Annotated in this window: 37 protein-coding genes and 1 pseudogene; 21 read left to right on the top strand and 17 right to left on the bottom strand. The window is 69.6% G+C overall.

Features of this window, described 5'->3' with window-relative positions; genetic code table 11:
- Nucleotides 1-91 precede the first annotated feature (91 nt).
- Together ABZ656_RS26615 and ABZ656_RS26610 are read right to left on the bottom strand one after the other, a co-directional pair.
- A complete protein-coding gene (locus ABZ656_RS26615) occupies nucleotides 92-784 on the bottom strand; it encodes a hypothetical protein (RefSeq protein WP_360270969.1) in 693 nt (230 codons plus the stop codon).
- Entirely contained in the window at nucleotides 784-1392 is a 609-nt protein-coding gene (locus tag ABZ656_RS26610; protein WP_129592402.1) for a hypothetical protein, read from the bottom strand. The genes ABZ656_RS26615 and ABZ656_RS26610 overlap by 1 nt, the downstream gene beginning before the upstream one ends.
- A gap of 90 nt (nucleotides 1393-1482) precedes the next feature.
- Between ABZ656_RS26610 and ABZ656_RS26605 the strand changes: the two genes are divergently transcribed.
- The 6 genes from ABZ656_RS26605 to ABZ656_RS26580 all read left to right on the top strand — a co-directional run bounded on the left by ABZ656_RS26605 (nucleotide 1483) and on the right by ABZ656_RS26580 (nucleotide 6376).
- The gene (locus ABZ656_RS26605) at nucleotides 1483-1668 is read left to right on the top strand and encodes a hypothetical protein (RefSeq protein ID WP_129592403.1); all 186 of its coding nucleotides are present in this window, start codon (nucleotides 1483-1485) and stop codon (nucleotides 1666-1668) included.
- Nucleotides 1669-2336: 668 nt separating this feature from the next.
- A complete protein-coding gene (locus ABZ656_RS26600; RefSeq protein WP_054229004.1) occupies nucleotides 2337-2675 on the top strand; it encodes a DUF4326 domain-containing protein in 339 nt (112 codons plus the stop codon).
- A 135-nt stretch (nucleotides 2676-2810) separates the two neighbouring features.
- Nucleotides 2811-3425, top strand: coding sequence for a hypothetical protein (locus ABZ656_RS26595; protein WP_101407871.1), 615 nt, complete (start codon nucleotides 2811-2813; stop codon nucleotides 3423-3425).
- A gap of 63 nt (nucleotides 3426-3488) precedes the next feature.
- Nucleotides 3489-3722: a ferredoxin gene (locus tag ABZ656_RS26590; protein WP_101407872.1), complete on the top strand. Its 234-nt coding sequence runs from the start codon at nucleotides 3489-3491 to the stop codon at nucleotides 3720-3722.
- Nucleotides 3719-5113: an FAD-dependent oxidoreductase gene (locus ABZ656_RS26585; protein ID WP_101407873.1), complete on the top strand. Its 1395-nt coding sequence runs from the start codon at nucleotides 3719-3721 to the stop codon at nucleotides 5111-5113. Before ABZ656_RS26590 ends, ABZ656_RS26585 begins: the two co-directional genes overlap by 4 nt.
- Nucleotides 5114-5137: 24 nt before the next feature.
- On the top strand, nucleotides 5138-6376 hold the full coding sequence (locus ABZ656_RS26580; protein ID WP_360270965.1) for a cytochrome P450: 1239 nt from the start codon (nucleotides 5138-5140) through the stop codon (nucleotides 6374-6376).
- 173 nt (nucleotides 6377-6549) lie between these two features.
- Here the strand turns inward: ABZ656_RS26580 and ABZ656_RS26575 are convergent, their stop codons facing one another.
- Nucleotides 6550-9750: a tetratricopeptide repeat protein gene (locus ABZ656_RS26575; RefSeq protein WP_101400362.1), complete on the bottom strand. Its 3201-nt coding sequence runs from the start codon at nucleotides 9748-9750 to the stop codon at nucleotides 6550-6552.
- Nucleotides 9751-10263: 513 nt separating this feature from the next.
- Between ABZ656_RS26575 and ABZ656_RS26570 the strand changes: the two genes are divergently transcribed.
- The 5 genes from ABZ656_RS26570 (at nucleotide 10264) to ABZ656_RS26550 (ending at nucleotide 19201) form a co-directional block, all read left to right on the top strand.
- A complete protein-coding gene (locus ABZ656_RS26570; RefSeq protein WP_360270963.1) occupies nucleotides 10264-12294 on the top strand; it encodes a thioredoxin domain-containing protein in 2031 nt (676 codons plus the stop codon).
- A gap of 202 nt (nucleotides 12295-12496) precedes the next feature.
- A complete protein-coding gene (locus ABZ656_RS26565; RefSeq protein WP_101400364.1) occupies nucleotides 12497-13750 on the top strand; it encodes a glycosyltransferase in 1254 nt (417 codons plus the stop codon).
- 170 nt (nucleotides 13751-13920) lie between these two features.
- A complete protein-coding gene (locus ABZ656_RS26560; RefSeq protein WP_360270961.1) occupies nucleotides 13921-15591 on the top strand; it encodes a phospholipid carrier-dependent glycosyltransferase in 1671 nt (556 codons plus the stop codon).
- Nucleotides 15588-16793: a glycosyltransferase family 2 protein gene (locus tag ABZ656_RS26555; RefSeq protein WP_101400366.1), complete on the top strand. Its 1206-nt coding sequence runs from the start codon at nucleotides 15588-15590 to the stop codon at nucleotides 16791-16793. The genes ABZ656_RS26560 and ABZ656_RS26555 overlap by 4 nt, the downstream gene beginning before the upstream one ends.
- A 5-nt stretch (nucleotides 16794-16798) precedes the next feature.
- Nucleotides 16799-19201 carry a galactose oxidase-like domain-containing protein gene (locus ABZ656_RS26550; RefSeq protein WP_360270971.1) on the top strand — a complete coding sequence of 801 codons (2403 nt, stop codon included), beginning with the start codon at nucleotides 16799-16801 and terminating at the stop codon, nucleotides 19199-19201.
- Here ABZ656_RS26550 and ABZ656_RS26545 read toward each other — a convergent pair.
- The 4 genes from ABZ656_RS26545 to ABZ656_RS26530 form a co-directional block, all read right to left on the bottom strand.
- Nucleotides 19188-19931 (bottom strand): Mut7-C RNAse domain-containing protein, encoded by a 744-nt coding sequence (locus tag ABZ656_RS26545; RefSeq protein WP_101400367.1) that lies wholly within the window; start codon nucleotides 19929-19931, stop codon nucleotides 19188-19190. The two genes, ABZ656_RS26550 and ABZ656_RS26545, sit on opposite strands and share 14 nt — an antisense overlap.
- Before the next feature lie 33 nt (nucleotides 19932-19964).
- Entirely contained in the window at nucleotides 19965-20606 is a 642-nt protein-coding gene (locus tag ABZ656_RS26540) for a TetR family transcriptional regulator (protein WP_101400368.1), read from the bottom strand.
- Complete coding sequence (locus tag ABZ656_RS26535) at nucleotides 20603-22207, bottom strand: MFS transporter (RefSeq protein WP_360270958.1); 1605 nt, start codon at nucleotides 22205-22207, stop codon at nucleotides 20603-20605. The genes ABZ656_RS26540 and ABZ656_RS26535 overlap by 4 nt, the downstream gene beginning before the upstream one ends.
- A 114-nt stretch (nucleotides 22208-22321) precedes the next feature.
- A complete protein-coding gene (locus ABZ656_RS26530; RefSeq protein WP_101400370.1) occupies nucleotides 22322-23035 on the bottom strand; it encodes a hemolysin III family protein in 714 nt (237 codons plus the stop codon).
- A 333-nt stretch (nucleotides 23036-23368) separates the two neighbouring features.
- Between ABZ656_RS26530 and ABZ656_RS26525 the strand changes: the two genes are divergently transcribed.
- Both ABZ656_RS26525 and ABZ656_RS26520 read left to right on the top strand, forming a co-directional pair.
- Entirely contained in the window at nucleotides 23369-25192 is a 1824-nt protein-coding gene (locus ABZ656_RS26525) for a phosphoenolpyruvate carboxykinase (GTP) (RefSeq protein ID WP_101400371.1), read from the top strand.
- 669 nt (nucleotides 25193-25861) lie between these two features.
- Entirely contained in the window at nucleotides 25862-26653 is a 792-nt protein-coding gene (locus tag ABZ656_RS26520; protein WP_360270955.1) for a DUF6445 family protein, read from the top strand.
- Nucleotides 26654-26704: 51 nt separating this feature from the next.
- On the opposite strand, the pseudogene ABZ656_RS26515 reads toward ABZ656_RS26520, so the two are convergent.
- Both ABZ656_RS26515 and ABZ656_RS26510 read right to left on the bottom strand, forming a co-directional pair.
- A pseudogene (locus ABZ656_RS26515) lies at nucleotides 26705-27019 on the bottom strand (IS5/IS1182 family transposase); the annotation flags it as partial.
- 241 nt (nucleotides 27020-27260) lie between these two features.
- Nucleotides 27261-27404: a hypothetical protein gene (locus ABZ656_RS26510; protein WP_360270953.1), complete on the bottom strand. Its 144-nt coding sequence runs from the start codon at nucleotides 27402-27404 to the stop codon at nucleotides 27261-27263.
- A gap of 486 nt (nucleotides 27405-27890) precedes the next feature.
- Between ABZ656_RS26510 and rfbA the strand changes: the two genes are divergently transcribed.
- Nucleotides 27891-28835: a glucose-1-phosphate thymidylyltransferase RfbA gene (rfbA, locus tag ABZ656_RS26505; protein ID WP_360270951.1), complete on the top strand. Its 945-nt coding sequence runs from the start codon at nucleotides 27891-27893 to the stop codon at nucleotides 28833-28835.
- A 189-nt stretch (nucleotides 28836-29024) separates the two neighbouring features.
- Here the strand turns inward: rfbA and ABZ656_RS26500 are convergent, their stop codons facing one another.
- Nucleotides 29025-30482 carry a DUF2079 domain-containing protein gene (locus ABZ656_RS26500; protein ID WP_360270949.1) on the bottom strand — a complete coding sequence of 486 codons (1458 nt, stop codon included), beginning with the start codon at nucleotides 30480-30482 and terminating at the stop codon, nucleotides 29025-29027.
- Between the two features lie 282 nt (nucleotides 30483-30764).
- Here ABZ656_RS26500 and rfbC point away from each other — a divergent pair, with 282 nt between their 5' ends.
- The 4 genes from rfbC (at nucleotide 30765) to rfbD (ending at nucleotide 34937) form a co-directional block, all read left to right on the top strand.
- Entirely contained in the window at nucleotides 30765-31364 is a 600-nt protein-coding gene (gene rfbC, locus ABZ656_RS26495; RefSeq protein WP_360270947.1) for a dTDP-4-dehydrorhamnose 3,5-epimerase, read from the top strand.
- Between the two features lie 330 nt (nucleotides 31365-31694).
- Nucleotides 31695-32873 (top strand): collagen-like protein, encoded by a 1179-nt coding sequence (locus tag ABZ656_RS26490; protein ID WP_360270945.1) that lies wholly within the window; start codon nucleotides 31695-31697, stop codon nucleotides 32871-32873.
- A gap of 175 nt (nucleotides 32874-33048) precedes the next feature.
- Nucleotides 33049-34023: a dTDP-glucose 4,6-dehydratase gene (gene rfbB, locus ABZ656_RS26485; RefSeq protein ID WP_360270943.1), complete on the top strand. Its 975-nt coding sequence runs from the start codon at nucleotides 33049-33051 to the stop codon at nucleotides 34021-34023.
- Nucleotides 34020-34937 (top strand): dTDP-4-dehydrorhamnose reductase, encoded by a 918-nt coding sequence (gene rfbD / locus ABZ656_RS26480; protein ID WP_360270941.1) that lies wholly within the window; start codon nucleotides 34020-34022, stop codon nucleotides 34935-34937. Before rfbB ends, rfbD begins: the two co-directional genes overlap by 4 nt.
- 95 nt (nucleotides 34938-35032) lie before the next feature.
- Here the strand turns inward: rfbD and ABZ656_RS26475 are convergent, their stop codons facing one another.
- The gene (locus tag ABZ656_RS26475) at nucleotides 35033-36307 is read right to left on the bottom strand and encodes a glycosyltransferase (RefSeq protein WP_360270939.1); all 1275 of its coding nucleotides are present in this window, start codon (nucleotides 36305-36307) and stop codon (nucleotides 35033-35035) included.
- On the bottom strand, nucleotides 36304-36915 hold the full coding sequence (locus ABZ656_RS26470; protein WP_360270937.1) for a tetratricopeptide repeat protein: 612 nt from the start codon (nucleotides 36913-36915) through the stop codon (nucleotides 36304-36306). Before ABZ656_RS26470 ends, ABZ656_RS26475 begins: the two co-directional genes overlap by 4 nt.
- A 398-nt stretch (nucleotides 36916-37313) precedes the next feature.
- Here ABZ656_RS26470 and ABZ656_RS26465 point away from each other — a divergent pair, with 398 nt between their 5' ends.
- Together ABZ656_RS26465 and ABZ656_RS26460 are read left to right on the top strand one after the other, a co-directional pair.
- Nucleotides 37314-38405 (top strand): glycosyltransferase, encoded by a 1092-nt coding sequence (locus tag ABZ656_RS26465; protein WP_360270935.1) that lies wholly within the window; start codon nucleotides 37314-37316, stop codon nucleotides 38403-38405.
- A gap of 304 nt (nucleotides 38406-38709) precedes the next feature.
- Nucleotides 38710-39183: a hypothetical protein gene (locus ABZ656_RS26460; RefSeq protein ID WP_360270933.1), complete on the top strand. Its 474-nt coding sequence runs from the start codon at nucleotides 38710-38712 to the stop codon at nucleotides 39181-39183.
- On the opposite strand, the gene ABZ656_RS26455 is transcribed toward ABZ656_RS26460, so the two are convergent.
- The 5 genes from ABZ656_RS26455 to ABZ656_RS26435 form a co-directional block, all read right to left on the bottom strand.
- Nucleotides 39184-39792, bottom strand: coding sequence for a hypothetical protein (locus tag ABZ656_RS26455; RefSeq protein ID WP_360270931.1), 609 nt, complete (start codon nucleotides 39790-39792; stop codon nucleotides 39184-39186).
- Entirely contained in the window at nucleotides 39779-41335 is a 1557-nt protein-coding gene (locus tag ABZ656_RS26450) for a VWA domain-containing protein (RefSeq protein WP_360270929.1), read from the bottom strand. The genes ABZ656_RS26455 and ABZ656_RS26450 overlap by 14 nt, the downstream gene beginning before the upstream one ends.
- A complete protein-coding gene (locus tag ABZ656_RS26445; protein ID WP_360270927.1) occupies nucleotides 41332-42504 on the bottom strand; it encodes a toxic anion resistance protein in 1173 nt (390 codons plus the stop codon). Before ABZ656_RS26445 ends, ABZ656_RS26450 begins: the two co-directional genes overlap by 4 nt.
- Nucleotides 42505-42516: 12 nt before the next feature.
- Nucleotides 42517-43590 (bottom strand): substrate-binding domain-containing protein, encoded by a 1074-nt coding sequence (locus ABZ656_RS26440; RefSeq protein ID WP_360270925.1) that lies wholly within the window; start codon nucleotides 43588-43590, stop codon nucleotides 42517-42519.
- Nucleotides 43591-43723: 133 nt separating this feature from the next.
- Nucleotides 43724-44428, bottom strand: coding sequence for an SDR family NAD(P)-dependent oxidoreductase (locus ABZ656_RS26435; RefSeq protein WP_360270923.1), 705 nt, complete (start codon nucleotides 44426-44428; stop codon nucleotides 43724-43726).
- Nucleotides 44429-44531: 103 nt separating this feature from the next.
- Here ABZ656_RS26435 and ABZ656_RS26430 point away from each other — a divergent pair, with 103 nt between their 5' ends.
- On the top strand, nucleotides 44532-45407 hold the full coding sequence (locus ABZ656_RS26430; protein WP_101400380.1) for a helix-turn-helix domain-containing protein: 876 nt from the start codon (nucleotides 44532-44534) through the stop codon (nucleotides 45405-45407).
- The last annotated feature ends 202 nt before the right edge of the window (nucleotides 45408-45609 follow it).

Here is a 45609-nt window from a genome sequence, read left to right as displayed (position 1 = left end):
GACCAACGTCAGGTGGACTGGCAGTTCACCACCCACGACGCACGCATCAAACTGCGCCACCTCTATCCCAGGAATTAGCTGCGACAGTCTACTAGCGCCGCTTGCGCTTCTTCTTGTTCCGGTTGTCGGCGCTCGGCTTGGCACCGCTCGGCCGGCGGGGCGCCGTCGGGTTCGCCGCGGCCTCGCGCAGGCCGATCCGGCGAGTCTGCCAGACGGTCAGCTCCCACAACCCGATCGCGACGCCGACTCCCACGACGCCGACGGGGAGGGAGCTGAAGTCGGCATCGGCGGGCTGCGGGGCCAGCCAGCCGCTCGGGTCCACCAGCAGGTCCTCGGTGGTGCCCGCGTCCTCCGTGCCGTTGCAGCCCATGCCGACGATGTCGGCGTGGTCCATCGGCCTGCCGTCGGTCCGCTTCAGCCTGCAGTGGTAGATCGGGCCGGTCTTGCCCTTGGTGGTGTACACCGAGGTGATCCGCACCTCGGTGCGCTGCCCCTGGCTCTGCATCAGCGCGGCCTGGAAGACCAGCCCGGAGCCGAGCGCGACGGCTAGTCCAGTGATCAGCCCGGCGAAGAACACCCACCCCTTGGTCGCGGTCGCCATCAGCACCGCGATCGCGAGGGCCACGGTCAGCACACCGAGGATCAGCGCCGCCGGAAACCAGTCCGGGCTGGTGCCGAGCACGCCGATGCCCACCATCAGCAGGGGGACGAGCGCGGCTATGCGGGCGAGCCGCCGCACCACGTGCGGGGGCCAGGCCACGTTCTTCCGGGACCCGGGCGCCATCAGCGGCCCTCGAACCGGCGCAGCCCGACCCGTCGGGACAGCCAGACCAGCAGCTCGAAGAGCACCAGTACCACCGGCAGGGCCCACGCGGCGATGTCGATCCCGCTGTAGTCCGTCTCGGCCAGCTCCGGCGCCGTCCAGCCGTGCGGGTCGACGAGCACGTCCTCGGTCTGCCCGACTTCCATCGGCCCGTCGCAGGAGTCGTTGCCCAGCTCGGCGTGCTTGAGCGGCTTGCCGTCCACCCGCCCCAGAAGGCAGGTGTACTCCGGCCCGTGCTTGCCCTGGTACGTCTTCACCGAGGTGACCCGCACCTCCACCCGCTGCCCTTGGTGCGCCATCACCTCCGCCTGCAGCACCGGCCCCGGCCCGGACAGCGCGGCGATCCCCACGATCACCCCGCCGACGATCAACCACCCGTTCGGCGCGGCGGTGATCAGCAGCGAGAGAGTCGCGATCAGCGTGAAGGTCCCGAGCACCAGTCCGAGCCCGCTCCAGTCCGGATTGGCGGCCAGCAACGACAGCCCGACGATCACCGGCGGACCGAAAAACGCCATCGTGGTGAGGCGGCGGACCTGCCGGGACGAGGTCGCGGTGGCTATTCGAGGCACGGCGTCAGTGTGACGAACGGGGGCGTCAGGCTGAAGAGCGGGGTCCGTTACTACAGTCGCGTACTACAGTCGCGCTCTCGATGAGCACCTGTGATCCGAGCGATGTGGCATGCCTGGCGCACCGGGCACCGGCCCTGGCATGAGGAGATGTTCTGGCCCGGCGAGCGTGCGACGGTCTACTTCTGCTCCTGCGGTGAGCAGTTCTGGCCCCTCACGAAGGAGGCGCCGTACCCCGACTGGCGCGACAACCCGGTCCGCAGGGAGCGAGCCGAATGACCTAAACCGGTGGAGCGCACGTATTCGGAGGTGACGTATTCCCCTGGGGCGGTGGAGCTTTACTCGCACTGGAGTGCTTGAGCGCGTGCTTCGAGGTAGGTGCTCCAGTTGCGGCCGGCCAGGTGTGTCCAGCACTCGGCGGTGTTGATGTGGACGCCGAGGATCGCTGCGGACGTCGATGCCGTGGGCGACCAGGCGGCTGGAGAGGTGGTGGCCTGCGTAGTGGCGGCCGGGCAGGCGGCTGGGGAACAGCCAGCGGTGCCGAGCTCGGCCGGGTTGGCTCTCCTGGAGGCGTTGGACGGCTTCGGCTTGTTGCTCGACCAGGCGGTCCATCGCTGGGGGTAGGAGGGTGCGGTGGCGTCCGAGGGCCATAGTGCTGCTGCCCTTCGCGGTGCGGTGGACGTCGTCCGTCGTGAGGGTCGAGATGCAGGTGATCTTGGCGCCGTAGAGCAGGACGAGTGCGCCGACTGCCCGGACGTCGGCGGGCAGGCCGGTGTCACTGACGCATCGGGTGAGCAGGGCGACCCGCTCGTCCTGGTCGATGAAGTTCGCCGGTTCGCTGTCGCGCCATCCGGTGACGACGCCCGGCCGAGCGGCCGAAGCTGCTGCCGTACGAGGGGTCCGTGAGGTAGACACCGGTGGGCAGGCGGACGGCCGAAGGGAATCTCATGCCCACCACCGTGATCAACCTCAAGGGTCATATCCACGAGTTCGGTCCCCGGCTCGAACACGCTCCAGCGGACCTCGTCTACATCGGCCGCCGCTGGACCATGGGCCACTGGGACCTCCCGCAGCACCCGCTCTACAACCCCTTCGCCTACGACACCCCCACGAAGAAGCGCGACGGAACCCGCGCCGAGATCATGGAGAAGTACCGGGCGTACCTCCTCGAACGCCCCGACCTCCTCGACCAGGTGCCCGCCCTGCGTGGCAAGACGCTGGCCTGCTGGTGCGCACCCGAGCTGTGCCACGGCGACATCCTGGCGGAGCTGGCTGACGCCTCGTAGCGCCGCAGGCTCCCGCGACCGTCCCCGGCTGAGCGGGGGCGTCACCCCCACGGGTTCCCCCGGTGGCGTGTGCGCACTGGTGCCTGCTTGCTGGACCGAGACGGAACGGGGGCTTCGGGAAGAGAGCGAGCGCCGATGAAGCCGAAGGAAGAACGGCTGCGGACACCACGCGCCGCCGGGTTGGCGGGGACGGTGTTCGCCCTCCTGCTGGCGGCGGCGATCGTGCTGGTGCGGATCGCGATCCCGGCGGGGAAAGCCGCCGACGCGACCGTCGCGCCGAACGAACGGTGGGCGGTGCGTACGGCTTTGGAGATCATCCCGTTCGCGGGGATCTTCTTCCTGTGGTTCATGGGCGCCGTGCGCGCACGGGTCGGCGATGCCGAGGACAGATTCATCGCCACCGTCTTCATGGGCAGCGGACTGGTCTTCGTGGCCACCATGTTCGGGGCCGGCGCCGCGGCGGGCAGTGTGCTGAGCCAACCCTCCGGCTTCGGCCGCGACTTCGCCTACACGCTGATGACGACGTACGCGCTCCGCATGGCCGCCGTGTTCGTCTTCACGACCTCGACCATCGGTCACCGTCTCGGCGTCCTCCCCCGTCCGCTCGCCGTCCTCGGCTACCTCGCGGGGCTTGTCCTGCTCGTCGCGGGATCCTCTCTGCCCTGGTCGGAGCTGGTCTTCCCGGCCTGGGCGCTGGTCGTCAGCCTCCATATCCTCCGTGTCGGCCTGCGCACCCCGGCGAGCGGCTGAGCACCCTCTCGCGCATGCTGTGGAGGAGGGGGCGAGAACGGGCCACGGAAAGGCTGATCCTCGGTGAGGCTTGTCGTCGATCTCAACCGCTGCCAGGGATACGCACAGTGCGCGTTCCTGGCTCCCGATGTTTTCGCCATGCACGGGGACGAGTCCCTGCTCTACAACCCCGAGGCCGAGGAGGACCGGCGCGAGGACATGGCGCGAGCCGTGGCCGCGTGCCCCGTCCAGGCCATCATGGTGGAAGCGAACTCCCTGGACGGGAACCCCGGAACCGACCGGGAGGTCGTCCGGTGAGCGCCGACGGATCGCTGGACCGGCTCAGGCGTGAAGGCCGCATCGTCGTCGTCGGCGCCTCGCTGGCGGGGCTTCGGGCCGCGGAGACCTTGCGTGAGGAGGGGTTCGCCGGTTCCCTCACGATGATCGGGGACGAGCCCTACGAGCCGTACGACCGACCGCCATTGTCCAAGCAGGTCCTGCTGGGCAGGGCGACGGCGGACCGCACCGGCCTTCCCCGGCACCGCGCCATCGACGCGCAGTGGCGCCTCGGGGTTCCGGCCACCGGCCTCGACATGGCGGCCCGGAGGGTGCGGCTGGCCGACGGCGACGAGGTGGAGTACGACCGGCTGCTCATCGCCACCGGTGTACGGGCCAGACCCTGGCCCCAGGAGGACGAGGCGGAGCTCGACGGGGTGTTCGTGCTGCGGACCCGCGACGACGCCGACGCGCTGGAGCGCTCGCTCGCGCAGGGCCCCCGCCGCGTGCTCGTCATCGGCGCCGGGTTCACCGGCTCCGAGATCGCCTCCGCCTGCCGGGAACGCGGGATCGCGGTCACCGTGGCCGAGCGGGCCGACGCGCCGCTGGTCGGAGCGCTCGGCGGAGTCGTCGGCGAGGTCGCGGCCGAACTGCACCGCAAACACGGCGTCGACCTGCGCTGCGGCGTCATGGTGACCCGCCTGGAGGGCGACTCCGCGGGACACGTCCGCGCCGCGCACTTCTCCGACGGGAACACCGTCCAGGCCGACGTGGTGGTCGTCTCCCTCGGCGCCCAGCGCAACACCGAATGGCTCGCCGGGTCCGGGCTCGGCGCGGGTCCCCGCGGGATCGCGTGTGACGCCGGGTGCCGGGCCTTCGACATCCGGGGCATCGTCACCGACGACATCTATGTGGCCGGCGACGTCGCACGGTCCCCGCACCCGCTGTTCGGATACCAGTTCCTGTCCCTGGAGCACTGGGGCAACGCCGTCGCCCAGGCCGAGACCGCCGCGCACAACATGCTGAGCGACAGCGCGGACCGCCGCCCCCACATCTGGGTGCCCGCCTTCTGGTCCTCCCAGTTCGGCGTGAACATCAAGTCCGTCGGGGTGCCGTCGATGGGGACGGAGATCCTCATCGCGCAGGGCTCCCGCAGCGAGCACCGGTTCACCGGCGTCTACGGGTACCAGGGGCGCGTCATCGGCGCCGTCACCTTCGACCAGACGAGATGGCTGCAGTTCTACCAGCAGCTCATCGAGACCACGGCGCCCTTCCCGCCGGCCTTCCCCACGGTGGACCGCCGCCCCGAGGGGCAGCAGCCGATGCCCGCCGACTTCCCCGACCCGTCCGTGCCCACCCACGGCCCGACCGTCACCCTCAGCGGATACGCGCCGGACGACCGACGGCTGACGTTCACCCCCGCTCGGCACTGATCCGACGTTCCCTAGGACGCACCCATGACCGAAGCCATCCTGCGGCAGATCATCGACTACGCCCACCGCGCCAACCCGTATCCGCTGTACGCGGAGCTGCGCAAGACGCCGGTGTACCACGACGCGGACGGACCGTACGTCGTCAGCAGGTACTACGACATCCAGAGCCTCCTCCACGATCCGCGCATCAGCTCCGACGCCCGCAATCTGAAGACGCCGGCGACCGCGAACCCGCTGGCCGCCGAAGGGGACGAGGAGACGGCCCTTCCGCCGAGCTTCCTGCGGCTCGACCCGCCGGAGCACGACCGGCTGCGCCGCATGACCAACCGGCCGTTCGGGCCCCCGCACACCCCACGGCGTGTCCACGAGATGCACGGCGAACTGAAGGACATCGTCTCCGGGCTCATCGACGGTATCGACAGCCCGGACCGGATCGATCTGGTCGACCAGTTCTCCTATCCCTTCCCCGTGACCGTGATCTGCCGGCTGCTGGGAGTGCCGCGCGAGGACGAGGCGCGCTTCCACTCCTGGGCGGACATCATCGCCGCCAGCCTCGACCCCGCCCCGGGCGCCGACGCCGACGAGCGCGCCAAGGTCTCCCACAACGCCCGCACCGAGCTGGGCATGTATCTGGCCGGGCTCATCGAGGAACGCCGCAAGAAGCCCGGTGACGACATGCTGTCCCAGCTGTCCACGGCGGGAGGGCCGGACGGTGTCATGACGACGATGGAGGTCCTGAGCACCGCGGCGCTCCTGCTGATCGCCGGCCACGAGACGACGGTCAACCTCATCACCAACGGCATGCTGACCCTGCTGCGCAACCCCGACGTGCTCGAGCGGCTGCGCAAGGACCCGAACTTCGCCGTCCCCATCGTCGAGGAGCTGCTGCGGTTCGAGCCGCCGGTGCAGCTGGTGCCGCAGCGCACCACCATCGCCGACATCGAGGTCCGCGGGGTCACCATCCCCAAGGGCGCCTCGCTGTGGCTGGTGCTGGCCGCGGGGAACCGTGACCCCGACCGCTTCGAGGATCCGGACCGGTTCGACCCGGACCGCGGGGACATCCAGCACCTCGGCTTCGGCAGCGGCATCCACAGCTGCTTCGGCGCCCCGCTCGCCCGCCTGGAGGCACAGCTCGCGCTGAGCGAACTGGCCCGCAGACTGGAGAACCCCCGGCTGCTGGAGGACCCGCCGCCCTACCGGCAGAACGCGGTCCTGCGCGGCCCGCGCCATCTGCCGATCGGCTGCGACGGCATCCGCCTCTAGGCCCTGTCGTCAAATTCCCGTCTGCCCCGCGACGCCATGCACGCACTCTCACCGCACCAGGCACAGACCCAAGTACGTCCAGTACGAGGGCCTGTGCCCGGCACGCCGAGAGCACGCACCTGACGCCGCAGGACCCGCCCTCCGGGCGGACGACGGGAATTTGACGACAGGACCTAGCGCGCCGCGGTCACCGTCACCCCCATGACCTCCCGGGCATGCCGGCTCGGCACCATTCCCAGGCGCCAAGCCTGCCATCCCGCGTCCAGGTCGACCCCCCGTTCGAGCAAGAGTTGGTACGCCTCCACGTAGTCGTCGAGCCTTCCGTCGCGGAGCGGGTGGCCGGTGCGGGAGAGCTGCGCCAGTTCCTCCTGGGCGACGGCGCTGCCCACTTCGAGGCCGCCCGGGGAGCCGTACGGCAGAAGGGTGCACCTCAGGAACCTGGCCCAGTCCTCGCCGCGCCGGTCCCCGTACGAGGCGAACAGGCCGGCCGCCTCGTCGCACAGGGCGAGGGCGCCCGGCGTACGGGCGTTGCCGGCGTCGACCACCGCCAGCTCCAGGCAGGTCCACGCCTCGCCGTGGGCCACGCCGATGCGCTGGAAGTCGGCGCGCGCGTCCACCAGGAGCTGGCGCGCGAAGCCCGAGTTGCGCAGGGAGCCGGTCTGGGCGGCCCGTTGGTCCCGGGTGACGCGCGCCGAGTGGTGGCGGGCGCAGGCGAGCCCGTACACGTCCCGCATCCGCGAGAACATCGTGCGGGAGCGCTCCAGTTCACGGACGGCCTGGTCCAGGTTGCCGGTCTCCTCCAGGGACTGGCCCAGGTAGTAGATCGTCCATGCCTCGCCGCGCGCGTCCTCGTTCTCCCGGTGCCGGGAGGCCGCCTGGCGCAGGCTGTCGACCGCGGTGGACGGGTCGCCGTCGACGAGGCGGGCGCGGGCCAGCTGGGTCAGGGCCCAGGCCTCGCCGCGGGCGTCGCGCGTACGGCCGTACAGATCGAGGGCGTCACGCAACTCCTGCTCCGCGCGCGGTACGTCGCCCATCCGCAGGCCCAGCTGACCGAGCTGGAAGTGGGCCCACGCCTCGCCGTGCACGGACTCGCCCGCGCGGTGCAGGACCAGGGCCTCGGTGAGCAGGTTCAGGGCGAGGGCGAGATGGCCCCGGTCGCGCTCCACGGCGGCCAGCGCGTGCATCGTCCACGCGCGGTCCGTCGCCAGCTCGGAGGAGGCCTGCAGGTCCATGGCCTCCTGGAGTTTGGCGGCCGCCTCGGTGAGGTTGCCCTGGTGGTGGAGGGTGATGCCGAGGGAGCCCAGGGCCCGGGCCGCGCCCGCGTCGTGGTGCGCCTCGAAGTAGAGGTTCACCACGGACGACAGGGTGGTGTGGGCCTTGTCCAGCTCGCCGAGCTGGCGGGCCGCGATACCGGTGCGCCACTGCACCGAGCGCACCAGCAGGCCCTGGTCGACGGCCTGCGTCAACTCGCTGATCTCACCCAGGCGGTAGAGGTCGCCGCGCAGCAGGCAGTAGTCGCACAGGGCGCCGAGGAGGTTCAGTACGGCCGCTTGGTTCACGCCTTCCGCGTGGCGCAGCGTGGCCGTGATGAAGCTCGACTCGTCGTCCAGCCAGCGCAGGGCCGCGTCGAGGGAGGTGAAGCCGTGCGGCCCGAACTGATCCGCCCGCGTCGACGTCTTGCCGTCGACCAGGCGGATCACCGAGTCGGCCAGCTCCGCGTAGTTCACGATCAGGCGTTCCTGGGCCGCCGTCCGCTCGGACGGCTCCTCCTCGTCGAGCAGCCGTGCCTGGGCGAAGGCCCGGACGAGGTCGTGCAGCCGGTAGCGGCTGCCGCGGACGTGGTCGACGAGGCCCGCCTGTGCGAGCGCGGTGAGGTGGCGGGTGGCCTCCGGCTCGTCCGTCGCGAGCAGGGAGGCCGCGGCGGCGGCGCCGAGCGAGGCACGGCCGGCCAGCGCCAGTCGGCGCAGCAGGCGCCTCGCCGTGTCGGTCTGGTCGGTGTAGCGCAGCCAGAGCACCCGCTCGACCGGCTCCACGGGGCCGTACGCGCCGAGGTCGGAGGCCAGTTGGCGCGGGGTGCGCGGGCCGAGGGAGGAACCCGCGATGCGCAGGGCGAGGGGGAGGCTGCCGCACAGCTCCCGCACCTGGTCGGATGCTTCGGCGTCGTACGGGTCCGGCTTCTCCTGGGCCGCCGCGTTCAGCAGTTCCTCGGCGCCCGCCGCGTCCAGGGCGTCGACCGGGAGCTGGTGCACCCGGGCGGCGAGGTCGGCGGGCAGGTCGAGCGGTTTGCGGGCCGTGACCAGGACCAGGCTCTCCGAGCGCTCGGGGACCAGGGCGCGGACCTGCTCGGCGTCGCTCGCGTCGTCGAGCACGATCGTGACGGGCAGGCCCGTCAGATGCTGGTGGTACAGCTCGCTGAGGCGTCTGACCTGCTGGTCCTGCGAGGAACGCTCACGGAAGAGGAGCTGCTCGCGGGGTGCGCCGAGCCGGTTGAGGAGGTGGAGCATGGCGTCGCGGGTGGTGAGGGGCGGCTCCTCGGTGCTGTCGCCGCGCAGGTCCACCACGCACGCGCCGCGGAACTGGTCCTTCAGACTGTGCGCCGCCCGGATCGCGAGGGTGCTGCGGCCCGATCCTGGGGCGCCGTGCAGGACGACCACGGTCGGCTTCGTCTCGGTGCCGGCGCGAGCGGCGTGCACCCACTGCGCCACCCGGGACAGCTCGGTCCGGCGCCCCGTGAACGGGCCGGCCGGCTCGGGAAGCTGCCCGAACGACTGCTCCAGTACGTTGCGTCTGCGCGCCGCGGCACTCTTGTCGGTGCGCCGCAGCTGGGGAGCGCCCTGCTTGGCCCCCGCGGAGGCGCTGAGCACCCGCTGCTGATCGAGGAACGGCCGGATGCCCCGTACCTCCAGCGCCGTCAGCCACTGGAGCCGCAACTGCTCGGGGCCGCCCGGCTGGCCCAGGGCTCCCGCCCGGCGGCTCGCGGCCGGTACGTGCGAGGCGGTCACCTTGAGCACGGTGGCCGCCGCGCCCACCACGGCGACGGCCGCCCCCGCGCCGACGGCCGTTCCGGCGCCCGTGCCCAGCGCCAGGTCCGCCGCGCAGGCGGCGACGGCGGCAACCACCGCCACCAGCAGGGGAGTTCCGGCGCCCTCCCGGGCGTACCGCTGTCCGAACGTCAGCCGGCCGGCCTCCGCCTCGTCCAGCGCCCGGGCGTACGTCCCGTACTCCTCGGCGGCGGCCTCCGCCATGGTGTCGAGCGCGGCCCGGGCCCGTGACAGCAACACGGCCCCGTCACTCCGCCCGCCCGACCGCCGCACCTCTTCCTCCACGGCCCGGGCCAACAGCCGCTCGGCCTCAGCCCGATGGCCTTCCCGCATGTCACGTCCCCCTCCGGTGGCAACTCCTTTGATTTCCAGTGTCCTTCGTGGGGGGCGTGAGCGCGAGGGGGCGGCGATCACGAGGCTGGTTCGGTGACTTGGAGATCACTCGCGCGTTCTTGTGACTGTCGGGCTATTGGTCGAACGGGGAGTTTCGTGAACCACCGTGCTGTGCACGAGTCGGCCAGGCGATGCAGCATCAACGGGTCGCTGGCCGACGAGATCCTTGAACGACAGCTTTTCTCCGAGGTGAGAGGGGAGGTACGGCTGTCGGCGGCCGTGCGGCACCGCCGGCGGTCCGGTGAGCTGGGCCTCGAAGAGAAACGAGAGAGCATCGCGTCGGCCTTCACGCGCTGCTTCGTCCGACCTGGTGTGAAGGGAGACGATTCGTGGGACTGCTCGCGGATCGAGCCCGTGTGGCGCTGCGCGGATCAGGTGACGCCGGCACGAGCGACTGTCCGAGGGTCGGGCCGCCCCACGACTGGATGGTCCCCGTCAGGCAGGATGGATGACATGCCGAACCGACTGGCCCACGAGACGTCCCCCTACCTGCTCCAGCACGCCGACAACCCCGTCGACTGGTGGCCCTGGTCGGCCGAGGCCTTCGAAGAGGCCCGTGAGCGGGGCGTGCCCGTGCTGCTCAGCGTCGGCTATTCGTCCTGTCATTGGTGCCATGTCCTCGCACGGGAAAGTTTCGAAGACGAACAAATCGCGGCGTACATGAATGCTCACTTTGTGAACATCAAGGTCGACCGCGAGGAGCGGCCCGACGTCGACGCCGTCTACATGGAGGCCGTGCAGGCGGCCACGGGGCAGGGCGGGTGGCCCATGACCGTGTTCCTCACACAGGATGCGGAGCCCTTCTATTTCGGGACGTATTTCCCGCCCGCGCCCCGGCACGGGATGCCGTCGTTCCGGCAGGTGCTGGAGGGGGTGCACGGGGCCTGGGCCGATCGCCGGGGCGAGGTGGCCGAGGTCGCGGGGAAGATCGTGCGGGATCTCGCCGAGCGGGAGATGAGCTTCGGGAGCGGCGAGGTGCCCGGCGAGGAGGACCTGGCTGGTGCGCTGCTCGGGCTCACCCGGGAGTACGACGCCTCGCGCGGCGGCTTCGGGGGCGCGCCCAAGTTCCCGCCGTCCATGGTGATCGAGTTCCTGCTGCGGCACCACGCGCGGACCGGTTCCGAGGGCGCTCTCCAGATGGCGCAGGACACCTGTGAGCGGATGGCGCGTGGCGGGATCTACGACCAGCTGGGCGGGGGGTTCGCGCGGTACTCCGTGGATCGCGAGTGGGTTGTGCCCCATTTTGAGAAGATGTTGTACGATAACGCACTTTTGTGCAGGGTGTATGCGCATCTCTGGCGTTCGACCGGCTCCGAGCTCGCCCGTCGTGTCGCCCTGGAGGCCGCCGACTTCATGGTGGGCGAACTCCGCACGAACGAAGGCGGGTTCGCCTCCGCGCTCGACGCCGACAGCGACGACGGCACGGGGAAGCACGTCGAGGGGGCGTACTACGTGTGGACCCCGCGGCAGCTGCGCGAGGTGCTCGGCGCGGAGGACGGCGAACTCGCCGCCCGGTACTTCGGGGTGACGGAGGAGGGGACCTTCGAAGAGGGCTCCTCCGTGCTGCAACTGCCGCAGCAGGACGAGTTGTTCGACGCGGAGAAGGTGGCCGACATGCGGCGTCGGCTGCTTGCCGCGCGGGCCGAGCGGCCCGCTCCCGGGCGCGACGACAAGATCGTCGCCGCCTGGAACGGGCTCGCCGTCGCCGCCCTCGCGGAGACCGGCGCCTACTTCGACCGCCCCGACCTCGTGGACGCCGCGATCGCCGCCGCGGATCTCCTCGTACGGGTGCACATGGACGACCGGGCGCGACTGTCCCGTACCAGCAAGGACGGGCGGGCCGGGGTCAACGCGGGGGTGCTGGAGGACTACGCGGACGTCGCCGAGGGGTTCCTCGCGCTGGCCTCCGTCACCGGGGAAGGGGTGTGGCTGGAATTCGCCGGGTTCCTGCTGGATCAGGTGATCATGCAGTTCACCGATCCCGAGTCCGGTGCGCTGTACGACACCGCGGCCGACGCCGAGCGCCTCATCCGCCGGCCCCAGGACCCCACCGACAACGCCACGCCCTCCGGCTGGAGCGCGGCGGCCGGCGCCCTGCTGAGCTATGCCGCACAGACCGGCGCCGAGCCCCATCGGACCGCCGCCGAAAGGGCGTTGGGCGTCGTGAAGGCGCTCGGGCAGCGCGCTCCCCGTTTCATCGGCTGGGGGCTCGCGGTGGCGGAGGCGCTGCTCGACGGGCCGCGTGAGGTCGCGGTCGTGGGGCCGGAGGGACATCCCCTGACAAAAGCCCTGCACCGGACGGCCCTGCTCGGTACCGCGCCGGGCGCCGTGGTCGCCGTGGGCACTCCGGAGAGTGACGAGCTGCCGCTCCTCGCCGACCGCCCCCTCGTGCAGGGCGAACCCGCCGCGTATGTCTGCCGTAACTTCACTTGTGACGCTCCGACGACCGATCCCGACCGGCTTCGAACGGCTCTGAGCAGCTGAAACGCAGATCATCAGACTGCTCATCAACCGGCTGAAACGCGACCAGAGTTCGAATTGTTCAGCAAATGATCCGACTGTGATGAAACACGCTCTTCACCAGAACAGTCTGTGCGCTTCACAGATCGCCCATAGTCTCTGCATCGTGACGCGGCGGATGTGACACATCGTCGCGACTGGGGGTTTTGGGATCTGGGGGGATCTGTTGCTCACGTCTGTCTTTATCGCTGCCGTTTCACTGGCCCTTTTCTGGATGGCGGCGTTCACTCTCTGGTGGCAGATGCACGCGTGGCGCACGCCCGAGGTGCTGGCGTCCACCCGCTTCAGCAGACCGGACGGCGATGACCGGCTGGCGTTCTCGCTGCTGCTGCCGGCCCGCCACGAACAGGCCGTGCTCGACCACACCATCCAGCGACTGCTGGAATCGAGCCACACCGACTTCGAGATCATCGTCATCGTCGGGCACGACGATCCGGAGACCACCGAGGTCGCCCGGCAGGCCGCGGCCCGCGACGAGCGGGTGCGGGTCGTCGTCGACCACCACGAGAAGAAGAACAAGCCGAAGGCCATGAACACGGCGCTGCCGCACTGCCGCGGCGATGTCGTCGGGGTCTTCGACGCCGAGGACCAGGTCCATCCGGAGCTGCTCGCCCATGTCGACCACGCGTTCCGCACGACGGGTGCGGACGTCGTCCAGGGCGGGGTCCAGCTCATCAACTTCCACTCCAACTGGTACAGCCTGCGCAACTGCCTGGAGTACTTCTTCTGGTTCCGCTCGCGGCTGCACCTGCATGCGCAAAAAGGTTTCATCCCGCTCGGCGGCAACACCGTCTTCGTACGGACTGACGTACTGCGGGAAGCGGACGGCTGGGACCCCGAGTGCCTCGCCGAGGACTGCGACCTGGGGGTACGGCTCTCCAGCGTCGGCAAGAAGGTCGTCGTCGCCTACGACTCCGACATGGTGACCCGGGAGGAGACCCCGGGCAGCCTGGTGTCGCTGATGAAGCAGCGCACCCGGTGGAACCAGGGCTTCCTGCAGGTCTACCGCAAGAAGGACTGGAAGCAACTGCCGGGCTTCGGGCAGCGGTTGCTCGCCCGCTACACGCTGATGACGCCGTATCTGCAGGCCGTCTCCGGGGTGGTCATCCCGCTCAACGTGGCCATCGCGCTCTTCCTCGACGTGCCCGTCGGGATCGCCTTCATCACCTTCCTGCCGGCCGTGACCGCCCTGGTCACCTTCGTCTTCGAGCTCGTCGGACTGCACGACTTCGGCAAGCAGTACGGACTGCGCGTCCGGTTCGTCCACTATCTGAAGCTCGTGGTCGGTGGCCCCTTCTATCAGGTGCTCCTCGCCGGCGCGGCCGCCCGTGCCGTATGGCGTGAGCAAAGAGGCCGCAACGACTGGGAGTTGACCAGTCATGTCGGCGCGCACCTCACCGAGGCCGAAGCAACCCACTAGGACCTGAGGCCACCAGCCGGGCGTCCCCGCCGGCAGGCAGGCCTTGGTTCCGTACGCCTTGGTTCCGCATGCCCCGGTTCCGCATGCCCCCGGTTCCGCAGGCCTTGGGGCCGCGGTCCTTGGGCCCGAACATCCCGAACGTACCGAAAGTCCCGAGAGGACCTTCCCGCGTGACCTCGACACTTCCCGCGGTGACCACGTCCACGGTCCCCACGACGCGACCCGCCGCGCCCGACATCGTCCACGACCACCCGTCGCTCCAGCGGCTGCGCACCTCGCGCGCCGACCTGCTGCTGTGCGGCGCCCTGCTGCTGGCGATCATCGTCGTGCAGGGCTGGAACATCACCGACTACCCGACACTCAGCGACGACGAGGGCACCTATCTCGCCCAGGCGTGGGCCGTGCAGCAGGGCAAGGGCCTCGCGCACTACACGTACTGGTACGACCACCCGCCACTGGGCTGGATCCAGATAGCCGTCCTGACCTGGATCCCCGCCCACATCAGCCCCTCGCTGATGACGGTCGGCTCGATGCGCGTCGCGATGCTCGTGGTCAGTGCCGCCAGCGCGGTCCTGCTGTACGTCCTCGCGCGCCGTCTCTCGCTGCCGCGCTGGGCCGCGGGCCTCGCGATGGTGCTCTTCGGGCTCTCCCCGCTGTCGGTCGTGCTCCAGCGCGAGATCTTCCTCGACAACATCGCGGTGATGTGGACGCTGCTCGCGTTCTGCCTCGCCGCGTCCCCGAGCCGGCACCTCTGGCATCACTTCGGGGCGGGCATCGCGGCCGCGGCCGCCGTGCTCACCAAGGAGACGATGCTCGTCGTCCTGCCCGCGCTCCTGGTCACCATGTGGCGCCACGGCCACCGCGACACCCGCAAGTTCGCGCTCACCGGAGCCATCACCGCCTGCGTCCTGATCGGCCTCGCATACCCGCTGTTCGCCCTGCTCAAGGGTGAGCTGTTCCCGGGCGCGGGCCATGTCTCGCTCTGGGACGGCATCACGTACCAGATGAGCCGCCCCGGCTCCGGCTTCATTCTCGACCCCGGCTCCGGCTCGTACGGTGTGCTGCACTCCTGGCTCTACTACGACCGGGTGCTGATCACCGGAGGCCTCGCCGGAGCGCTGCTGCTCCTGGCCACCTGGCGCTGGTCCGTCACCGCCCGCGCCCTCGCCGGACCCGCCCTCACGGTGGCGATCCTCGCCCTGGTGGCGCTGCGCCCGAGCGGCTATCTGCCCGCGATGTACATCATCCAGGCGCTGCCGTTCCTCGCGCTGGTCCTCGCCGGAGGCGCCGCCAGCCTCGCCCATCTGGTGCTGCGCAGGTGGCGGAGCGACGAGGAGAAGCCGTACGTCACCTGGGGACGGCGGGTGACGGCGGCCGCGCTCGTGGCGGTCGCCGCGCTCTACGTGCTGCCGCGCTGGTACGACGGCGACCACACGGCCGTCACCGCCGACGCCAACGCCCCCTACCGGGCGGCGGCCACCTGGCTGAAGACCGAGGTCCAGGACCCGGCGGCCACCCGGGTGCTGGTCGACGACGCCCTCTGGCTCGACCTGGTCCACGACGGCTACCGGCCCGGGCTCGGCGTCATCTGGTTCTACAAGGCGGACCTCGACCCCGCGGTGACCAAGACGATGCCGCGCGGCTGGAAGGACATCGACTACGTCGTGGCCTCCCCGACGGTGCGGCGCGACGCGGTCGACCTGCCCAACGTCAAGGCGGCCATCGAACACTCGACGCCGGTCGCCACCTTCGGCAAGGGCGCCGACCGGATCGAGATCCGGCAGATCGACGGGAGCACGGGAAACACCATGACCACGACGACGTCCGGGGGCAGTCGATGAGCAGCTTCGAGAGCACTGTCCCCGGGGAGCTCGGCGATCCGGCCGTACGGGCGTCCGAGGTCCCTGAACCGGGTGCCGTCACCATCGTCGTACCGACCTTCAACGAGTCCGCGAACATCCGCGAACTCCTGCGCCGGATCACCGAGTCGGTGCCCTCCCGGCTGCCCTGCGAGGTCGTCTTCGTGGACGACTCCACGGACGACACCCCCGAGGTGATCTCCCGGGAGGCGCAGGACTGCCCGTTCCCGGTGACCGTGCTGCACCGCGAGGAAGCCGTGGGCGGGCTCGGCGGCGCCGTCGTCGAGGGCCTGAAGGCGGCGAGCTCCGACTGGATCGTCGTCATGGACGGTGATCTCCAGCATCCGCCGTCCCTGATACCGGAGTTGGTGGCCTCGGGGGAGCGGTCCGCCGCCGGGCTCGTCGTCGCCAGCCGGTACATCAAGGGCGGCAGCCGCGAGGGCCTCGCGGGCGGCTACCGCATCGCCGTCTCGCGCGGCGCGACCTGGCTGACCAAGACGCTCTTCCCGCGCCGGCTGCGCGGCATCAGCGATCCGATGAGCGGTTTCTTCGCGATCCGCCGCAGCGCGGTCACCGCCGACATCCTTCAGCCGCTCGGCTACAAGATCCTCCTCGAACTCGCCGTCCGCAGCCGCCCCCGCCAGGTCACCGAGGTGCCCTTCGTCTTCCAGGACCGGTTCGCGGGCGAGTCCAAGTCGACCGCGCAGGAGGGCTTCCGGTTCCTGCGCCATCTCGTCGGGCTGCGCACCGCCTCGCCGGTCGCCCGGATGGTCGTCTTCGGCCTGATCGGCGCCACCGGCTTCCTGCCGAACCTGATCGGCCTGTACGCGCTCACCGCCGCCGGCATGCACTACGTACCGGCCGAGATCCTCGCCAACCAGCTCGGCGTCGCCTGGAACTTCCTGCTCATCGAGCATCTGCTGTTCCGCGAGCGCCGCAGGCACCGTACCTGGTGGGACCGGGTGGGCCGGTTCGGGCTGCTCGCCAACGCCGACCTGGTGCTGCGCATCCCGCTGATCGCCCTGCTCGTCGGCCACTTCGGGATGGGCGCCCTGTCCGCCACCGCGCTGGCCCTGGTGATGACCTTCGTCCTGCGCTTCGTGGGCACCGAGGCGCTGGTCTATCTGCCGCGCCGCAGCAGCGAGGCTGCGGCCGGGAGCCGCACAGCAAGGAGAGCCGCGTGAAACATCTGGCACGACCCAGACGGAGAACCTCACTGCTGGCCGTGGCGGGCCTGGCCGCCGGGCTGCTGCTCGTCTCGCCCCAGCCCGCCTCCGCCGCCAACCTCGTCACCAACCCGGGTTTCGAGACCGACGGCACGGACGGCATGCCGTCCTGCTGGGAGAAGTCCGGCTGGGGCGACAACGACTTCACCTTCGCCACCGTCGCCGACTCCCACTCCGGCTCCAAGGCCATGAAGGTCACGCTGACCCGGCGCGTCGACGGCGACCGCAAGGCCCTGATCACGGAGTCCGCGACCTGCGCGCCGGTGGTCACCGCGGGCAAGCAGTACGACCTCGGCCTCTGGTACAAGTCGACGACACCGGACACCGCGATCACCCTCTTCCGGCACGACACCACGGCGGGCTGGCAGTACTGGACCGACCTCAAGACGCTGGACATGGCGGCGAGCTGGACGCAGGCGAGCGTCCGTACGCCCGCCGTCCCGGCCGGTACCGACCGCATCACCTGGGGCGTCTCGGTGTACGGCACCGGCTCGGCGACCACCGACGACTACACGATGGAACAGGTCTCCGACCCCATCCCGCCGGCCACCTGCACCGCCACGGCCGACCAGTGCGCGAACGGCCGCTGGGACGTGCTGCCCACGCAGAACCCGGTGCGCTCCATGCACTCCGTCGTCCTCGACAACGGCAAGGTGCTGCTGATCGCCGGGTCCGGCAACAGCGAGGAGAACTTCGACGCGGGCACGTTCACCAGCGCGGTCTACGACCCGGTGAACGGCACGTACAAGGTGATCCCCACGCCGAAGGACATGTTCTGCTCGGGGCACGTCCAGCTCGCCGACGGGCGGGTGCTGGTGATGAGCGGCAACAAGGCGTTCCCGGTCGCGGGCGGCCACGGCTACGAGGGGTACAAGGACTCCTACATCTTCGACCCGGTCACCGAGACGTACAGCAAGACGAACGACCTGAACGACGGTCACTGGTATCCGTCGGCCACCGAGCTCGGCAACGGTGACGTCATCTCGTTCGGCGGACTGCGCGAGGACTCCACCGGGTCGGTGACGGCCGAGCGCTGGTCGGCGGCGCAGCAGCAGTGGCTGCCGTTCACGCAGGTCAACCAGACCTGGTCGTACTGGGGTCTGTACCCGTCGATGATCCTGATGCAGGACGGGCGGCTCTTCTACTCGGGCAGCCATGTCTTCGGCAACGGCACGCCCGGCACGGGCTCGGCGATCTACGACTACGACGCGAACACCGTCACGGCGATCCCCGGGCTCCAGAGCAAGGACGAGCGCGACCAGTCCGCGAGCGTGCTGCTGCCCCCGGCCCAGGACCAGAAGGTGCTGACGATCGGCGGCGGCAACATCGACTCCAACCCGGAGGCGAACCGGCTCACCGACATCATCGACCTGAAGGCCGCGAACCCGGCGTACACCGTCGGCCCGCAGATCCCGCAGGGCACGGTCGACCTCGGCAACGGCAAGGTCGCCGAGACCGGCAACCAGGGCAAGATGTACGTCTCCGCCGTCCTCCTGCCGGACGGCAAGGTGCTTGAGACGGGCGGCGGCCTGCACAACCGCGCCAATCCGGTCTTCGAGGCGTCGATGTTCGACCCGGCGACCTCCACCTTCGACCCGGTGGCCGCCGACCCCGAGGCGCGCGGCTACCACTCCTCCGCGTTCCTGCTGCCCGACGGCCGGGTGATGGCCACCGGCGACAACCCGGGCAACGGCACCTGGAACCACAACGTGTCCATCTACACCCCGCCCTACCTCCTCAAGGGCACCCGTCCGACGATCACCTCGGTGATCGACAACGAGTGGGTGTACGGGGACACGCAGCGCATCACGGTCGACCGGCCCATCGTGAAGGCCGAGCTGATCCGCCCGGCCGCGGTGACGCACTCGTCCGACCCGAACCAGCGTTTCGTGGACCTGCCCCTGTCGGTGGACGGCAACAACGTCGACCTGAACGTGACGAGCAACCCCAACATGGCCCCGCCCGGTTGGTACATGCTCTTCGCGGTCGACGCCAACGGGGTGCCCTCGGTCGCCAAGTGGGTGCACCTCCAGGGCCCCGCCGCGCTGGCCACGGACACCGCCTCGGCGCACGTCCACTCCTTCGCCGACTCCCTTGAGGGCGCGGTCACCAAGGGCGGCAAGAAGCGGACCTCGCAGAAGGTCAGCACCACGATCTCCGGCTGTGACCGGCACTACGGCACGATCGACGTCTGTGTGCCGACCGTCTTCCCGGACGGCGTCAAGAAGACGACGGCCTCGCGCTGCGCGTGGCTGAAGACGAACGACTACGGCCGCCTGAAGGTCAACGGCAAGGACGACCCGCTGGGTCTCGATCCCAACAGGGACGGGCTGGCCTGCGGCGCCAAGGATCTCAAGCGTCGCTAGGCGTCCGGCTCCCGAACTCGGTGAGGGCGCGCTCCACGATGGCCTCCAGGTTGTCGTGGTGCGCGCCCTTCCAGTAGGCGCGCCCGCACTCCTCGCACTGCGCGAACACGTCGTAGGACCGCTCGGTGCCGCCCTCCAGCTGGCCCACGACCTGCTCCTTGGTGGCCTCCTTGAGCAGGCCGTTGCAGGCGGTGCAGCGCGTCCAGGGCCGCAGCTCGGGTGCGAACCGGCCCAGCACGTCACGGAGTTGGTCGTCGGGCCGGGTGCTGTAGACGAACGCGCCCGCCCACAGCTCGCGGCGGCGCAGCAGCCCCCGGTCGCGGCTGAGCATCACGCGACGTTCGGCGGCGGAGCGCGCGGCGAGGGCCGGGTCGCCGATGTCCGTCGACTCGTACGCCGCGTCGACCCCGAGGAGGCGCAGCCGGCGCGCGAGGGTGCCGAGGTGGACGTCGAGGAGGAAGCGGAGCGGCGCGCCGGGAACCCGCTGCGGGCGCTCGACCGCCCGTACGCCGACGCTCTCGCCGGCCCCCGGGAGGTGCGAGACGGGCACCTCGCGGCCGTCCACGACGAGGGCGCCGACCTCGGTCAGCGGGACGCCGAGCGACTCGACGACATGCCCGAGGGTGGAGGAGCCGTCGGTGGCGACCGCCGTGGCTCCCGAACGACGCCCGTGCGGTACGAACATCCCCAGCTCGGGGGCGAAGGCGACATGGATCTCCGGTCCGTTCACCCGGTCAGGATGTCACGCCGGAGAGCCCTGGCCTCAGGGATTTTCGGTGGAGAGGCCGTGTTCCAGGACGTCCATCGTGCGGTCCACCAGGTCCTTGAAGTCGTCCCGGTGGTCGTTCTCCGCCCAGTACAGGGACGTCTCCATCAGGCCGCCGATGATCGCCATCGCGTAGACCCGCACCTCCAGGCTGTCCGGGTCCCGGCCGGTGCGCTCGCCGATGGCCTGGCAGAGCATGGTGCCGGTGACCGACATGCTCTCCATCATCCGCGAGCGCACCGCCGGGACCTGGACCATCAGGTGGGTCCGCAGCCGGGACACCTCGGGGTCGTCCTTGATGCCGAGCCGGATGGCCTTCTGCATCACATACCTGAGGGTGTCCATCCACGGCTCGTCCTTGGGCCGGGCCCGCAGCTCCTCCATGATGAACGGGTCGAACTCGTCCGTGAGGACGATGTCCTCCTTGGTGGGGAAGTAGCGGAAGACGGTCGACGGCGACACCTCGGCGCGCTCGGCGATCTGCTCGATCGTCGTCGCGTCGTACCCCTGATCCCTGACGAGTGCGTACGTCGCGGTGCGGATCGCCTCGCGGGTCTTGATCTTCTTCCGCTCGCGCAGGCCCAGCTGAGGGCGGTCGGCGGAGCTGAAGGGGGAGGGTGCGGCCGTCATGCCGTTCATTGTCCGGTATCGGCCGCAGCGGTGGCCATGGCCGGGTCCTCGTCCTCCTTCGTGGCGTGCGTGACCGGGGTGTTCGGCAGGAGCGCCGCGGCCAGCAGGGCGGTGACGAGGGCCGCGATGCCGCACACCAGCAGGACCAGGCCCATGCCGTGGACGTACGCGCTGTTCGCGGAGGCCATGAGATCGGCCGAGCCCGCCTTCTGGGCGACGATGTGCGCCGCGACCACGGACTCCCCGGCGGTGTCGGCGGCCTTCGCGGGGAGCCCGGTGACGTCGAGGCGGTCGCGGAAAGTGCCGGCCAGCAGGCTGCCGAGGAGGGCGATGCCGATCGCGCTGCCGACCTGGCGCGTCGTCATGAGGAGCCCGGAGCCGCTGCCGGCCCGGTCGCGGGGCAGGGCGCCGAGGGCGCCGTCCATCGCGGGGACGACCGAGAAACCGAAGCCGAAGCCGGTGATCGACAGCCACAGGGCGGTGAAGCCGTAGCCCGAGTCGACGGTCGTACGGCTGCCGAGCAGCGCGGCGAAGGCCAGCACCACCAGTCCCGCGCTGACCACCGCGCGGGAGCCGAACCGGGCGACGACCGGCTGTGCGGCCCGGGCCGCGACGATCAGACCGCCCATCATGGGCAGCAGCCGCAGGCCGGTGCCGAAGGCGTCGTGGCCGAGCACCGCCTGGAGATACGGCGGCAGCACGAACAGCAGGCCGGACAGGACGAACATCACCAGGGTCGCCGCGATCGTGTTGAACAGGAACCCGCGGTGGGTGAGCAGCGACATGTCGAGCATGGGGCGTTCCACGCGCCGCTCGCGCAGCACCAGGGCGGCGATCAGAACGGCGGCCCCAGCGAGCATGCCCACGATCAGCGGGTCGCCCCAGCCGCGGCTGGGCGCCTCGATGATCGCGTAGATCAGGGCGCCGAGGCCGGCCGCCGTGAAAGCGGTGGACAGGGTGTCGACCTTGGGGGAGGCGGGGTCGCGGGTCTCGGGCAGCAGGAAGACGCAGGCGGCGATGCCGATCGCGGCCATCGGGACGTTGACCAGGAAGACCGAGCCCCACCAGAAGTGGTCGAGCAGCCAGCCGCCGATGATCGGGCCGAGCGGCAGACCGAGCGACGAGGCGGCGGAGATGATGCCGACGGCCTTGGTGCGCTCGTCGGGTCCGAAGAGCGAGGGCAGCACGGACAGGGCGAGCGGCATGACCAGCGCGGCGCCGAGGCCCATCACCGTGCGGGCCACGATGACCCAGCCGACGTCGTCGGCCAGGGCGCCGGCCACGGAACCGGCGAGGAAGATCCCGAGCCCCACGACGAGCATCCGACGGCGTCCGAACCGGTCGCCGAGCAGTCCCGCCGGGAGCATGAGCGCGGCGAAGACGATCACGTACGCGTCCGCCATCCACTGCTGCTGACCGGTGGTGGCGCCGAGTTCGCCCGCCATCGTCGGCAGGGCCACGTTGAGGATCGTCGTGTCGAAGCCGAGCGTGAGCATGCTCGCGACCAGGGCCCCGAGGGCCCACCAGCGATGGGGGTCCCCCCGCTCGAACGAAGTTGGGAGTGGGGGAGGGTCGCGCCGCGCGCCATCGTCTTGAGTGACAGTAACCATGAAATGAGAGTAGCTGTCAAAAGATGGTTGATGTCAATAGGGATGCACTGTCAGGGCACGCAAAAATGGCCACGGCTCGGAAGCCGTGGCCATGAAGACAGCGAGGGAGGTGGGCTACCCGTGCTGGTAGGCCACCAGTGAGATGCCCACGTAGTGCACGACGAACGCCGCGAGGGTGAGGGAGTGGAAGACCTCGTGGAAGCCGAACCAGCTGGGTGAGGGGTTGGGGCGCTTGATCCCGTAGATCACTCCGCCCGCGCTGTAGAGCAGTCCGCCGACGATCACCAGGACCAGCACGGCGATGCCGCCCGTGCGCATGAAGTCCGGGAGGAAGAAGACGGCCGCCCAGCCCATCGCTATGTAGCAGGGGGTGTAGAGCCAGCGCGGGGCGCCGACCCAGAACACCCGGAAGATGATGCCCGCCGCGGCGGCGGCCCAGATGCTCCACAGGAGCCACTGCCCCTTGGTGCCGGGGAGCAGCAGCATCGTCAGCGGTGTGTAGGTGCCCGCGATGATCAGGAAGATGTTGGCGTGGTCGAGTCTGCGCAGCACGCCGTCCATCCGCGGGCTCCAGTTGCCGCGGTGGTAGAGCGCGCTCACTCCGAACAGGAGGCAGGCCGTCAGGACGAAGATCCCGCAGGCGATGCGGGCCCGCGTGGAACTGGCCAGAGCGGTGAGCACCAGACCGGAGATCAGGACGGCCGGGAACATGCCGAGGTGCAGCCAGCCGCGGAGCTTGGGCTTGACCGGATGCGACGGGGAGAGCGCTGCGGGACTGCGGCCTGCGGCCTGCGAGTCCGTGGGCGCGTCGGGGACGGGCGCAGTCATAGGCGGAATCCTACCTACGGAACCGTAAGTTACGTGTCAGTACGGCGCACTGAACAGCCAAGAGTGGCCATGTTCTCACGAGCGTGCCGCAAGGCGGTGCACGCGCAAAAAAACCTTCAGCTGAACCCAACGTGTACGCAAAGAGTCGCGGATACACGTGGCGATGGTCACTCCGCTCACGTGTGAGGCCCTCTGGACATATGGGCGAACCCGTCGGATGATCAAATGAGTGCGGTCGGCACCGGATGAGCGCCATGGGTCTCTACACCCCGAAGCATCCGGGTCGCAGCCCCCACGGGGCCTCAATAAAAAACCCCTCATCTAGGAGCAATCGTGGCGCGCGACATCGCGGCTCCCTCCACCGTCCCCACCCAGCACAAGGAACTGATCTCGTGGGTCAACGAGATCGCAGAACTGACCCAGCCGGACAACGTGGTCTGGTGTGACGGATCCGAGGCCGAGTACGAGCGCCTGTGCGAGGAGCTCGTTCACAAGGGCACCTTCAAGAAGCTCGATCCGATCAAGCGCCCGCATTCCTACTACGCCGCTTCCGACCCGACCGATGTCGCGCGGGTCGAGGACCGGACGTTCATCTGCTCCGAGAAGGAGGAGGACGCGGGGCCGACCAACCACTGGAAGGCGCCCGCCGAGATGCGGGAGATATTCGCGGGGGAGAAGGGCGTCTTCCGCGGCTCGATGAAGGGCCGGACGATGTACGTCGTCCCGTTCTGCATGGGCCCGCTCGGCTCCGACCTCTCCGCGATCGGCGTAGAGATCACCGACTCCGCCTACGTCGCCGTCTCCATGCGCACCATGACCCGCATGGGACAGCCCGTCCTCGACGAGCTCGGCACCGACGGCTTCTTCGTGCGTGCTGTGCACACGCTCGGAGCGCCGCTGGCCGAGGGCCAGGCGGACGTGCCGTGGCCGTGCAACTCCACCAAGTACATCTCGCACTTCCCCGAGTCCCGCGAGATCTGGTCCTTCGGCTCCGGCTACGGCGGCAACGCGCTGCTCGGCAAGAAGTGCTACGCCCTGCGCATCGCGTCCGTCATGGCGCGTGACGAGGGCTGGCTCGCCGAGCACATGCTCATCCTGAAGCTGACCCCGCCCGCCGGTGAGTCCAAGTACGTCGCCGCCGCCTTCCCGAGCGCCTGCGGCAAGACCAACCTCGCCATGCTGGAGCCCACCGTCTCCGGCTGGACGGTCGAGACGATCGGCGACGACATCGCGTGGATGCGGTTCGGCGAGGACGGCCGGCTGTACGCGATCAATCCCGAGGCCGGTTTCTTCGGCGTCGCGCCCGGTACCGGTGAGCACACCAACGCCAACGCGATGAAGACGCTGTGGGGCAACTCCGTCTTCACCAACGTCGCGCTCACCGACGACAACGACATCTGGTGGGAGGGCATGACGGAGGAGACTCCGGCCCACCTGACCGACTGGAAGGGCAACGACTGGACGCCGGAGTCCGGTACGCCCGCCGCCCACCCCAACGCCCGCTTCACCGTCCCCGCCTCGCAGTGCCCGATCATCGCGCCCGAGTGGGAGGACCCCAAGGGCGTGCCGATCTCGGCGATCCTCTTCGGCGGACGCCGCGCCACCGCCGTACCGCTGGTGACGGAGTCCTTCGACTGGAACCACGGCGTCTTCCTCGGCGCCAACGTGGCCTCCGAGAAGACCGCCGCCGCCGAGGGCAAGGTCGGCGAGCTGCGTCGCGACCCCTTCGCCATGCTGCCGTTCTGCGGTTACAACATGGGCGACTACATGGGGCACTGGGTCGATGTCGCCAAGGACAAGGACCAGGCGAAGCTTCCGAAGATCTACTACGTGAACTGGTTCCGCAAGAACGACGCGGGCAAGTTCGTGTGGCCGGGCTTCGGTGAGAACAGCCGTGTCCTGAAGTGGATCGTGGACCGTCTCGACGGCCGCGCCGAGGGCGTCGAGACCCCCATCGGCATCCTGCCGGCCAAGGGGGCCCTGGACACCAAGGGACTCGACCTCTCCGAGGCCGACCTCGACTTCCTGCTCACCGTCGACAAGGACGTGTGGCGCGAGGAGGCGGCGCTCGTGCCCGAGCACCTCAACACCTTCGGCGAGCACACCCCGAAGGAACTGTGGGACGAGTACCGCGCGCTGGTGCGGCGCCTGGGCTGAGTTCCGAGTGGACGGCGGCCTCGCGGCTGCCGTCCACCCCTGAACTCCGCGGCCGGTCCGACTTGCCCTGACCTGCGACGTCGCCAGGCCGGCCGCGGTGACAGCACCACCGACCGGGCCGGGGACCCGCTGCACCGTACAACGGCGTACGGGCGGGCCCCCGGCCCAGTTGTCGGTTCTGATCATCCACGGCCCCCGAAAACCAGTACCGGCTCCGCCGGTTGCTCGGCGACCGAAGTCAACTGGCCCGCGGATGACATACGTTCGTACTGGAGCCGACCCCGGCGCGGCGTCCAAGCACGCTGGCGACGGTGACCAGCGTATGGACCATCAGGAGGGCGGGTGGGCGCAGCCGCACCAACAGGTCATCGCGACCAGGCGCGCGCGATTTCGGCCGTGCGCCGGAAGAGCGCGACGAGCGCCGCCACGGCCACCGCTGCGATCAAAGTCGGCAGGTCGGTGAACTCGGAGACCAGGCGCATCAGGTCTGGGCAGGCCGGGAAGAACGCGGCCGAGCTCGCCTGGAATGTGCACCAGGGGAAAACGGTCGGCGCGATCTGACCAGCTACTGCGCCGATGTGGGTAATTATGAGGCGAAATCTGGCAATTGTGAAGAGTCGGCCGGTAATCTTCGTGCGTCAGTCAGCGCACGACGAAGGAAGTCTGGCCATGTCATTCAACTCGGGGGAGCAGCTCAACTTCGGTGGTGAGGTCGCTGTCGTGCTGGAGGACCGCGGTGACGGTGGCTACCTGATCTCCAGCGGCCGGGCGCAGCTGCCGATCGTGGTCCCCGCCCCCACCCTCGAGGACGCGCAGCTCAAGCCCGCCGCGAAGCGGCTGTTCACCCCCGCCGCACCGCACCTGCTCTCCGTGGATGACTTCCTCGACGACCCGGACGAGGTGCGCGAGATCGCGCTCAGCGCCAGCTACCACACCGATCTGCAGTACTTCAAAGGCCTGCGCAGCGACCACCGGTTCCTCTGGCCCGGCCTGCGCGAGGAGTTCTCGCGGCTGCTCGGCACTCCGGTCACCGAATGGCTCGGCCACAACGCCAACGGCGTCTTTCAGCAGACCGCGCACGACGACCCGCTGGTCTGGCACCACGACTCGCAGAGCTACGCCGCCGCGATCTACCTGAACCCGAACCCGCCTCCCGGTGCCGGCACCAGCTTCTGGCGCGACAGGACCTACGGCTGCCGGCGTGCGCCCAGCCATCCGAAGGAACAGGCGCGCCTCGGCAGCTCCGAGGCCGTCGAGGCCGCGCGCTCGGTCGTCTACGACCCCTACAACTTGGAGCACGAGGACAACTGGGAGCTGATCGAGTCGGTCTCCGGTCAGTACAACCGGCTGGTGATCTGGGACGCGAAGCTGATGCACTCGGCCACGTCGTACGAGCACTTCGCCGGGGAGCACGGCACCCACCGCCTGGTGCAGCTCTTCTTCTTCGACATCAACGTCTGAGACGGCGTTCGACGTAGGCGGATCACCTTTTATGTCCTGTTGGGTTCCTCATCAGGTGGGTGCGGTCGCGTCCGTTATGCGCTTGGCGAGGTTGTCGGTCGAGGCGATGCGGATCATGGCCTCGGAGCCGGCGGGCAGGGCCTCGTAGTCGCGGGCGAGGCGTCGGCGCATCGTGATCAATCCGGCACTTCGCTTTACCACCCAGCGCCTTTTGGCGACATGGAAGCCACGGACTCCCGGGTTTCTGGCGACAACCTCGACGTCGATTCCGAGGCCGGCCCCGTGTTCGACGACGGCGTTTTTGAAGCCGGTGCCGACCCAGCCTTTGGAGATGGTCGGGTAAGTCTTCTTGGCCTGGTCGAGGAGGCATGTATCCGGGGAGCCGGAGGATTTCGTTCCGGCGCCTTTCGGATGTTTCTGCACCTTTTTCGAACCAGCCCGTCGGATCACCTGTGGTGACGCCCGTTCCGTGCTGAAAATGGTCGTGGCTGCTGCCTGTTGAGACCGTTTCGTCCGTGATCTTCGCGGTCGTAAGCCGGCCGGGTATGGGGAGCCACTCAACGGGCGCCTTCAATGTGGCTTCGAGCACGCGGATGAGATTTCCCCATCAGGTGTCGTAGTCCGACGACTCGTCAGGCATCAGGGAGATGCGGGCCGAGAGGGGCGCTGTCACCGTGGTGTACACGGTCGGCGCCATCACCGTCGGATCGGCCGTGCGTCGGCGTGGGTCCTCGGTGGCTGTGTCGGGCATTGCGAACTCCGTTCAGGTCGCGCTCGATCGCGCCGGGCGGACGGCGTCCGGGCGCGATGTTCCGGGCCGGACCGGAGCGCCAACCGCGGCCCCGGCCGACCCGCCGAACAGCCTGTCCGAAACATCCGACTCCTGCGGTGAACGCCACGGGGGCGGGGGAACGTCAACTCGGCGGTTGCTCTTGGTTTGTGGGGGTTCGGTTGTCTGCCGGGATGCCGACCGAAGGTGATCTGGACGGCGTTCAGGGGCGCCTTCATGCGCCGTGAGGCGCCGGGGAGGGTGGGAACAGCGCCGGCAGGACCGGGGTGTAGCGGCACCGCCACCAGTCCGTTGGCGGCGGGGAACTTCCGGGAGTCGTGAAGTCGATGACAGGGAGGCCGTGGGAAAGGCCTGCGGCGTAGCGATCGAACCGAGCTGATGAATCGAGGCCGGCCCTCGGCCGTGTGGAAAAGCGGCATTCATGGACAATTCACCTATGGTGATGCCATGCGCGGAATCCTGTTGGCCGGAGGCACCGGCTCGCGACTTTGGCCGTTGACCCGCTCGGTGTCGAAGCAACTGCTTCCGGTCTTCGACAAGCCCATGGTCTATTACCCGCTGTCCACACTCGTGATGGCCGGCGTCAGGGAGATCCTGATCGTCACCACCCCCGAAGACCAGTTCCAGTTCCGTCGGCTGCTCGACGACGGCAGTCAACTGGGCCTGCGGCTGGAATACATGGCACAGGAGCGCCCGGAGGGCATCGCCCATGCTTTCATCTTGGGCGCCGACTTCATCGAGGACGAGTCGGTCGCCCTGATTCTGGGCGACAACATCTTCCATGGCAGCGGCCTCGGCACCCGGCTGGCCCACCACGACGATCTGAAGGGCGGCAGGGTGTTCGCCTACCAGGTCGCCGACCCCACGGCCTATGGCGTAGTGGAGTTCGACGAACTGGGCCGGGCGCTGTCCATCGAGGAGAAACCGGCCCGGCCCAGGTCCCGGTACGCCGTGCCCGGACTGTACTTCTACGACAACCACGTAGTGGACATCGCCCGCGGCCTACGGCCCAGCGTCAGGGGTGAGTTGGAGATCACCGACCTCAACCGCGTCTATCTGGAAGCCGGGGCGCTGCACGTCACCCGGCTCGACCGGGGCACCGCGTGGCTCGACACCGGAACCTTCAACTCCATGGTTCAGGCTTCGGAATTCGTCCGGGTGATCGAGGAACGCCAGGGCCTCAAGGTCGGCTGCGTCGAGGAGGCGGTCTGGCGGGCCGGCCTGATCGACGACGACCGGCTCCGGAAACTGGCCCAGCCGCTGCTCAAGAGCGGATACGGCGACTATCTGCTGGGGCTGCTGGAGGACTCCCGGTACGTCGTCATGCCCCAAAGGGGCGGCGGATCGCCTCGCGAAGAACTGATGCGCATGGGGCCGGGCGCTCCGGTGTAACCAACATCCCAAGACGCCCGTACCACGGCACCCATCCGGTCGACCAGGTCGCCGCCGCCCCTCCCACCCCGCGCAAGGTGTGGGTGGACGGCGGCAACCACCTGGCCACGGGTCGTTCTCATGGCCCGCCGACTCACCGGCGAGACCCCCGTCTCCTGGCGGGACAGCGATCTCTCAGGCGTGTCCTGATCAGCTCCGCTGCTGCGGCATCACCTCCTGGTGGCGGAGCAGCACGAAGCCGCCCTGCTGCGCCACCAGGGCGTACCCCTCGCGGAGGGCTTCCGCCAAGTGCTGCTGTTCCGCTTCAGCGCTGAGGGGCGCGCCCAGCCACCCTCGCGAGCTGTCCGGCGCCCAGACGTCCACCATGATCCACTGGGGGTTGGGGCGGCTGTCGTTCGAGCCGTAGAGGCTGACGCTCGTACGGTTGCTGAGCTGGGGCACCAGATGGTCGGACGTCTGGACCGTGGCACCGTCGGGGATCTTGTCCATCAGGCGGTGGGCGACGGCGACGCGAGGATCGGTCCGCCAGGTGTCCGGCTGGACCAACTGGAACAGGGCGAAGTTCGGAAGGATCATGAGGGTGATCGCGGCGCAGCCCGCGAGGTAACGGCGCAGACCGCGCACGCTCGTCCCGCGTCGCACCAGGGCGTCGACGAAGGCCGCGAAGACCATGGGCATCAGGACGAGCGAGTAGTGGAAACCCGTCCCCCAGTGCAGGCTGTTGCTCGACGTGAAGCGCCACACCAGAGTCGGCAGAGCGACCCACAGCAGCGGGGACCGCATCGCCAGGAACATGGTGGGAGCCAGCATGAGTACGAAAGTCGACACCTTCGTCTGGGGGGTGATCAGACCGATGGTGCCCCGGTGGAGCAGATCCAGCAGACTGCCTCCACTGCCACCGTCGACTCCAGGTGCTCCAGAACCGCCCCCGACCAGGGACCAATAGGCGAAGGACCCACTCGGGCTGAAGGCCGGCAGAACCACGAACAGTGCCAGCGTCGCTGCGGCCAGACCGGCTGCAACCGTGAACATGCCGAGCCTGCGGTCGCCTCGCCAGGCGATGACGAGACCGATGACGAGAACCGTGAGTCCGAGGTCCTCCTTCACGAGCAGCAGGGGCAGAGCCCAGTACGCCGCGGCGGTCAACCGGTCATTCCCGAGGGCGGTCAGCGAGAACGCCAGGAGCGGCACGGCGAACGCCACTTCGTGGAAGTCGTAGCCGACAGCACTCGCGATTCCCCAGGAGAGGCCGTAGCAGGCACCGATCACCGCGCCGGCCGGGCCGCCCAGGGTCCGGCGTGCCCAGAGAGCCAGCGGGACGACGCTCACGGCGAGGAGCGCGGCCTGCACGACGAGGAGCGTTTCCGCTCCCCGCCACACCCAGTAGAACGGCGCCACGAGCGCGAGGATGGGAGAGAAGTGATCCCCGAGGACGGGAAAGTCCTGGCCCTTCACTTCGGAGACCGGCAAGTGTCCTTCCGCGTATGAGCGGACGACCTGATCGAAGATTCCCAGGTCATAGCTGCTCGTGATCATCCGCTGGTGGAGGCGGAGCGACACCGCCGCGTACACCACGAACAGCACTCCGGCCATGGCCCAGATCCACCATGTTCCGTAGAAGCGGCCGTTGTGCGGTGATGCGGCCACCGCCTTTTTCTCGAGGGTCGATTGCTGCGTCGGGAGCGTTGCGCTTTTGGCGGGGGAGGTTTGCATCGCGAGCCCTTCAGGAAACCGGGAGTGGCGGCCATCAAGATGCCAGCAGCACGCTGTATCCGACCTCGACCAAACTCCCGTGTGGCCAGAATCCCCCGAATGGCCGCACACATCCGCCTCACCACGTAGGGCACGGCCTAAAGTCCCGCGGCGGATTTCCCGAAGACATGGAGGTAGTGAGCGGCGAAAAGGCCGCGCGGTGGAAGGGAGCATCACGTGAGACCGCTGGGCATCGAAGGGGCCTGGGTGGACACACCCAAGGTTTTCGCGGACAACAGGGGGCGATTCCACGAGTGGTTCAAGAGTGAAAGGTTCCACGGTTCCATCGGTCAGGGGCTCCGGCTCGAGCAGGCCAATTGCTCCCGCTCCGCTCGCGGCACTCTCCGCGGTATCCACTATGCGTCGGTCCCGCCCGGCCAGGCCAAGTACGTCACGTGCGTCAGCGGCGCCGTCCTCGACGTGGTGGTCGACATCCGCACCGGATCCGCGGATTTCGGGAAATGGGAGGCGGTCCGGCTCGATGACACGACGCACCGCTGCGTCTACCTCTCGGAAGGACTGGGCCACGCCTTCATGGCGCTGGAGGACAACTCCACCGTCGTCTACCTGTGTTCGCAGGGATACGCGCCGCAGCACGAGTACGGGGTCAATCCGCTCGACCCCGCGTTGGCCATCGCCTGGCCCGAGGACCTCGCGCCGTGCCTTTCGGACAAGGACGCGGCGGCGCCCACGCTGGAGGAAGCCGAGCGACAGGGTCTGCTGCCTTCCTTCGAGGACTGCACCGCGTATCGCGGAAGTCTCGTGAGCGGCGCCTGAGACGGCCGGCCTGCGGCGAAGCCCCGCCCTCGCGCCGGGGCTTCGCTTCGTCGGGAATCACCGGCCGCCATGAAATTGCGCGGAAAAACCGGTACTACGCCGGAATCGGCCTGAGAAAGTGCATTGAGGCCGCACGGGTGATCTTCGCCTATGACACGGAACGAATCGTAATTATTCAATCTCCGGGTGTGAAAACTGGGTGTGTCAGTAACCGAAGCCACGTGACACGCATGCGAATGAAGCGCACCGAGTGCGCGCGCTTGCGGTCTGATGCGTCCAAGTTCCCGAGGAAGGTTCTCTGTGAGCCGTAGAACGATCCGAAGTTCACGCGTGAAGTCCGCCGCTATGGTGTCGGTCGGCGCGCTTGCCGTAGTGCTCAACATCGCCCCGAGTGCGACGGCCATCGCTGACGCGATCCACAGGTCCGGCAGCAGCGCCGGCGCTGGTGAGGTTGCGACGCCCGGCCCGAACGGTGCCGTGAGCGCCCGCGGCGGCGGCGGCGGCGACCGCGGGCCGCAGGGGCCTCGGGGCCACCAGGGCCACGACGGTAAGCGGGGTCCGCAGGGTCCGCAGGGTCCGCAGGGTAAGCCGGGTCCGCAGGGTCCGCAGGGTCCGCAGGGTGACCGGGGTCCGCAGGGTTACCAGGGTGCGCAGGGCAACCAGGGCAACCAGGGTGACCAGGGCTTCCAGGGCAACCAGGGTGCGCAGGGCAACCAGGGCGGCCAGGGCAGCCAGGGTGCGCAGGGCAACCAGGGCAACCAGGGTGCGCGGGGTTACCAGGGTGCGCAGGGCAACCAGGGTAACCAGGGCAACCAGGGTGACCAGGGCTTCCAGGGCAACCAGGGCTTCCAGGGCAACCAGGGCGCGCAGGGCTTCCAGGGCAACCAGGGCGCGCAGGGCAACCAGGGCAACCAGGGCGCGCAGGGCAACCAGGGCAACCAGGGCAACCAGGGCAACCAGGGTAGGCGGGGTCCGCAGGGCTACCAGGGTGCGCAGGGCGTCCAGGGCGGCCAGGGCAGCCAGGGCTTCCAGGGCAACCAGGGCAACCAGGGCTTCCAGGGTGACCGGGGTGCGCAGGGCTACCAGGGCTTCCAGGGCAACCAGGGCAACCAGGGCTTCCAGGGCAACCAGGGTAACCAGGGCTTCCAGGGTGACCGGGGTCCGCAGGGCTTCCAGGGCAACCAGGGTAACCAGGGCAACCAGGGCTTCCAGGGCAACCAGGGCAACCAGGGCAACCAGGGTTCCTCCGGCATCAAGACGTACGTCAGGCTCGCCAGTTTCAACCCGCCCGCCCAGACGGTGACTGCCACGTGCGACCCGGGCGACATTGCCACCGGCGGCGGATTCAACGGAAACAGCGCCAACGTCCAGACCAGCAGGCCCTTCACCTTCGGTAGTGGAGACACCCCCACGGGGTGGCAGGTTTCCGTCTCGGCGGCCCCCCCCACCACCCCCCCAGGCCCCAACACGCAAACCGCCTATGTGGTCTGCGCCGATATCACCCCGTAACTCCCACGCGAGCGGTAGCGCGCTACCGGCCATTCGCTTCCGCTTCCCCTGGGAACGAGCGACGGTGCCCCCGAGGCTTCGGCCTCGCGGGCACCGTCCGCGTTGTGTCCGTGCCCGCGGCCTGGCGTCTGAAGCTTTGGTGCCGGACCCTTGGCAGCAAAAGACTCGGAGAAATATGCGCATCCTTGTGACCGGCGGCGCCGGATTCATCGGTTCGGAGTACGTCCGCCGACGGCTGGAATCGGATCCGTCAGCGCGGATCACCGTCCTCGACAAACTCACCTACTCGGGGGTCGAGGCCAATCTGGCACCGGTGGCGGTACATCCGGGCTACACCTTTGTCCGGGGCGACATCTGTGACCCGGACGTCGTCGACCAGGTGATGGCTGGTCAGGACGTGGTGGTGCATTTCGCCGCCGAGTCCCATGTGGACCGGTCGATCGAGGGGGCCGGCCCGTTCGTCCGTACCAACGTGATGGGCACGCAGGTGCTCCTGGACGCCGCCCACCAGCACGGCGTCGGCCGCTTCGTCCACGTGTCCACCGACGAGGTGTACGGCTCGATCAGTGAAGGCTCGTGGACCGAGGGATGGCCACTGGCGCCGAACTCCCCGTACTCCGCGTCGAAGGCCGGCTCCGACCTGCTCGCGCTCGCCTACCACCGCACCCACGGCCTGGACGTGGTGGTCACCCGGTGCACCAACAACTACGGGCCGTACCAGTTCCCCGAGAAGGTCATCCCGCTCTTCATCACCCACCTGATCGACGGGAGGACGGTCCCCCTGTACGGAGACGGCCGCAACCTCCGTGACTGGCTGCACGTCTCCGACCACTGCCGGGGCATCGACCTGGTGCTGCAGGGCGGCAGGGCCGGGGAGGTCTACCACATCGGCGGCGGGACCGAGTTGAGCAACCACAAGCTCACCGGCCTGCTGCTGGACGCGGTCGGCGCGGGCTGGGACCGGGTCGAGTACGTGACCGACCGCAAAGGCCACGACCTGCGTTACTCGCTGGACGACAGCAAGATCCGCGAGCAGCTCGGCTACGCCCCGCAGGTCTCCTTCACCGACGGCCTGGCCGCCACGGTCGCCTGGTACCGCACACACCGTTCCTGGTGGGAGCCGCTGAAGGAGAGGGCCGAACCGCGATGACCACGAGCTGGCTGGTGACGGGCGCACACGGGCTCCTCGGCCAGGACGTGCTGGCCGAGCTCGCCGGCGATCCGGACGCCACGGTGACGGGACTGGGCCGTGACCAGCTCGACATCACGGACCCGGCAGCCGCGCGCGCGGCCGTCGCCGGTCACGGAGTGGTCGTCAACTGCGCCGCCTGGACGGACGTCGACGGCGCCGAGCGGTCCGAGGCGGCGGCCACAGCCGTGAACGGCACGGGCGTCCGCCACCTCGCACGCGCCTGCGCGGACAGCGGCGCACTCCTGCTGCACATCTCCACCGACTACGTGTTCCCGGGCGATTCCCGTCGACCGTATCCGGAAGACGCACCGACGGATCCCGTCAACGCGTACGGACGGAGCAAACTGGCAGGGGAGCGGGCAGTCGTCGAGCTGCTGCCCCGTGCCGGATACATCGTGCGCACCGCCTGGCTCTACGGCGCGCACGGCCCCAACTTCGTGGCCACCATGCTGGAACTCGCCGCCCGGCGCGAAACCTTGGACGTGGTGGCCGACCAGCACGGTCAGCCGACCTGGTCCCGTGCGCTCGCCCGGCAGTTGGCGGCCCTCGGCCGTGCCGCCCTGGCCGGTCGGGCCCCGGCGGGCATTTACCACGGCACGGCGGCCGGTCACACCACCTGGTGCGGCCTGGCGCGTGAGACCTTCCGTCTCAGTGGCCTCGATTCCGAGCGGATCCGCCCGGTCGGCTCGGAGAAGTTCCCGCGTCCGGCAACCCGTCCGGCGTTCGGTGTACTCGGCCACGGCAACTGGCTGCGGGCCGGCCTCGCGTCCCTTCCCCGCTGGGACGATCAGCTGACGGCGGCCCTGAAGACGCCCGCCTTCGCAGCTCTGGCCGTCGCGGCGCGCACGGCCGGCGGACGCCTGGCGACCTGAGGGAGGGCGTGGCGACGACCGAGACGGAACGGCCCAGAACGTGACGAGGCGCCCGGCGGAACCTGACCCCGCCGGGCGCCTCGTCACGCAGGGTCCTAGACCAGCAGCGGTCCGCCGCACCGGGCGGCCCCCTCCTTCATCGCGATGAGGTTGGCGACCACGTACGAGATGTCGTTCTGGGAGTGCCATTCGGTCGGGAAGTAGGTGACCAGCCGTGACATCTGGAACTGGGCATCCAGGTCGGGCACGAAGGCACGGTACTCGTTGTCCGTGTAGTACCAGAACGAGTTCTCGTTGTAGTAGGCGACGTGAGTCGGGTCCTGGTACGCGCCGCGGCCGTCGGAGCTGGGCGTCATGGTGAGGAGCATGCCGCCGGGCGCCAGCAGCCGGTACAGCTCGTTGATCAGCGGCACCTTCCCGGGCACGCGCTCCAGGAACTCGGTCGCCCGCACCAAGCCGACCGATCCGTCGGGCAGGTCCAGCTTCCCGGGCAGGGCCGCGACGAGGTCTACACCCTTTCCCGGGTACTGGTCCACGCCCACGTAGCCGGGCGGCTTCCGGCGGGCCGCGCCGAGGTCCAGCGCGAGCAGTCCGCGCCGTTGGGTCCAGGCGAGGGCGTTGGCCTCGATGTACTTGTCGTACAGGACGACTGTCTCGCGCTGGATGTGTGCGTTGATCTCCGGGTCGAGCTGGGTGTTCGAGGAATGGATCCGCTGGAGGTACAGGCAGCGGTTGATGTGGTGGAAGTCGCCGGCGTGGAAGAGACGGCACATCAGATCCTGGTCGTCCAGGACCGTACGCGTGGCGTCGTACCCGCCGACCTCCTCGTAGGTCTCCTTGCGAAACGCCCGGACATGGTTGGGCGCGTACCAGATGTACGAGACGTTGTGCGGCGTCGCCGCCAGGGAAATGGCCTGCAGCAGCTTGCGGCCGTCGACGTCCACCTCCTCGTACTCCCAGCCGCACGTCTCGTCGAAACGGAGATCCTCCCGCTCGCCTTCCTCGGTGATGTGCGCGGTGTTGCTGTAGACGAAAACGGCTTCGGGGTTCGCGTCGAACGCCTCGCCGAGCTCCGCCAGGCACGCCTTCGCCAGGAGATCGTCGTGGTCGAGTTCCACGAGGATCTCGCCGCGCGCCAGTTCACAGGCCCTGCGCTTCGCCGCTCCGACGCCGCGGATGTCGTCCGCGATCTCCAGACGGACCCTCTCGTCGGGTCGCTCCGGCCGCCACCGGGCGCCGTTGTTGAGCAGGACGATCCACTCCCAGTCCGAACAGGTCTGCGCCTGCAGGGACGCCAGGCACTCATCGAGGAAACGGGGACGGTGGCTGGGGGTGAAGACAGAAAACCTGGGTGTCGCGGTCGACGTCATCTGATGCTCCCTGCTTGGCTCGATGTCGGGGAGGGGCTGACGGAATCCCGGAAATCTTCCGGTACCTGGGAACGCAGCGAGGGATTGGCCGCGACGGCACGCCGGAACTCGTCCCCGGCCTCGTCGGCGCGGCCCTTCTCCGCCAGGAGAAGCCCGAGTTGCATGTGGATCACGGCTGCTTCCGGTTCGGCGGCGACGGCACGCTTCAGGAGTTCCATGGTCCGGTCGGGGTCGCTCGACTTCAGCATCATCGCCTCGCTGAAGAGAGCCGACGTGTATGACGGATCGATCTTCAGAGCCTTGTCGTAGGCGGCACGGGCATCGAGCTTCTTGCCGTTCTGCTGCGCGATGAAGCCCAGGTTGTACCAGGCGAGCTTGTTGTGAGGGTCCAGTTTCAGCAGCCGCCCGTAGGTATTGGCCGCCCCTTCGGAGTCGTTGAGCTGTCGCTGTTGCAGAAGAGCGGTCTGCATAAGCGCGTCGACCTGTTGGTTCTTCGTCCAGATTGCTGGCGCGGTCTTGGAATCCGGGGCCAGGGTCGGATGGGGCTGAATCGCCCAGACGGTCACGCCTGTGGCAATCGCCAGCGTTCCGGCGAGCCCTGCCCACAATCGCCTACGTTTCACTTGGTCACATCTCGCGAATAGTGAGGGACGGATAGATGCGGCTGATTTCCGAATCACCGTCATCTTCGCCGACGTTACGAGGTGGTCCTGATGAGTCGTCATGTGGCAGGCACTTGAGGCTTGCAGACCACCCGAATGTACGCATCAAAGATGAGGTTCGCCGAATCGGACGTCGCGAATCTCGTGCTGTCATCCGGTAATTGGGCCGGCTGTTCGGAATTGCGTCCGCCGACAAGGCCGCCGTCGCGGTTGCGCAGGCCGATGAACACGACTGCCCGGGCCAGCCTCTTTGCGTGGCCGCAAGCACCTGGATACCGTCACGCATCGGTCATTTGTCACCGCGGAGTTGGATGGTATCTGTGAAGCCAACGGTCTGCCTGAACATGATCGTCAAGGATGAAGCCCCGGTGATCCGGCGTTGTCTCGAATCCGTACGGCCCTTGATCGACACCTGGGTCATTCTGGACACGGGTTCGACCGACGGTACCCAGGACGTCATCCGAGACGTCTACAGCGATCTGCCCGGCGAACTGCACGAACGGCCCTGGAAGGGGTTTGACGGGAGCCGCACCGAGGCGATCGAACTCGCCCGCGCGGGCGCGGACTACCTGCTCTTCATGGACGCCGACGACGTCATGGAGGTGGGTTCCGGCTTCCGCATGCCGGAGCTGACGCTCGACGCCTACAGGGTCGCCGTGCACGAAGGGCCCAGCATCCACTCGCGCCGCGCTCTGGTCTCAACGCGGCCGCCGTGGCGGTACGTCGGCGTCCTGCACGAGTACCTCGACTGCGGCTCGGGGACCACCTCCGGGACTCTCGAAGGTATCAACATCCTCATCGTGGGCGGCGGGGCACGCGGCAGGGGGGTGGGCCTGCGGGAGAAGTACCTGCGCGATGCGGAGACCCTCCAGCAAGGCCTGATCAAGGAGCCTGACAACGCCCGTTACGTCTTCTACCTCGCCCAGAGCCTGAGCAACGCCGGTGAGCTGGAGAAGGCCCTCGAAGCCTATGACCGCCGGGTGGCCATGGACGGTTGGGCCGAGGAGGGCTTCGTCGCCCACCTCTCGGCCGCACGGCTCGCGGAAGCGCTTGAGCGGCCGCAGGCCGAGGTGATGGACCGCTACCTTCGTGCGCACGAGAGCCGCCCCTCACGCGCCGAAGCGCTCGGCGACCTCGCGCGCCTGTGCCGTGTCAACGGCGGGCGCTGGCCGCTCGCCTACATGTTCGCGCGGCAGGCGGCGCGGATCCCGTATCCGAGCGACCACATGCGCGTCGAGTCCAGCTGGTACGACTGGCGCGCACTCGACGAACTGGCGGTGTCCGCGTATTGGGTCGGAGAGCACGAGGAGGCGAAGAGTTGCTTCGAACGCCTCCTCAACGGCGGCAAGTTGCCCGCCGAACATCGAGAGCGTCTGACCCAGAACCTTGAGTTCGCACAACGCGAACTCGGCTCGAAGGAGCCCGTAGGAGTTTGACACGGCGTGAGCCCGGACGGTGCGAGCCTGGGCTGCAGGCCGTCGAATGCGCCCACCGTGCTGTCGCATGGCGCCCGGTCCGCGCGTCGCTGCGGGTGCGCGCGGACCGGGGCCGTACGGGGGAGCCCGGGGGCTCGGTGCGACGCGAATTTCGGATCGATCTTCAGCGCCTTGTCGCAGGCCGCACGAGCATCGGCCGTTCTGCCCTCCTGCTGTGCGATGACCCCGGGTTGTACCAGGCGAAGGGTTGCGCGGGTTCAGTTCCAGCACCTTGCTTGTAGGTCTGGGCCGCCCTGCCGGAGTCTTGGCGCTCCTGCTGCCGAATGCCGGCCTGAACATCGCCGCCAGCTGCTCCTACGTGGTCCGCCCCGAGCGGGTCGTCATCCCGCGCGGCACCCTCGACCCCTCCGTCCTGCCGCCGGAGCTGCTCACGCTGGCCCGCGCCGCGTTCGGCCCCGGCGTCCTCGCCCCCGCCGCCCGGCCTCCCGCGGAGGCCTGGCTGCGCGCCCTGAACAAGGAGCGCTCCCAGGTACGGATCTGCCCGAGCCGCCCGCTGCACGCGTACGGTTCCCATCTGACGTCCTGCCCGTGGTGCACCCGGGTGGCGACCACGGGCCACGACGTGTTCGACGGGCCCGCGCCGCCCCCGCTGCCGGACCCGCCGCCGCGGGAGGAGGAGCGGCCGGGCGGAGGTCTGCGCTCGGCGCTGAAGGTCGCCGTGGTGGTCGCGCTGGTGGTGGTCCTGGCGATCCTCGCGAAGCAACTCGGCGGCGGTTGATCACTGTGGGCGGCCGCGGTCCTCCAGGTAGCGCGTGTGCGACTCCTGGCGCCGGGCCTCGACCTCCCGCAGGGCCGCCGCGAGCCGGTCCGCCTCCTCGTGCAGCAGGGTGAGCTGGCGCTCCAGGTGGCGCTCCGGCGGTTCGGTGCCGGGCGTCAGCCGGGTCCACCACCGGGTCCGTACGAAGGTGTCGACGGCCTCGGGAATGTCCTGCCGTACGGCACGGGACAGCGCGTGCAGGCACTCCGGGTCCTGTGCGAGCACCTCGGCGATCCAGCCGGGATCCAGCAGCGCGGTCAAAAGCTCGGTCAGTTCGGTGAGCCGACCCGCCGCCGGGGGCAGTTCCACACCGCCCAGATACTCCCGCAGACGGCCGAAGTCGCCACGTAGCTCCTCCAGTTGGGCCGAGGGATCCGGGAAGTCCGGCAGCGGCGGCCGCTCCGGCGGGGCGATCAGGGCGCCCGCGCCGTACAGCCCCGCGACGACGACGGGCCAGTACGGGCCCGCGACCCCCGCGAAGGTGAGGGCCAGACCGACGAGCCCGCAGGCGCTGCCGGTGAGGTTCTTGCGGGACTCCAGATACCTCAGCGGGTTCTTATTGGTAGCCACGGATCTCCTCGAAGGCGCCGTCGAGCGAACCCCTGCGGGCGTCGAAGAGGCGGCCGCCGGTCAGGTCGGCGATGTGCTGGAGCTCGCCCCGGTCGGAGTCGCCGAACAGGATCGGGAAGACCGGGATCTCCTTCTGCCCGCCCGGCAGCCGACCGTAGAAGCCGTCGAAGTCCTCGGGGTCGGCGCCGCTCGTGTTCTCGCCGTCCGTCATCAGCACGATCGACGTGAACGTGTCGCCGCCCGCGCCCAGATGCTCGTACGCCTTCTCCAGCGACGTGTAGATCGCGGTGTTGCCGGAGGCGCTGAGGGCCTCGGTGTCCTCGCGGATGCCGTCGAGACCGGCCCCCGGGTCCTCGGGCCGCACCACGTGCGTGTGGACGCTCTTGACCTTCGAGCCGAACGGCATCAGCGTCACCTCCTCGCGGTCGCGGAAGTCGCCCGTCAGCCCGGTGAGCGCCTTCTTCAGCCGGTCGAGCCGGCCGCCGCCCATCGAGCCGGAGGTGTCGAGGACGTACACGGTCCGGGAGGGCCGGCGGAGTTTGTTCTCGTAGGAGTCCAGGAGGTGGTCGGCGACGGACCGGCTGCCGGGGAAGGGGAGTTCACGCCGGCGGCCGGTGTCGAGGCCGGCCGCCGGGGCGACGGAGGCGACGACCGGGCGGCGGCGCGTCCGCTGCGTGATCTCCCGCTGCACGGCCGGAGCGCGCAGCGCCTCGGTGAGGCGGCGGACACTCTCGCGGGTGTCCTTGCTGGAGGAGGCGAGCGAGGAGAGCGGGTAGTCGGCGGTCACCACGCCGTCGCGCGGGCGGATGACCGTCAGCCCCTTCATGCCCTTGAGGATCGACTCGTAGTTGAGCAGGGCGTCCACGGTGCCGCGCCGCTCGTACGCCGTCGCCAGCCAGCCCGAGGACCCCGACGTCAGCTTCTGCCCCTTGAAGAACTCCTTCAGGCGCCCGGTCGCCTTCGCCACGTCCGCGTCGGTGAGCGCCGCCTGCGCCCCGGACAGCCCCGAGGCCACCGAGATCAGCGTGGAGAAACCGGAGTTGGAGCGGGCCGGGTCGGTCATGCCGTAGGTCAGCTTCCCGTCCGCGACGGCCTTCTCGACCTGCGACCAGGTGACGTCCTCCGGCTTCCAGCCCAGCGCGCTCACGGTCGCGGGCTTCACCCCGATCGCCACCGGGCTCGACATGATCGGCGTCTGGGAGACGACCTGCTTCGCCGCTTCGGGGCGCAGCCGCAGATAGTCGTCGGACGACAGCCACAGCGCGTCGTACGCGCCGTCCACCTTGCCCTTCGCGAGCAGGTCGACGGCGGAGAGGGTGCCCATGTAGGTGGGGCGGACCTTGATACCGGTGTCCTTGCGGACCTGTTCGAGGATCGGCGCCATGTCGCTGAGCTCGCTGGAGGCGAGGACGCGCAGGGTGCCGGGTTCGGGGGCGTTGCTGTCGGACCCCTGCTTCTGGTCCTGCGCCGTGCAGCCGGTGACCGCGGCGGCGGCCGTGACGGCGAGCAGGGACACGACGGCGTAGGCCGTACGACGTCTCACGCGGAGCCCCCTTCCAGGGCGCCCTGCGAGCGGCTGCGCTCCAAGTAGGCACTGGCGTGCTGGAGTTCGGAGGTGAGGGACTCGACCGTTGCGGCCATGGACTCGGTCGCCCGGACCTTGTACGTGTCGATGGCGTCGAGCGTGCGGTAGATCTGCTGGAAGGCGGTGCGCAGGGTCTCCGCGCCGACGGCCGGGTCGGCGGCGATGCGCTGGATCTCCCCGCTCTGGGTGGCGAGCATCTCGGCGTTGCCGCGGATCAGGTCCTCGGTCGTGCCGCGCAGCGCGTTGACCTGGTCGACGACCTTGCGCTGGTTCTCCAGGGCGGAGGCCAGCATCACGGAGATGCGCAGCGCGGACACCGTGGTGGTGGCGGCGCGGTCGACGCCCTTGATGAGCTCGTCGTTGTTGCGCCGGACCACGTCCATGGCCAGATAGCCCTGCGCGCACACCGCGAGCTGGGTCAGCAGGTCCTGGTGCTTCTGCCGGACGGGGAAGAGGACGTCGGCGCGCAGGGTGTCGGCCTGCGCGGGGTCCACTGCCTCGGCGGCGCCGATGCGCTCCTCGACCGCGGTGTCCAGGGCCTGGGTGAGGACGACGTACTCCTGGAGCTTGCCCATCGTCTCCCAGAGCCGGACGCGCTCCGTCTGCATCGCGGCGTTGTCGCGGCGCAGTTCGTCCTGGCCGCCGCGCAGCGAGCCCACGATCTTGTTCAGGGTGGCCTGCGAGGAGGCGTACTTGGCGACGTGGTCCCGCAGCTTGTTGCCGCCGGGCAGCTTGGACAGGAACTTCCGCCCCTTGCTCGCGGGCAGGTCGCGCGGGTCCAGGTCCTCGACCACACGGCGGAGTTCGACCAGCGAGCCCGCCACGTGCGACTGGGCGTCCCCGCCCTTGTCGGGCAGGCTGCGCAGGGTGCGCTCCAGCATGCGGTTGGACTGCGCGGCGGCGCCTCGCATCTCGCTCGCGCCGAGGCCCGCGATCTCTCCGACCTTGCCCGCGAACTCGGGCGAGCGGGCGTCGAGGGCGGCGAGAGCGCCGACGTACTCGGCGGCCCGGCGGGCCATCTCGTCCTGCACGGACGGGTCGACGGGCACCAGCCCGCCTGCCTTCTCACGGGGCACGGGCGCGACGGCCTCGGGCGGTGTGAGGGTGAAGGTGTCTTCGGTCGTCACTTGCTTTTCCCCCTAGTTCCCGGCCCGGCGCGCCATCTCGTGCAGCACCTTGTAGGCGGGCACGGGCGCTTGCCGGACGCCGGTCAGCTTCTGGTTGAGAAAGGTGGAGTGGGCGGCGGTGGCCGCCGTGAACTCCCCGGTCGCGCCCTGCGGCCGGAACCCGTGCCTGACGGCGAGCCTGCGCAGGGCCGGGTCACTGCTGAGGAGCTCACCGAGCGCGCGGCCCTCGGGAGTGAGGGGTACGACGGTGTGGTCGCTGTTCGCCGTGGTGTCCGGGTAGAGGACGGTGAGGTCACCGACGTCCTGGCCCTGGTTGAGCAGCGCGGCGACCTGCGACTCGTACACGAGCACGAGCGGGTTCCCGGCCCCGCTGATGAAGTCACGGAACGCCGCGTCCGTGCTGGACTGCTGGGCGCCCTGCACGCTGACGAGCTTGTGCATGAGGGGCGCGGTGCGTCCGACGGCGGCGGCGCTGGACGCGACCCGGCCGCCGTCGGCGACGTACGAGGCGGCGGCGAGGTAGAGCGCGCCGGAGTTGGAGGTGTTCGGATCGGTGCTGGCGATGAAGAGCGTGCCGGTCAACTCGCCGTGCGCCGCGGCCCCCTTGAGCTGCTGCCAGGTCCGGTCCTGCCCGGCGGCCTTGAGGTACGCGGCCATCCTGAGCGTGCCGGTGCCCTTGCCGACGATCGCGAGCCCGTTCGCCGCCAGGACCTCGGCGGCGCTGCGGTGCGCGACGACCACGAGGGGCGAGTAGAACGGGCGCGGCAGCGGCTGCCGTACGTGGTACTTGGCGGCCAGCTCGTCGGCCGGGGCCTGGCTGGAGGGGAAGGCGAAGTCGTACCCCTTGAGGTCCAGGCCGTCCATGGCCCAGGACCCGGAGGTCTCCGTCTTCACGGTGAAGCCCTTGGCAGCCAGGGCCTTCACCACGTCGGGATCGGCGAAGAACTCCGCCTTCTCCGATCCGATCACTCCTTGCACGGTCTTCGTTGCCGTGCCCTTGTCCTGACCTTCGCGGCCCCCGATGACGGCTGCTACCACGCCGCCGATCAACAGGACCGCCAGGACGATTCCCGCGATGCGTCTCACATCGAGGAGAGTGCTCCCGGAACCCGACATTCCCGGCCGCGCCGGGTGAACGGAGGGTGTCCGACCGATCCCGGTATGCAACCGGAACGGCGGCCTCCTGCTGTGGGTGTCACCAGGTGGAGGGCGCGGGGCCTCACCAGGGGAGGGTGCCTCCGTTCTCCACGAAGGCGCCGCTCGGCGCGTCCGCGCCCGCTGCGGCGGTGGCGACGATGATCTCCGCGCCCTCCTCGACGCTCAAGGTCCCCGCGTGGCCGTTGAGGTCGGTCGCGGTGAAGCCCGGGTTGACGGCACTGATCCGGATCTCCGGGTGCGCCTTCGCGTACAGCACCGTCAGCATGTTCAGCGCCGCCTTCGAGGAGTTGTACGCGAGCGCTGGGACCCAGGAGGAGAGCAGGGAACGGCTGTCGGGGTGGGCGTTGATGGTGAGCGAGCCCAGGGAGCTGCTGACGTTGACGACGACGGGGGCCTCCGCCTTTCGCAGCAGGGGGAGGAAGGCGTGCAGGGTGCGGACGGGGCCGAAGACGTTCGTGTCGTAGACCCGTTGCAGGTCCGGACCCGTCAACTCCTGAACAGGTTTGGCGGGTTGGTTGATGCCCGCGTTGTTGACGAGGACGTCGACGTGCCCGGCCTCCTCGCGGAGGCGGTCCGCGGCGGCCTGCACGGACGCGTCGTCGGTGACGTCGAGGAGCAGGGCCCGGGCGCCCAGCGCGCCGGCGGCCTCCTTGCCCCGCCGGGCGTCACGGGCGCCGACGTAGACGGTGTGGCCCCGCTCGACGAGGCGGCGGGCGGTCTCGTATCCGATGCCCTTGTTGGCACCGGTGATCACGGTGATGGTCATGTGTCCCACGGTGCGCGCCGCCCGGGCGGACAGACAGAGCCCTCCGCGTCGGGGGGACTGGCAGTACCAGGCTGTGGCGGCGCCGGGGGAGCACCATGGAGGGGTGAGCCAACGAGACCCTCGGGACCATCGCGAGCACGGAGAGCTCGGTATCGCGCTGCGGTACTGGCGCGACCGGACCACACCACAGGAGGCCGGGCTGCCGAGGGGCGGCGCGCGGCGGGCGCCCGGACTGCGCAGGGAGGAGCTGGCGCAGCTCGCCGGGCTCTCGGTGGACTATGTCACCCGCCTCGAACAGGGCCGCGCCACCGCCCCCTCCGACCAGGTGGTCGGCGCGCTCGCCCGCGCCCTGCGCCTGTCGGAGCCCGAGCGCGACCACCTCTACCGGCTGGCCGGGCAGGCCCCGCCCGCGGCCGGACACATCTCGCAGCACATCCCGCCGAGCGTGCAGCGCCTCCTGGACCAGCTGAGCCAGTCCCCGATCGGGGTCCACGACGCGGCGTACAACCTCATCTCGTGGAACCCGCTGTGGGCCGCGCTGGCGGGGGACCCGTCCGGGTGGCGCGGGCGGGAACGCAACTACGTGTGGCGGCAGTTCACGGGTCTGCCCAGCAGGACCACGCACACCCCGGAGCAGGAGCAGAGGCTGCGCACGGCCCTGGTGTCGGATCTTCGGTCCGCCACCGCCCGTTATCCCGACGACCGGGGGCTGCGCTCGCTGATCGCGGATCTGCGGCGGGAGAGCGAGGCGTTCCGTGAGCTGTGGGCCTCGCACGCGGTCGGGTTCCACAAGGCCGACACCAAGACGGTCCACCATCCGGAGGTGGGGACGATCCTCCTGGACTGCGACACGCTCGCGGTGCCGGGCGCGGATCTGCGGATCACGATCTGCTCGGCCGCGCCGGGCACGGAGGCGGCAGAGCAACTGGCGCTGCTCGCGACTCTCGGGTTGCAGACGACGGCCGCTGCCCCCGGCTGACCGATGGGTGTGTGGCACCCGGTCCGCACGTCGCTGCGGGTGCGCGCGGACCGGGGCCGTACAGGGGGAGCCCGGGGGCTCGGACGCGGGCTCTCAGCGAGCCGCGAGTGCGCGGGGTTCGGCGGCCGGGGCGTGGGCGTCCATGCGCTCGGCGGCCAGGATCGCGCCCGCCGTGTCCGCGCGGGACGCGGCGACGACGAGG

The sequence above is a fragment of the Streptomyces sp. NPDC007095 genome (assembly GCF_040634475.1).
Lineage (GTDB): Bacteria > Actinomycetota > Actinomycetes > Streptomycetales > Streptomycetaceae > Streptomyces.
The sequence above is the reverse complement of the archived record's forward strand: the minus strand, read 5'-3'. Positions and strand labels throughout refer to the sequence as shown.

What these genes read in the sequence shown, in the direction of transcription:
- ABZ656_RS26570 (WP_360270963.1), top strand. Translation starts at nt 10,264, where the DNA reads ATGCCGAACCGACTGGCCCACGAGACGTCCCCCTACCTGCTCCAGCAC.
- ABZ656_RS26600 (WP_054229004.1), top strand. Translation starts at nt 2,337, where the DNA reads ATGCCCACCACCGTGATCAACCTCAAGGGTCATATCCACGAGTTCGGT.
- ABZ656_RS26575 (WP_101400362.1), bottom strand. Translation starts at nt 9,750, where the DNA reads ATGCGGGAAGGCCATCGGGCTGAGGCCGAGCGGCTGTTGGCCCGGGCC.
- ABZ656_RS26535 (WP_360270958.1), bottom strand. Translation starts at nt 22,207, where the DNA reads ATGGTTACTGTCACTCAAGACGATGGCGCGCGGCGCGACCCTCCCCCA.
- ABZ656_RS26580 (WP_360270965.1), top strand. Translation starts at nt 5,138, where the DNA reads ATGACCGAAGCCATCCTGCGGCAGATCATCGACTACGCCCACCGCGCC.
- ABZ656_RS26540 (WP_101400368.1), bottom strand. Translation starts at nt 20,606, where the DNA reads ATGAACGGCATGACGGCCGCACCCTCCCCCTTCAGCTCCGCCGACCGC.
- ABZ656_RS26615 (WP_360270969.1), bottom strand. Translation starts at nt 784, where the DNA reads ATGGCGCCCGGGTCCCGGAAGAACGTGGCCTGGCCCCCGCACGTGGTG.
- ABZ656_RS26475 (WP_360270939.1), bottom strand. Translation starts at nt 36,307, where the DNA reads ATGACGTCGACCGCGACACCCAGGTTTTCTGTCTTCACCCCCAGCCAC.
- rfbB (WP_360270943.1), top strand. Translation starts at nt 33,049, where the DNA reads ATGCGCATCCTTGTGACCGGCGGCGCCGGATTCATCGGTTCGGAGTAC.
- ABZ656_RS26520 (WP_360270955.1), top strand. Translation starts at nt 25,862, where the DNA reads ATGTCATTCAACTCGGGGGAGCAGCTCAACTTCGGTGGTGAGGTCGCT.
- rfbA (WP_360270951.1), top strand. Translation starts at nt 27,891, where the DNA reads ATGCGCGGAATCCTGTTGGCCGGAGGCACCGGCTCGCGACTTTGGCCG.
- ABZ656_RS26595 (WP_101407871.1), top strand. Translation starts at nt 2,811, where the DNA reads ATGAAGCCGAAGGAAGAACGGCTGCGGACACCACGCGCCGCCGGGTTG.
- rfbD (WP_360270941.1), top strand. Translation starts at nt 34,020, where the DNA reads ATGACCACGAGCTGGCTGGTGACGGGCGCACACGGGCTCCTCGGCCAG.
- ABZ656_RS26435 (WP_360270923.1), bottom strand. Translation starts at nt 44,428, where the DNA reads ATGACCATCACCGTGATCACCGGTGCCAACAAGGGCATCGGATACGAG.
- ABZ656_RS26530 (WP_101400370.1), bottom strand. Translation starts at nt 23,035, where the DNA reads ATGACTGCGCCCGTCCCCGACGCGCCCACGGACTCGCAGGCCGCAGGC.
- ABZ656_RS26465 (WP_360270935.1), top strand. Translation starts at nt 37,314, where the DNA reads ATGATCGTCAAGGATGAAGCCCCGGTGATCCGGCGTTGTCTCGAATCC.
- ABZ656_RS26555 (WP_101400366.1), top strand. Translation starts at nt 15,588, where the DNA reads ATGAGCAGCTTCGAGAGCACTGTCCCCGGGGAGCTCGGCGATCCGGCC.
- ABZ656_RS26510 (WP_360270953.1), bottom strand. Translation starts at nt 27,404, where the DNA reads ATGCCCGACACAGCCACCGAGGACCCACGCCGACGCACGGCCGATCCG.